This window comes from Listeria grandensis FSL F6-0971 (assembly GCF_000525835.1).
GTDB lineage: Bacteria > Bacillota > Bacilli > Lactobacillales > Listeriaceae > Listeria_A > Listeria_A grandensis.
In genome coordinates, this window is record NZ_AODD01000029.1 from 1 (window position 1) to 53,648 (window position 53,648).

The 53,648-nt window shown below is 42.0% G+C and carries 60 protein-coding genes and 1 riboswitch; of the genes, 49 read left to right on the forward strand and 11 right to left on the reverse strand.

The window, feature by feature from the left end:
* Positions 1 to 77 precede the first annotated feature (77 nt).
* From PGRAN_RS13365 to PGRAN_RS13465, 24 genes are all read left to right on the forward strand, one after another.
* Positions 78 to 251, forward strand: coding sequence for a hypothetical protein (locus PGRAN_RS13365; protein ID WP_206537376.1), 174 nt, complete (start codon positions 78 to 80; stop codon positions 249 to 251).
* A gap of 181 nt (positions 252 to 432) precedes the next feature.
* Positions 433 to 1,281 (forward strand): BglG family transcription antiterminator LicT, encoded by an 849-nt coding sequence (gene licT / locus PGRAN_RS13370; protein WP_036067787.1) that lies wholly within the window; start codon positions 433 to 435, stop codon positions 1,279 to 1,281.
* Positions 1,282 to 1,663: 382 nt separating this feature from the next.
* Entirely contained in the window at positions 1,664 to 2,380 is a 717-nt protein-coding gene (locus PGRAN_RS13375; protein ID WP_036067788.1) for a glucosamine-6-phosphate deaminase, read from the forward strand.
* Between the two features lie 79 nt (positions 2,381 to 2,459).
* Positions 2,460 to 3,893, forward strand: a complete 1,434-nt coding sequence (locus PGRAN_RS13380; protein WP_036067789.1) for a 6-phospho-beta-glucosidase — start codon at positions 2,460 to 2,462, stop codon at positions 3,891 to 3,893.
* A gap of 166 nt (positions 3,894 to 4,059) precedes the next feature.
* A complete protein-coding gene (locus tag PGRAN_RS13385) occupies positions 4,060 to 4,503 on the forward strand; it encodes a hypothetical protein (protein WP_036067790.1) in 444 nt (147 codons plus the stop codon).
* A gap of 53 nt (positions 4,504 to 4,556) precedes the next feature.
* Positions 4,557 to 5,018: an ATP-binding cassette domain-containing protein gene (locus tag PGRAN_RS17360; protein WP_173399973.1), complete on the forward strand. Its 462-nt coding sequence runs from the start codon at positions 4,557 to 4,559 to the stop codon at positions 5,016 to 5,018.
* Entirely contained in the window at positions 4,978 to 5,565 is a 588-nt protein-coding gene (locus PGRAN_RS17365) for a hypothetical protein (RefSeq protein ID WP_173399974.1), read from the forward strand. Before PGRAN_RS17360 ends, PGRAN_RS17365 begins: the two co-directional genes overlap by 41 nt.
* The gene (locus tag PGRAN_RS17370; RefSeq protein ID WP_173399975.1) at positions 5,540 to 5,977 is read left to right on the forward strand and encodes a hypothetical protein; all 438 of its coding nucleotides are present in this window, start codon (positions 5,540 to 5,542) and stop codon (positions 5,975 to 5,977) included. Before PGRAN_RS17365 ends, PGRAN_RS17370 begins: the two co-directional genes overlap by 26 nt.
* 257 nt (positions 5,978 to 6,234) lie before the next feature.
* Positions 6,235 to 8,013: an ATP-binding cassette domain-containing protein gene (locus PGRAN_RS13395; protein WP_036067791.1), complete on the forward strand. Its 1,779-nt coding sequence runs from the start codon at positions 6,235 to 6,237 to the stop codon at positions 8,011 to 8,013.
* On the forward strand, positions 7,994 to 8,401 hold the full coding sequence (locus tag PGRAN_RS13400) for a hypothetical protein (RefSeq protein ID WP_036067793.1): 408 nt from the start codon (positions 7,994 to 7,996) through the stop codon (positions 8,399 to 8,401). The genes PGRAN_RS13395 and PGRAN_RS13400 overlap by 20 nt, the downstream gene beginning before the upstream one ends.
* Positions 8,402 to 8,530: 129 nt before the next feature.
* Entirely contained in the window at positions 8,531 to 9,991 is a 1,461-nt protein-coding gene (locus PGRAN_RS13405) for a glycoside hydrolase family 1 protein (RefSeq protein ID WP_036067794.1), read from the forward strand.
* 108 nt (positions 9,992 to 10,099) lie between these two features.
* Entirely contained in the window at positions 10,100 to 10,624 is a 525-nt protein-coding gene (locus PGRAN_RS13410) for a TetR/AcrR family transcriptional regulator (RefSeq protein ID WP_036067795.1), read from the forward strand.
* A gap of 54 nt (positions 10,625 to 10,678) precedes the next feature.
* Positions 10,679 to 11,095, forward strand: a complete 417-nt coding sequence (locus PGRAN_RS13415; RefSeq protein WP_036067796.1) for a MarR family winged helix-turn-helix transcriptional regulator — start codon at positions 10,679 to 10,681, stop codon at positions 11,093 to 11,095.
* Positions 11,096 to 11,109: 14 nt separating this feature from the next.
* On the forward strand, positions 11,110 to 12,069 hold the full coding sequence (locus tag PGRAN_RS13420; protein ID WP_036067798.1) for a ring-cleaving dioxygenase: 960 nt from the start codon (positions 11,110 to 11,112) through the stop codon (positions 12,067 to 12,069).
* A 64-nt stretch (positions 12,070 to 12,133) separates the two neighbouring features.
* Positions 12,134 to 12,904: an alpha/beta hydrolase gene (locus PGRAN_RS13425; protein WP_036067800.1), complete on the forward strand. Its 771-nt coding sequence runs from the start codon at positions 12,134 to 12,136 to the stop codon at positions 12,902 to 12,904.
* A 59-nt stretch (positions 12,905 to 12,963) separates the two neighbouring features.
* Positions 12,964 to 13,608 carry a histidine phosphatase family protein gene (locus tag PGRAN_RS13430; protein WP_036067801.1) on the forward strand — a complete coding sequence of 215 codons (645 nt, stop codon included), beginning with the start codon at positions 12,964 to 12,966 and terminating at the stop codon, positions 13,606 to 13,608.
* 3 nt (positions 13,609 to 13,611) lie between these two features.
* On the forward strand, positions 13,612 to 14,424 hold the full coding sequence (gene yidA, locus PGRAN_RS13435) for a sugar-phosphatase (protein ID WP_036067803.1): 813 nt from the start codon (positions 13,612 to 13,614) through the stop codon (positions 14,422 to 14,424).
* Between the two features lie 2 nt (positions 14,425 to 14,426).
* Positions 14,427 to 14,543, forward strand: a complete 117-nt coding sequence (locus PGRAN_RS17820; RefSeq protein ID WP_159101151.1) for a (4Fe-4S)-binding protein — start codon at positions 14,427 to 14,429, stop codon at positions 14,541 to 14,543.
* A gap of 10 nt (positions 14,544 to 14,553) precedes the next feature.
* The gene (locus PGRAN_RS13440) at positions 14,554 to 14,832 is read left to right on the forward strand and encodes a GNAT family N-acetyltransferase (protein WP_311773444.1); all 279 of its coding nucleotides are present in this window, start codon (positions 14,554 to 14,556) and stop codon (positions 14,830 to 14,832) included.
* A 136-nt stretch (positions 14,833 to 14,968) separates the two neighbouring features.
* On the forward strand, positions 14,969 to 16,405 hold the full coding sequence (locus tag PGRAN_RS13445; RefSeq protein WP_036067805.1) for a glycoside hydrolase family 1 protein: 1,437 nt from the start codon (positions 14,969 to 14,971) through the stop codon (positions 16,403 to 16,405).
* A gap of 183 nt (positions 16,406 to 16,588) precedes the next feature.
* Positions 16,589 to 16,972, forward strand: a complete 384-nt coding sequence (locus tag PGRAN_RS13450) for a hypothetical protein (protein WP_036067807.1) — start codon at positions 16,589 to 16,591, stop codon at positions 16,970 to 16,972.
* A gap of 108 nt (positions 16,973 to 17,080) precedes the next feature.
* On the forward strand, positions 17,081 to 17,569 hold the full coding sequence (locus PGRAN_RS13455) for a VanZ family protein (RefSeq protein WP_036067808.1): 489 nt from the start codon (positions 17,081 to 17,083) through the stop codon (positions 17,567 to 17,569).
* A 316-nt stretch (positions 17,570 to 17,885) separates the two neighbouring features.
* Complete coding sequence (locus tag PGRAN_RS13460; RefSeq protein ID WP_036067810.1) at positions 17,886 to 18,959, forward strand: chitinase; 1,074 nt, start codon at positions 17,886 to 17,888, stop codon at positions 18,957 to 18,959.
* 152 nt (positions 18,960 to 19,111) lie between these two features.
* A complete protein-coding gene (locus PGRAN_RS13465; protein ID WP_036067814.1) occupies positions 19,112 to 19,636 on the forward strand; it encodes an HdeD family acid-resistance protein in 525 nt (174 codons plus the stop codon).
* A gap of 197 nt (positions 19,637 to 19,833) precedes the next feature.
* On the opposite strand, the gene PGRAN_RS16435 is transcribed toward PGRAN_RS13465, so the two are convergent.
* Complete coding sequence (locus PGRAN_RS16435) at positions 19,834 to 19,983, reverse strand: putative holin-like toxin (protein WP_077914696.1); 150 nt, start codon at positions 19,981 to 19,983, stop codon at positions 19,834 to 19,836.
* A 182-nt stretch (positions 19,984 to 20,165) separates the two neighbouring features.
* Here PGRAN_RS16435 and crcB (PGRAN_RS13470) point away from each other — a divergent pair, with 182 nt between their 5' ends.
* The 11 genes from crcB (PGRAN_RS13470) to PGRAN_RS13515 all read left to right on the forward strand — a co-directional run bounded on the left by crcB (PGRAN_RS13470) (position 20,166) and on the right by PGRAN_RS13515 (position 29,133).
* Positions 20,166 to 20,579, forward strand: a complete 414-nt coding sequence (gene crcB, locus PGRAN_RS13470) for a fluoride efflux transporter CrcB (RefSeq protein ID WP_036067815.1) — start codon at positions 20,166 to 20,168, stop codon at positions 20,577 to 20,579.
* A complete protein-coding gene (gene crcB / locus PGRAN_RS13475; RefSeq protein ID WP_036067816.1) occupies positions 20,579 to 20,941 on the forward strand; it encodes a fluoride efflux transporter CrcB in 363 nt (120 codons plus the stop codon). The genes crcB (PGRAN_RS13470) and crcB (PGRAN_RS13475) overlap by 1 nt, the downstream gene beginning before the upstream one ends.
* A 316-nt stretch (positions 20,942 to 21,257) precedes the next feature.
* Positions 21,258 to 21,301, forward strand: a riboswitch (PreQ1 riboswitch).
* 10 nt (positions 21,302 to 21,311) lie between these two features.
* The gene (queF, locus tag PGRAN_RS13480; protein ID WP_036067817.1) at positions 21,312 to 21,803 is read left to right on the forward strand and encodes a preQ(1) synthase; all 492 of its coding nucleotides are present in this window, start codon (positions 21,312 to 21,314) and stop codon (positions 21,801 to 21,803) included.
* A 12-nt stretch (positions 21,804 to 21,815) separates the two neighbouring features.
* Positions 21,816 to 22,484 carry a 7-cyano-7-deazaguanine synthase QueC gene (gene queC / locus PGRAN_RS13485; protein ID WP_206537377.1) on the forward strand — a complete coding sequence of 223 codons (669 nt, stop codon included), beginning with the start codon at positions 21,816 to 21,818 and terminating at the stop codon, positions 22,482 to 22,484.
* A complete protein-coding gene (gene queD, locus PGRAN_RS13490) occupies positions 22,481 to 22,909 on the forward strand; it encodes a 6-carboxytetrahydropterin synthase QueD (RefSeq protein ID WP_036067819.1) in 429 nt (142 codons plus the stop codon). The genes queC and queD overlap by 4 nt, the downstream gene beginning before the upstream one ends.
* A 144-nt stretch (positions 22,910 to 23,053) precedes the next feature.
* Positions 23,054 to 23,521 (forward strand): 7-carboxy-7-deazaguanine synthase QueE, encoded by a 468-nt coding sequence (locus tag PGRAN_RS13495; RefSeq protein ID WP_241433356.1) that lies wholly within the window; start codon positions 23,054 to 23,056, stop codon positions 23,519 to 23,521.
* Positions 23,522 to 23,692: 171 nt separating this feature from the next.
* Positions 23,693 to 24,628, forward strand: coding sequence for an LCP family protein (locus tag PGRAN_RS13500; RefSeq protein WP_036067821.1), 936 nt, complete (start codon positions 23,693 to 23,695; stop codon positions 24,626 to 24,628).
* A gap of 21 nt (positions 24,629 to 24,649) precedes the next feature.
* Complete coding sequence (locus PGRAN_RS15870; protein ID WP_051998652.1) at positions 24,650 to 24,844, forward strand: hypothetical protein; 195 nt, start codon at positions 24,650 to 24,652, stop codon at positions 24,842 to 24,844.
* Positions 24,810 to 25,472: a polysaccharide deacetylase family protein gene (locus tag PGRAN_RS13505; RefSeq protein WP_051998653.1), complete on the forward strand. Its 663-nt coding sequence runs from the start codon at positions 24,810 to 24,812 to the stop codon at positions 25,470 to 25,472. Before PGRAN_RS15870 ends, PGRAN_RS13505 begins: the two co-directional genes overlap by 35 nt.
* 188 nt (positions 25,473 to 25,660) lie before the next feature.
* Positions 25,661 to 26,110, forward strand: a complete 450-nt coding sequence (locus PGRAN_RS13510; RefSeq protein WP_036067825.1) for a hypothetical protein — start codon at positions 25,661 to 25,663, stop codon at positions 26,108 to 26,110.
* The gene (locus PGRAN_RS13515) at positions 26,107 to 29,133 is read left to right on the forward strand and encodes a pectate lyase-like adhesive domain-containing protein (protein ID WP_149024076.1); all 3,027 of its coding nucleotides are present in this window, start codon (positions 26,107 to 26,109) and stop codon (positions 29,131 to 29,133) included. Before PGRAN_RS13510 ends, PGRAN_RS13515 begins: the two co-directional genes overlap by 4 nt.
* A 66-nt stretch (positions 29,134 to 29,199) precedes the next feature.
* Here the strand turns inward: PGRAN_RS13515 and PGRAN_RS13520 are convergent, their stop codons facing one another.
* From PGRAN_RS13520 to PGRAN_RS13535, 4 genes are all read right to left on the reverse strand, one after another.
* Positions 29,200 to 30,033: a metallophosphoesterase family protein gene (locus PGRAN_RS13520; protein WP_036067829.1), complete on the reverse strand. Its 834-nt coding sequence runs from the start codon at positions 30,031 to 30,033 to the stop codon at positions 29,200 to 29,202.
* A 161-nt stretch (positions 30,034 to 30,194) separates the two neighbouring features.
* Positions 30,195 to 31,247, reverse strand: coding sequence for a sensor histidine kinase (locus tag PGRAN_RS13525; protein ID WP_051998654.1), 1,053 nt, complete (start codon positions 31,245 to 31,247; stop codon positions 30,195 to 30,197).
* On the reverse strand, positions 31,247 to 31,918 hold the full coding sequence (locus PGRAN_RS13530; RefSeq protein WP_036067831.1) for a response regulator transcription factor: 672 nt from the start codon (positions 31,916 to 31,918) through the stop codon (positions 31,247 to 31,249). Before PGRAN_RS13530 ends, PGRAN_RS13525 begins: the two co-directional genes overlap by 1 nt.
* Positions 31,919 to 31,986: 68 nt before the next feature.
* A complete protein-coding gene (locus tag PGRAN_RS13535; RefSeq protein WP_077914697.1) occupies positions 31,987 to 33,723 on the reverse strand; it encodes an ABC transporter ATP-binding protein in 1,737 nt (578 codons plus the stop codon).
* A gap of 332 nt (positions 33,724 to 34,055) precedes the next feature.
* On the opposite strand from PGRAN_RS13535, the gene PGRAN_RS13540 reads away from it, so the two are divergent.
* The 8 genes from PGRAN_RS13540 (at position 34,056) to PGRAN_RS13575 (ending at position 41,296) form a co-directional block, all read left to right on the forward strand.
* A complete protein-coding gene (locus tag PGRAN_RS13540; RefSeq protein WP_036067835.1) occupies positions 34,056 to 34,727 on the forward strand; it encodes a Crp/Fnr family transcriptional regulator in 672 nt (223 codons plus the stop codon).
* A 138-nt stretch (positions 34,728 to 34,865) separates the two neighbouring features.
* Positions 34,866 to 35,510 carry a fructose-6-phosphate aldolase gene (gene fsa / locus PGRAN_RS13545; protein WP_036067838.1) on the forward strand — a complete coding sequence of 215 codons (645 nt, stop codon included), beginning with the start codon at positions 34,866 to 34,868 and terminating at the stop codon, positions 35,508 to 35,510.
* A complete protein-coding gene (locus tag PGRAN_RS13550) occupies positions 35,510 to 35,857 on the forward strand; it encodes an SH3 domain-containing protein (RefSeq protein WP_036067840.1) in 348 nt (115 codons plus the stop codon). The genes fsa and PGRAN_RS13550 overlap by 1 nt, the downstream gene beginning before the upstream one ends.
* Positions 35,858 to 36,792: 935 nt before the next feature.
* On the forward strand, positions 36,793 to 37,437 hold the full coding sequence (locus PGRAN_RS13555; RefSeq protein WP_241433358.1) for a hypothetical protein: 645 nt from the start codon (positions 36,793 to 36,795) through the stop codon (positions 37,435 to 37,437).
* A 251-nt stretch (positions 37,438 to 37,688) separates the two neighbouring features.
* The gene (locus PGRAN_RS13560) at positions 37,689 to 38,774 is read left to right on the forward strand and encodes a hypothetical protein (RefSeq protein ID WP_036067843.1); all 1,086 of its coding nucleotides are present in this window, start codon (positions 37,689 to 37,691) and stop codon (positions 38,772 to 38,774) included.
* Between the two features lie 78 nt (positions 38,775 to 38,852).
* Positions 38,853 to 39,125, forward strand: coding sequence for a helix-hairpin-helix domain-containing protein (locus PGRAN_RS13565; RefSeq protein ID WP_036067872.1), 273 nt, complete (start codon positions 38,853 to 38,855; stop codon positions 39,123 to 39,125).
* Positions 39,125 to 39,820 (forward strand): NAD-dependent protein deacylase, encoded by a 696-nt coding sequence (locus tag PGRAN_RS13570; protein ID WP_036067845.1) that lies wholly within the window; start codon positions 39,125 to 39,127, stop codon positions 39,818 to 39,820. The genes PGRAN_RS13565 and PGRAN_RS13570 overlap by 1 nt, the downstream gene beginning before the upstream one ends.
* A 156-nt stretch (positions 39,821 to 39,976) precedes the next feature.
* On the forward strand, positions 39,977 to 41,296 hold the full coding sequence (locus tag PGRAN_RS13575; protein ID WP_036067874.1) for a hemolysin family protein: 1,320 nt from the start codon (positions 39,977 to 39,979) through the stop codon (positions 41,294 to 41,296).
* Positions 41,297 to 41,342: 46 nt separating this feature from the next.
* Here PGRAN_RS13575 and PGRAN_RS13580 read toward each other — a convergent pair whose 3' ends face one another.
* The gene (locus PGRAN_RS13580; protein WP_036067848.1) at positions 41,343 to 41,735 is read right to left on the reverse strand and encodes an Lrp/AsnC family transcriptional regulator; all 393 of its coding nucleotides are present in this window, start codon (positions 41,733 to 41,735) and stop codon (positions 41,343 to 41,345) included.
* Positions 41,736 to 41,846: 111 nt separating this feature from the next.
* On the opposite strand from PGRAN_RS13580, the gene PGRAN_RS13585 reads away from it, so the two are divergent.
* From PGRAN_RS13585 to PGRAN_RS13600, 4 genes are all read left to right on the forward strand, one after another.
* The gene (locus tag PGRAN_RS13585; RefSeq protein ID WP_036067876.1) at positions 41,847 to 42,380 is read left to right on the forward strand and encodes a cysteine hydrolase family protein; all 534 of its coding nucleotides are present in this window, start codon (positions 41,847 to 41,849) and stop codon (positions 42,378 to 42,380) included.
* Positions 42,381 to 42,487: 107 nt separating this feature from the next.
* Positions 42,488 to 43,441, forward strand: coding sequence for a LacI family DNA-binding transcriptional regulator (locus PGRAN_RS13590; protein WP_036067877.1), 954 nt, complete (start codon positions 42,488 to 42,490; stop codon positions 43,439 to 43,441).
* Positions 43,442 to 43,762: 321 nt separating this feature from the next.
* Positions 43,763 to 44,518, forward strand: a complete 756-nt coding sequence (locus PGRAN_RS13595) for a glycosyl hydrolase family 28-related protein (RefSeq protein WP_159101152.1) — start codon at positions 43,763 to 43,765, stop codon at positions 44,516 to 44,518.
* On the forward strand, positions 44,515 to 45,252 hold the full coding sequence (locus PGRAN_RS13600; RefSeq protein ID WP_036067853.1) for a hypothetical protein: 738 nt from the start codon (positions 44,515 to 44,517) through the stop codon (positions 45,250 to 45,252). The genes PGRAN_RS13595 and PGRAN_RS13600 overlap by 4 nt, the downstream gene beginning before the upstream one ends.
* Positions 45,253 to 45,646: 394 nt before the next feature.
* On the opposite strand, the gene PGRAN_RS13605 is transcribed toward PGRAN_RS13600, so the two are convergent.
* On the reverse strand, positions 45,647 to 46,462 hold the full coding sequence (locus PGRAN_RS13605) for an aldo/keto reductase (RefSeq protein ID WP_036067855.1): 816 nt from the start codon (positions 46,460 to 46,462) through the stop codon (positions 45,647 to 45,649).
* 2 nt (positions 46,463 to 46,464) lie between these two features.
* Positions 46,465 to 47,646, reverse strand: a complete 1,182-nt coding sequence (locus tag PGRAN_RS13610) for an MFS transporter (protein WP_036067856.1) — start codon at positions 47,644 to 47,646, stop codon at positions 46,465 to 46,467.
* Between the two features lie 131 nt (positions 47,647 to 47,777).
* Between PGRAN_RS13610 and PGRAN_RS13615 the strand changes: the two genes are divergently transcribed.
* Positions 47,778 to 48,137 (forward strand): winged helix-turn-helix transcriptional regulator, encoded by a 360-nt coding sequence (locus PGRAN_RS13615; RefSeq protein ID WP_036067858.1) that lies wholly within the window; start codon positions 47,778 to 47,780, stop codon positions 48,135 to 48,137.
* Between the two features lie 55 nt (positions 48,138 to 48,192).
* Here PGRAN_RS13615 and PGRAN_RS13620 read toward each other — a convergent pair whose 3' ends face one another.
* The 3 genes from PGRAN_RS13620 to PGRAN_RS13630 are packed head-to-tail and all read right to left on the reverse strand — an operon-like array spanning position 48,193 to position 51,012.
* Positions 48,193 to 48,792 (reverse strand): hypothetical protein, encoded by a 600-nt coding sequence (locus PGRAN_RS13620; protein WP_036067860.1) that lies wholly within the window; start codon positions 48,790 to 48,792, stop codon positions 48,193 to 48,195.
* Positions 48,785 to 49,852, reverse strand: coding sequence for a tRNA 2-thiouridine(34) synthase MnmA (gene mnmA / locus PGRAN_RS13625; RefSeq protein WP_051998656.1), 1,068 nt, complete (start codon positions 49,850 to 49,852; stop codon positions 48,785 to 48,787). Before mnmA ends, PGRAN_RS13620 begins: the two co-directional genes overlap by 8 nt.
* Entirely contained in the window at positions 49,849 to 51,012 is a 1,164-nt protein-coding gene (locus PGRAN_RS13630) for a cysteine desulfurase family protein (RefSeq protein WP_036067862.1), read from the reverse strand. The genes mnmA and PGRAN_RS13630 overlap by 4 nt, the downstream gene beginning before the upstream one ends.
* A 507-nt stretch (positions 51,013 to 51,519) precedes the next feature.
* Here PGRAN_RS13630 and PGRAN_RS15875 point away from each other — a divergent pair.
* Positions 51,520 to 53,648 (forward strand): immunoglobulin-like domain-containing protein (locus tag PGRAN_RS15875; protein WP_051998657.1); only part of this gene is annotated, 2,129 nt, incomplete at its 3' end.

Below are 53,648 nucleotides of genomic sequence, written 5' to 3' on the forward strand. Positions count from 1 at the left end.
TCGCAGGGTTATAGGTTTGGACGTCGTATGAGGATGAGCCGGATAATTTTGTCGGATTGCAAGATTATTTGGAGGATGTGGCGGTTCGGGAACACTTTGAGGAACTATTGGAAAACCCGAAAAAATGGTTGCGAATTGGGCGGATTATTCGGAAAGAGGACGCTGTGAAATGCGTTGCTATGGAAGAGATTGTAAGCAAATCAATGATGGAATTGGCGTATTTATACAGCAAGACGGAAAGCTTCGAATAAATTTGAAAAATCTCGTTGACAGCGCTTTCGATAAGGTGCTATACTTAGCCTTAAGATAAGGATTGTTACTGATTCGATCAGGCATTACCAACGTCGACGGGGGGAGCACGTATTTTTTTTTGTATGTGTGAGCGCGTGCGGTATTGGTATTTTTTTCGTCCATGAAAGCGAGGAGGCTTCTATGAAGATTATTAAAGCGATTAATAATAATGTTGCTCTAGCGATGAATGAGCAGGGACATGAGCTTGTTATCATGGGCAAGGGTGTTGGATTCCAGAAGAAGATGGATGATATTATTGATGATGCGGTGATTGAGAAGGTTTTTGTTTTGGAGACAGAGGAATTGTCTGAGAAATTGATGGATTTACTTGGCGAGATTCCGGCGATTCATTTGGAGATTGCGGATGAGATTGTGAATTATGCGAAGGAAACCTTTGATGCGAAAATCAGTGACAATGTGTATTTGACGCTTACAGATCATATTAGTTTTGCAATTGCGCGCTATGAGAAGGATATGGTGATTCGCAATGTGATGCTGTGGGAAATCAAGAAGTTTTACAAGGATGAGTTTAGGATTGGGCTTAAGGCGCTTGAGATTATTAAGGATCGGCTGGACATTCAGCTTGGTGAGGATGAGGCGGGATTTATTGCGCTTCATATTGTGAATGCGCGGACGGATGGCCTGGCGATGAAGACTACGGTTGATATGACGCAACTGGTGCAGGATGTGCTGAACATTGTGACGTATCACTTCAATGTAGTGTTGGATGAGTCGTCGCTGAATTATACGCGTTTTGTGACTCATTTACAGTATTTTGCACAGCGGTTATTGAGGAATGAGATTGTGGATTCGGGCGATGATTTTCTGTATGATCAGGTGCAGGTGAAGTATCCAGAAAGCTTTGCGTGCACTGGGAAAATTGACGCGTATTTGCAAAAGGCGCACCATGCGACGCTTACGAAGGACGAACGGGTGTATTTGACGCTCCATATTCACCGGGTGACGGAGCGAAATCGAGCAATTGAATAAAGATGACGATCGAGCGATGGATTGTTACTGGTACGACCAGGCATAACCTAGATTGATGATGAGAACGAGCCACATTTGTGTCCCGTGATTGTTGTTGGTTTGGGTTTTGTTGAGGTTCTTAAGAAGCGTACTATGCTGAATTAGAACCTCAATATGCATAGGAGCGAAGCGAGTATGTAAACCATCAGCGGTTCTTAAGATACCAAGCCCTGATCAGTTGCCAAAACAACTAAAGAAGCAGAATACCAGAAGAACCTCAATATGCATAGGAGCGAAGCGAGTATGTAAACCCTCGCGTTTAGCTTTTCATTTGCTCTGTAATGCATTACAGGATGTAAGATAGAATTAAGATCAGTTTATAAACAAAAAGGAGGACATAATTTTGAAATTTATTATTACAGATTCTTATGAAGAAATGAGTACGGTTGCAGGGCAGCATCTATTGGGTTATATGTATCAGGATCGCCGTGTCAATATGTCGATTACGGCTGGGAATACGCCACTTCGCATGTATGAGCAACTTGTTCCGCAGGTGAAGGGAAAATCTTATTTTGATAATGTTCACTATTACAATTTCGATGAGATTCCGCTCAAAGGAACTGGTGAGCCTGGTGTGACGATTAGTAATTTGGCGAAGTCGTTTTTTACGCCAGCGGGGATTCCGGCTAAGCAGATTCATGCGCTGGATGAAACGAATTATGAGACGCATGATGCGAGGTTGAAAGCGGACGGCGGGCTTGATGTGATCTTGCTTGGTATTGGCGCGGATGGCCATTTTTGTGGGAATTTGCCAGATACGACGGACGTTCATGATGAGACAGTTGCGGTTCCGACGACGCCTGAAATGAAAGAGATTTTGATTGGCGAGGTTGGCGGAGATGCATCGAAGGTTCCTGATTTTTATGTGACAATGGGGCCAAAAGCGGTGATGCAGGCGAAGAATATTATCATGTTTGCGAATGGGAAGCATAAAGCGGAGATCGTGAAAAAAGCCTTTTTTGGTGAAATTACGAAAGATGTGCCGTCTTCCATTTTACAATTGCATCCGTCGATTACGGTTATTTTGGATAGGGACGCAGCATCGTTGTGTCCGTTGTGATGCACTATTCATCGATTTAGAATTTCATTGTGCTTTTCGTAATTAACTAATTTTGAATAGAGAAGGAGAGAAAAATATTATGACAAAATCACCATTTCCAGAAGGATTTTTATGGGGCGGCGCTGTTGCTGCCAATCAATGTGAGGGCGCGTATTTAGAGGATGGTAAGGGCTTGTCGCCTGTCGATGTCTTACCGGCAGTTGAGGGAGGGCGTTGGGATGCGGTTATGAATCCGACGAAAGCGCTGGAAACGAAATATGATTATTATCCGAGTCATGAGTCGATCGATTTTTATCATCGTTATAAAGAGGATATTGCGTTGTTTGCGGAAATGGGATTCAAGTCGTTCCGTTTGTCTATTAGTTGGCCACGTATTTTCCCAAATGGCGATGATGCGACTCCGAACGAAGCGGGTCTTGAGTTTTATGATCGTGTGTTTGACGAGTGTGCGAAATATGGCATCGAGCCTGTTGTGACGATTAATCATTTTGATACACCGGTGGAACTTTTCAAGAAGTATGGTGGTTGGAAGAATCGCAAGTGTATCGATTTTTACATGAATTTCTGTGAGGTTATTTTTAATCGTTATAAAGGAAAAGTGAAGTATTGGATGACGTTTAATGAGATTAATATGATTTTGCATCTGCCGTTTTTCGGTGGTGGTATGGATGTGAATGGGGAAGCGAATCCGGAAGAGGCGAAGTATCAAGCGGCGCATCATCAGTTGGTGGCTTCTGCGATGGCGACGAAATTGGCGCATGAGATTGATCCGGAAAATCAGGTTGGTTGTATGTTGGCGGCAGGTTCGACGTATGCGTTCTCCTGTGATCCGAAAGATGTTTGGAAAGCGATGCAAGCTGATCGTGAGGGTTATTTCTTCATTGATGTGCAAGCGCGCGGCTACTATCCGAGTTATAGCAAGCGTTTCTTCAAGGAGCACAACATTAACTTAGTGATGGAAGACGGCGATTTGGACGTTCTGAAAAATCATACGGTGGACTACGTGGCGTTTAGTTATTATTCTTCTCGTCTGACAAGTGCGGATCCTGAAGTGATGAAAGAGACCGAGGGCAACGTTTTTGCGACATTGCGTAATCCGAATTTGGAAGCGAGCGAGTGGGGTTGGCAAATCGATCCACTTGGTCTGCGTATTACGATGAATGCGATTTACGATCGTTATCAAAAACCACTTTTCGTCGTGGAAAATGGTCTTGGTGCAGTGGATACGGTGGAGGCTGATGGCTCGATTAATGATGATTACCGGATTGATTACATGCGGGAGCACGTGCGCGAAATGGGCGAAGCGATTGAGGACGGTGTCGATTTGATTGGCTATACGCCGTGGGGTTGTATTGACCTTGTCAGCGCTGGCTCTGGCGAGATGAAGAAGCGTTACGGTTTCATCTACGTTGACCGCGATAATGAAGGTAAAGGTACGCTTGACCGTTCTAAGAAGAAATCGTTCCATTGGTATAAAAAAGTGATTGAGAGTAATGGTAGTGATTTAGTTTAATAAGGTTTGAAAAGGAGCATCCTGTCTTAGATAGGGTGCTTTTTGTGTAGAATTTAGTTGATACATGTAAAAAAGAAGTATTATCCAAAATTATGTTGCATTAACCAATTCATTGTGTTACGATTTTCACATATGGGTGGAGAGCGAGAATACAGGGGGAGTTAATTTGAAGAAGACGAAAGTAACATGGATAGTAATACTTGCAGTTGCTAGCTTGATTGTTGCAGTAGCATCTTTGGCAGTTTCGACTGTACAAGCTAGGTATACTGTTCGGGGAGTAGACGCTAGCTACCAGTGGAGTAATACGTATCAAGTGAACCAGAGTGCCTCAGCCATTGAAACTAAAAAACATTGGACCAGTGGTAAAGTATACTATGGGGTGAATCAAAAATCTGGAACGGTAAAAACAAAGTACAGTATATATTATAAGAAAAATAACGGTAAATATATACTCGAATATGATAATGGATATACTTCGAAAAACAATACTTACTATGGAGAGTTTTTCGCACACTCTACAAATGGAAAAGACAAATATTCGTACAAACTGATGAAAAATTCTAATAAAAATGTGAAATCTCAAATGCTCATAGATTTATTCGTACTTTAAGAGCATCAGCAGAGCTTTTCATTCATCTAATTGAAAAAAGAGGGACAATAAAATTGCATATAATTCAAAATGGTATATACATATTAAGTGGGAAAAATGGAGCAGGGAAAACTACATTAGCAAAGGATATATTAGCAGCTAACAAAGGTATATGCAGCATGATGAAACAAGATGATAATCAAATATTAGAACAAGAAACAGTTTTAACTAATATCACAATGAATGTGCTCTCAGAAGAATGGGTTATTAGTTTTTTGAAAAATAATAAGTTGGACTATCTACTCACTAAAAAAAGTAAGTATTTAAGTGGTGGCGAAAAAAGATTAGTGAATTTATTGAGGGTTATTTTATCGGAACAAGAAGTTCTTATTCTTGATGAACCATCCAACGATTTAGATATAGATATTTTTGAAAAGTTAAAGCAAATTATTCATCAAGTAGCACAGAGGAAAAAGATACTACTAATAACACACGATGACAGATTTACAGAATATCAAAAAAAAGTTAACTATTGAAAATGGAGAGGTTTACGATGAAGCAAAGCAGCCTATTAGTAGGGAATTTTACTTCGATAAAACGAATGAGAAAAAGCGAGAAATTAAATTAAAACCAAGAAAAACCTATTTTCTGTATGTGTTTTATCTTTTATGTACAATTTTATTTGCTGCTTGCTTAGGAGTCTTGTTGATGATAAATAATGAGGACGAAAAGCCAACTAGCAAGAAGGGGACGTATCGGTTAGCGGCATTGTATAGCAGTAATGCTTCTTTATATAATGATAATGAGTCTATTAATACGTTACTTGTGCAATCGGCAACTAAATTTAACAAGAGTAAATTTTTTAATGAAGAAAAGCGTATAAATGAAGATGAGTATTTAGAGCAGGCGATAGCATTGAAGAATAGTACGTACAAAAACTTATTTTATTTGGAGTTATATGATCCAAGCTCTAAGGAATTTATGGATATTAAGGAGCTAATGATAGACGAGTTACGGCGTTATTTGAAACTTGGTGAGGATACGGAATTAATTATAGATGATGGGGCTTATTTTAAAAAATAACAAAAATCCATCTCTGTATGTACCGGATAATTTAATGTTGACGGAGGACTTTCTAGTTAAAGCAGAAAAATTGGATTATCATATTAAGCATAATAAATCGCTGGTAAAGAATCAAATAGAGACGGAATTTAGTCCGATTTTATATTCGAAAGTTCTATCTAAAATTAATCAAGATAATGTATTACTGACAGAGGCCCAAGTGGAGTTAAAGAAAGACGATTCCTTTTATGATTTTTTAGCAGCAAATAAATTGTATGCACAAAAAATACTGATTAAAGGCTATGAGCCAGAAATATTGAATGCAGAAGTCAACCAATACAGTAGCTCTCTGACGCTAATAAAAAAAAGTACTGCTCTTTATATGTTTGCTTTTAGCCGTGCTATTAATTTTATTGTATATATACGAGGCTAACTATAAAAATAGCTATAGTACTTTAGTTTTTTATGGATACGATGAAAAAGAATTAGTGAATTTCAGAAAAAAGCGTATATGATTGCTAATTTCAAACTATTTTCTATCATTGTTTTAGTAATCGAAATATTGGTTATGTGGATATTAACGCACTCGTTCCTTATCACCAGCATTGTAGGTGTTACGACAATATTTTCTATCATCACTTATGTAATAATCCCTAAAACTTTAAAAAATAGCATTAGAAAGGTGATTTTATGAATAATACAGAGGCATTTAGCATTTTTTCAATAAAAACTCCCGGGATGTATGTAATTGTTGGGAATAACGGTAGCGGGAAAACCACCTTTATTGAAAATGAACTAAAAAATAAGCAATCTCAACAACTGGACATTGCTTATTTTGGACAAAAAAATTGGAAATACAAAACAACAGTGCGAAAATTTTTAGAGTTTCCTGAAATAAATCCTCAATTAGTAAAGAAATACTGTGAGCTTTTTTCTATCGATGCACACTATTTGGACAAAGATATCCAAGCGTTAAGTGGCGGCGAGTTTGTTAAGGTAGAATTGGTCCGTACTTTATCGCTCAACACTGCCATTATTATTTTAGATGAGCCAACCAATAGCTTAGATAATCGCTCAACGGAAATTTTGTCTAATGTGCTATGTGAGTTATCAAAGACTAAGGTCATTTTTTTAATTAGTCATGACAAGCGATTAGAACATTTGTCTGATAAAATGATTTTGATTGAAGAAGGGCAAGTAGAGGTTTCGTCAGCGATTGAACTAGAGGAACCACGTTTGGAAGCGATAAAAAAGAAGTTTGTATTAAATCGGAAAATCTTTCTGTACTTAATTAAATCCAAATTTAATATACTGATGTTATCATTTATTCTTGTGCTAACGAGTCTGCTGACAATTATCGTTTCAAATACTATATTATATTCGGTTCCTATGGATGCAGAGCTGGAAAGTGATTATTATTTTGAAATGTTGGATATTGGAGAAAATTATTCTAGATATTTTGATACAGTAATGACAGGTAGTGAAGCAGAGGAGAAGTTTCAAACTCTAAACTATCTTTCAGTGAATGAGTTAAGGGAGTTAAATAACAAAAGATATATCAATCAAATTTATGTGGTAGATCAAGGTTATATAAACGAACTAACTTTGGATAACTCTAAACTTGAATTACTAGCACTTCCAGAAATAATAACAAGCTCGCCTAATTACGAAACCACATTTCCTGTTTCAAAAAAAGCGTTAATTAAAGGACGTTTGCCTAAAGATAACGAAAAGGAGATTGCGCTATCATTCGCGCAATTAGAGAAATTTTTCGACTACGATTCTAATAAAAAATCAGTTATAGGAGAACAGGTAGCAATAAGCGATGTCCCGCATGAAGTTGTGGGAATTGTTAGTTCCCCCGTAGCTGCGATTTCTTATTCTGATCAAATACAGTGCTATGGAGTAGCAAGGGTAGTGGATAAAAATATAGAGCAATTAAATAAAATGTTGGCTACTCTGAAAGAACAAGGATACGAAGAGCCCTATTTTTCAAAAATATTTATAGAAACAAACACAAAAAAATCACTAGAGCTGCTGGATTATTTAGAAATCCATGGTCCAAGTTATCAATATGCATCCAATTATGTTGATCAGGTCATTCAATTATCATTCTACAAAGAAAAATTAACACTGATAATCTCGATCTCGGTGATTTTGTCAGCCATAATATCAGCGCTAATTGTAGCTTTTGGACAAAGATCTTTTAATTTAGTTAATGGTTTCTTAAATGATATGTCTAATTTGAACTTTAAACCAAGAAAGAATAAGAGGTTACTTTATTTTATTTTGATGATAAATTATATGATAAGTGTGCCTATGTGTTTGGTGTGGAATCAACTCATTATCGGTAGTACAGCTGGATTCATTATGTTACTCCCTACGATGGTCATTACATTAGTGATGTTCATAGCAGCGTTATTTTTGATGAATTATAGGGATAAAAATAATGATTTTAGAAATTTATAAAAGTTGGATAATCGTTCTGGTATTACATGAGTGCGTTCACCTATTTTTTATTACGCTTTTTAGGGGGGAGATTGATAAAGTTGTCATTGGAAACTTATTCTTTTTCAACATAAAAAAGGTCGCTATTTCTCCGATCATTGTTAATTGTTCTGTCTCATTTGAAGAGGGGAAGAATTGGAATCTATTCAAGAAAACACTTGTTATAATGATGCCGGCAGTTGTTAATATTATAATGGGTATGTTGGTGGGCTATGATCTTATATTTGTAAAGATATTTAGTATTTTTATTGGTATAAGTTCGATACTTCCAATTCCTTATTTACAAACTGATGGTTATCTTATGTTTAAAGAAGTGCAGCAAGTTTTTCGCGCTAAGAAGCTAAAATGATGCGAATTCTACTATAAGCCGGACTGCAAAAAATTATTTTGTAGTGCGGCTCATTTTATGCTTGCTCTGTAATGCATTACATGCTGTATACTAAAAATGTAAACAAGATTGAGAGGAGCGAATAAACAAATGGCAGAGATCAAAAAGCAATTTCCAGAAGGATTTTTATGGGGTGGCGCAACGGCTGCGAATCAGGTTGAGGGCGGCTTTGATTTAGATGGAAAAGGTCTTTCTACGGCGGATATGGTGAGATTTGTTCCGAAAGAGGAGCGCGGCAATGGGCATGCGCTAGACGTGACTTCGGCTGAGATTGAAGAAATTTTGGCGGGGAAATCGAAGGCTCGTTTTCCGAAGCGTGACGGTGTCGATTTTTATCACCGTTATAAAGAGGATATCGCGTTGTTTGCGGAAATGGGATTCAAGACGTTTCGTTTGTCGTTTAACTGGGCGCGGATTTTCCCGAATGGTGATGATTTAACGCCGAATGAGGCTGGGTTGAAATTTTATGATAATGTGATTGATGAGTTGGTGAAGTATGGGATTGAGCCGCTCGTGACGTTGTCGCATTATGAGACGCCGCTCGGTTTGACGCAGAAATATAATGGTTGGGCGAGCCGCGAGGTTATCGATCATTATGTGCGTTATGCGGAAACGGTGATGACGCGTTACAAGGATAAAGTGAAGTACTGGCTGACTTTCAATGAGATTAATATCATCGCGATTAGTCCGTATACTGGTGGTGGCGTGGTTGTTGATCGTGTGGAGAACCCGCTGGAAGTTTCTTATCAAGCCGCGCATCACCAGTTTGTCGCGAGTTCGAAAGTTGTGAAACTGGGTCATGAGATCAATCCTGATTTCGAGATTGGTTGTATGTTAGCGCGGATGGAGACGTATCCTGCGACGAATAATCCAGACGATATCCTACTTGCGCAACATCAAAATCAGATGAACCTGTTCTTTACGGACGTCCAAGTTGGCGGTTACTATCCTGGTTTTATTAAACGCTACTTTGCAGAAAATAACATCACAATCAAAATGGAGAACGGTGATTTGGAGCTTTTGAAAGATTATCCAGTCGACTACTTATCGTTTAGTTATTACATGACGCTTTCCGTTTCGGCAGATCCAAACCGAGATCAAACGGGTGGGAATTTCATGGGCGGCGTGAAAAATGAATACTTGGAGAGCTCTGATTGGGGCTGGCAAATTGATCCTAAGGGCTTGCGTGTGGCGTTGAACGGGTTATACGACCGTTACCAAGTACCTCTTTTCATTGTGGAAAATGGTTTAGGCGCGTATGATACGGTGGAAGCGGATGGTGCGATTCACGATCCGTATCGCATTGATTATTTGCGCCAACACATCGAACAGATGAAAGAAGCGATTGCAGACGGTGTAGACTTAATCGGTTACACAAGTTGGGGTCCAATCGATCTTATCAGCGCATCTACGAGTGAAATGTCCAAACGTTATGGTTTCATTTACGTTGATCAAGATGATGAAGGCAAAGGCACACTCGCAAGATCACGTAAAGATTCATTTTTCTGGTATAAAAAAGTGATTGATACGAATGGCGAAGATTTAGCATAAACTTAGAAAGAGACTGGTCGGTTTTGTGGCTGGTCTCTTTTTGCCTTGATTAACGGCGGCGTTTGCGTTACATTAAACGTATTAGCGTAACGGAAAGCGAGGTTCAGCATGAAGAGACAAGAACTAATCGATGCAGCAATACAGGTCATTCAGGAAGATGGTATTCATCAGCTAAGTTTAGCTAAAATCGCCGAAAAAGTCGGCATCACAAAACCTGCTATCTTCTATCACTTTAAAAATAAACAAGATTTGATGATGGCTTTGACGTATTTCACAGTCGGTGAGTACGAACAAACCATCGCTGAGGAATTCGAAAAAATACCTGAAGATGATGCTTTGCGCCATGTACACGCTTTTTTGAGAGGAAATTTGCGTCAACTAAACGATTCTGAGCTGATTAAGGTACACGCGGCTTCGATAGAGGTCCTGGTTTCAAATCAGGAGGCAACAGAGGTCTGGCGGGATGTTTATAACCGAGAATTAGAGAAGATGACACCAGAAATTGGTGCTTTACGTGCAGACTTGCTCAGTGTGGCGCTGGATGGCATGTGGTACGGAGCCATGTGCGGTGTGTGGGATGCAGGGCGCGCGGAAGCGGTTATACGCTACTTGGGACAGCTAGTACAGGAGTGAATAGTTGCTTTTTCTATAGTTTAGTACTAAACTAAATAGGAGGAGGCGATTCTTTTGGTGAGAAAAGAGCAACGACTAGGTGTACTGCTGTGGTTTCGACTGAGTAGATTTTATAACCGTAATATTAAATTGACTAATAAAAATCTTAAGGATGCAGGGCTTTCGATGGCCCAGTTTGACGTGATTGCGCAAATCGGCATAGAATCAGAGAGTACGCAACAAGCGCTAGCAGATCGGCTCGTAGTAACAAAAGGTAACATCGCTCAGCTACTGGCAAAGCTGGAAGAGCAGGGCTTGATTTGTAGACGTAAACAAGGTAAAGAAAAATACATTGCATTAACGGAAAGTGGGAAGGTCTGCTATTTGGAGAATGTGCCGGCACAAGAGGCATTTCAGCAAGAGCAGTTTGATAAATTGACGCGCGATGAGCAGAAGGTTTTACTCAGTTTGTTGAAAAAATTGGATGATTAGTGAGGAGTGGCGAGATGGAATTAAGAGGATTGCATCATATTTCGATTATTACGGAAAATGCACGGGCTAATTTTGATTTTTATACGAAGGTTTTGGGGTTGCGATTGGTGAAGAAAACAGTGAATCAGGATGATCCATATACCTACCATTTGTACTATGCGGATGAGATTGGGAATCCAGGGACAACGGTTACTTTTTTTGAAATCCCTAGGGCAAATCGGGGGAAGAAGGGCTATAATTCGATTGCGCGAATGGGACTAAGAGTACCGAATGATGCGGCTCTTGCTTACTGGGAAGAGCGTTTAACAATGTTTCACGTGAAACATGAGGGTGTTTATGAGCAGTTTGATCGGAAAGTTTTGGATTTTGAAGATGTGGATGGTTTAGCGATTCAACTCATGTCAGATCAGCGGGATAAGGGTGTAGCTGGCGGGAAACCGTGGTCAGAAAGTCCAGTCCCAGTGGAGTTTGCGATTCTGGGATTAGGACCAGTTTTATTTTCGACATTGAAAAAAGAGAAGACGGATCGTGTGTTGACGAAGGTTCTTGGCTTTGATCGGGTCGGTGCCTATGAAGATGATGAGCGTTTGGTGACCGTTTTTCAAGTTGGAGAAGGTGGGAATGGTGCTGAGGTGCAACTAGAAGCGAATTTTAAAGATCCGCATGCTGTGGAAGGGATCGGAAGTGTGCATCACGTGGCGTTTCGAGTAGCAGATGATGCGGAGTTGCAAGAATGGATTCAATACATTCAAGATTTAGGGTACCCAAATTCTGGTTTTGTGGATCGGCATTATTTCCATTCGTTCTATTTCAGGGAGGAAAACGGGATATTGATTGAGCTTGCGACAGATGGTCCAGGATTCCAAACGGATTTCGAGAAAGAGCATGGAACGTATGTGGAGTTACCACCAGATTTAGAGGGACGTCGGGCAGAAATTGAGGCGCATTTAACGGATCTTAATAGTGATGTATAATATTGGCAAAAAAAGCTGCCATCCATTATGATAGTAGTAACATAATAATAGGCGGTGAAACAATATGACAGAAATCAGATATGAAGGGATAGCGAACAAGAACTGCCCTAATTTAGAGCGGTATTTGGTATCCAGTAAGCGGGCGGTTCCAGCGATGTTAATTTTTCCAGGTGGATCATATGAAATGCGAGCAGAACATGAAGGAAAACCTGTGGCGAAGTGGCTGAATAGTATTGGTATTGCAGCATTTATAGTCAATTATCGGGTAGCACCGTACCGACACCCGGTTCCTTTAGAGGATGCAAAATGGGCGATTAGAATGGTTCGTCACCGTGCGGAGGAGTGGGGAATTGATCCTAATCGTTTAGGTGCGATGGGCTTCTCGGCGGGCGGGCATTTAGCTTCGACGCTTGCGACACATATAGAGGATGGTCAGCCCGATGCGTCAGATCCGATGCATCAGTATAGTACACGGCCAGATGTGTTGGTACTCGCTTATCCAGTGATTACGATGCGAGCACAAACACATAGCGGAAGTCGTCAAAATTTGCTAGGTGAGGCACCGAGTAAGCAGCAGATTTTGGAGCTTTCTAGTGAGCTAAATGTGAGCAATCATACGCCACCGACATTTTTATGGCATACGGAAAACGATGCTTCGGTACCTGTGGATAATAGTTTTATTTTTGCGGCGGCGCTTCAGAGACATCAGGTTCCTCATTCAATCCATACCTTTGAGCGAGGAGAGCATGGATTGGGTTTGGCGCAGTGGAATCAAGAAGCGCGAATTTGGCCGAAATTGTGTGAAAATTGGTTGAAAGTGCGAAACTTCATTTAATTTTCTCTGAAACAGTGGTACAATTTTAGAGGAGAGTTAATTTATGAGGAGGCAATATTTTGGGTAAACGCACTTTTTATTTTGTACGTCACGGTAAAACCGAATGGAACTTGGCTAGAAGAATGCAGGGATGGGGCGATTCACCGTTGATTGAAGAAGGCATTAATGGTGCGATTGCAACTGGTGAGGCGCTTTCAGATATCGATTTCACGGCTGTATATTCTAGCCCAAGTAAGCGGACTGTAGATACAACTGGTTATATAATTGGTGATCGAAATATAGATGTAACAACGCTTGATGGACTTCGCGAAATGAGTTTTGGTATTTGGGAAGGTGAGCGTTTTGTTGATATTACAGCAAATTATGGTGAGGAATACGCGATGATGCTGGATAATCCAGAATACTATAAAGCAGAGGTTAGCCAAGGTGAAACTTATCATCAAGTGAAGGAACGTACAAAATTAGCGATAGAGCAGATTTTAGAGGAGCAATCGGAGGGCAATATCTTGGTTGTTTCGCATGGCATGGCGTTACGCGTGTTGATTTTTGTGGCTTTACAGGAGGCGGATCTACAGACGCACCGCACGGAGACACCGCATTTATTAAATACAGGAATTACCGTCGTAGAATATGAAGATGGCGAATTCCGAGTGCTTAAAGCGAATGATATCTCTCATCTTGAGGGAATAGTTGAAGGGGTTTAGATAATGATAAAACTAGTAGCAATCGATATAGATGGCACATTACTCAATGATAAGCACGAGATTACGCCGGAGGTTCACGCTGCGATTCACAAAGCAAAAGGATTAGGCGTGAAGGTTGTTTTATGCACGGGGCGCCCAATTACAGGTGTTCAGCAGTATTTGTCAGATTTAGAATTGAAACGTGAAGGCGATTATGTGATTACGTTTAATGGCGCGATGGTACAAGATACGTTTACGAAAGAGGTTATTTCTCATCTGACGCTTGATCATGCGAGTATTTTAGATATATACAATATGAGCCAAGAAGTCGGTTTGCATATGCATTTTAACGATATGAAGAATCTATATACGCCGAACCGCGATATCGGAAAGTATACAGTTTATGAGGCTCAAATGACGAACACACCACTATTTTACAAACCGATGGATGAGGTTCCTGAGGATGTGATGGTTTCTAAGGCGATGTTTATCGATGAGGAAGAAGTCTTAGCACCAGCGATTGCAAAAATTCCAGCAAGCTTCGGCGAAAAGTATAACTTGGTTCGTAGCGCACCATATTTTCTAGAGGTTTTAAATCCTGAGGCTAGTAAAGGAAATGCGGTGCACAGTTTGGCGCAAAAGCTTGGCATTAAGCAGAGTGAAGTGATGTGTATTGGTGATCAGGAGAATGATACGACGATGATTGAGTACGCAGGTGTTGGCGTTGCTATGGAAAATGCGATTGATAAAATTAAGGAGATGGCCGATTTTATCACACTTTCTAATGAAGAGAGCGGCGTGGCACATGCGATCAATAAATACGTTTTGAAAGGCTAGGCGTGGCTGAACCATATGTACTTGATACAAGTTGCGTTCCGGACAATGCAACACCTGAAAAAGCCAAAGAAGTCATTCATCGCTGTCCAAGTGGAGCTCTTAAATATAGTGCGAAATAGGAGGTTATTGATGATGGAATTTGTTAAAGGTGAAAATCGTTTTTTCAAGGAAGATGAGAATGGTAAATTGATTGCGGAGGTAACTTGGGTTCCGAGTGGGGATACGCTTGTTATTTTGGATCATACGTTTGTTGATGAGAGCCTTCGCGGGCAAGGAATTGCTTCGCAGCTAGTTGAGAAAGTTGCAGATACTATGCGTGCAGAAGGTAAAAAAATCAACCCGACTTGTCCGTTTGCGAAAGCGGAGTTTGAACGTAAGCCTGAAAAATATAATGATATTAAAGCATAAAGAAGTGAGACCCGTTTGCAAATTTGCGCGGGTTTTTCAATATTTCCCGGGAAATATTGATCTTCCGACTACCAATTTAAAAGAATATACTTTAAAATGAAGGCGTAGACATTTTACCTAAATGGAGGTTTTAATAATGGAGCATAAACAGCATACAGCTTTTCCGAAAGATTTTTTATGGGGTTCTGCCTCAGCGGCGTATCAAATTGAAGGTGCTTGGGACGCGGATGGCAAAGGCCCTTCTGTCTGGGATAATTTTGTGAAGATTCCTGGTACGACATATGAAGGTACGAATGGTGATGTCGCGGTGGATCATTATCATCGCTATAAGGAAGACGTGAAGTTGATGGCGGATGCTGGCTTGAAGGCGTATCGTTTTTCAATTGCTTGGAGCCGTATTTTCCCGACTGGTAAGGGTGAGGTGAACGAGGCTGGTTTGAAGTTTTATGATGACTTGATTGATGAGTTGTTGAAGTATGATATTGAGCCGCTTGTGACGCTGTACCATTGGGATATTCCGCAAGCGTTGATGGACGAGTACGGTGGCTGGGAATCGCGCCAAGTGGTGGAGGATTTCACGAATTATTCGGTTGCATTATTTAAGCGTTACGGAGATCGTGTGAAGTATTGGGTTTCCTTGAATGAGCAGAATATCTTTGTTTCGCTCGGTTATTCGATGGCGCTTCATCCGCCGAAAGTGACGGACGATAAGCGGATGTATCAGGTGAATCATATTGCGAACTTGGCGAATGCGAGTGTTATCAACGCATTTCATGAGATCGTGAAGGATGGCAAAATTGGTCCGAGTTTCGCGTACACGCCATTTTATCCGGTCGATACGGATCCGAAAAATGTCCTTGCTGCGGAAAATGCGGAAGACTTGAACGGCTATTTCTGGATGGATATATATGCGTGGGGCGTGTATCCGAAGACGGTTTGGCGTTACTTGGAAGAGAACGATTTAGCACCGACGATTGAGCCTGGCGATATGGAATTGCTCGCGTCCGCGAAACCAGATTTCATGGGCTTGAACTATTACCAATCAGCGACAGCGGCACATAATCCACTGGATGGTGTCGGTCAAAGCAACACGTTCAACACGACTGGTAAAAAAGGAACGGCGGAGGAGACTGGGATTCCTGGTCTGTACAAGAAAGTGAAGAATCCGTATGTGAAAACAACGGACTGGGATTGGACGATTGATCCTGATGGGCTTCACATCGCGCTTCGTCGGATTAACAGCCGTTACCAATTACCGATTTTGATTACGGAAAATGGTTTGGGTGCGTTTGACAAATTAGAGGACGGGGAAGTGCATGATGCGTATCGGATTGATTATTTGAGCTCACACGTGAGTGCTATTCAAGCGGCAATCGATGATGGTGTTGATATGCTTGGCTATTGCACATGGTCGTTCACGGATCTTCTGAGCTGGCTGAATGGCTATCAAAAACGTTACGGTTTCGTGTATGTCGATCGTGATATTTCCGACGATGCACCGATGACGCGGATACCGAAAGATAGTTTTTATTGGTATAAGAAAGTGATTGAGACGAACGGGAAAGAGTTGTAATTTAAAAAAGAGCCGTTTTCCATGTTAGCTTTTGCTAGGATGGAAAACGGTTTTTTTTTGACGTACACAGTTGGCAATCTAAATGGATTATAGATACATTTAGAAGTAAGGTCGTTTTCTAAAAGTTGATTTAACACGAATTGTGTGGTATTGTTTAATTATATAAAAAGGGAGTTGGTTAAATTGATTAAAAAATTGAAGTATTGTATCGTTGCTGTTGTGTTTTCTATGGGTGTGCTTGTCCCATTAACAGCTTATGCGGCTGTTAATAATGTATCGTATGATTTTAAGCATATGGTCGCAGTTAACGGTAAGATGAATGCAACAAAAGGAACCTTATCAGGAGGTGTGAGTGTAAGCAATTGGGGGAAAGATAGCTCATTTAGTGTGAAATTATTTGAACATCGAGTAATTTTAAATGATATCTACAAAGGTGGAACTTATTTTTCTCCAACAGGTAATAAGAAGTTTTCTTATTCTGTAACAAAAGGTAAATCTTATTGTGCAGAGTTTTGGAAGAATCAAAATGGTAAATATATTAGTGGAAAAGCTAGTTTTAGCTACTGAAGCTTATGTTGAAATTTATTTTTCCATTGTTAATTATGATTGTTACATTCATCTGTACTCTAATTATTTACAAGAAGGCAGTAAATAAAAAAAACAAATCGGGAACTTATGATGATTTCATTTTTTGCACTTTATATTATGATAGTTATTTGTCTTGTTATTTTTCCGCTACCTATACAAAAAGAATATATATCGGATATGATTAAATATAAGCAAGGCGTGTCTAATAATATGATCCCATTTATGGCGTGGATTGACGCAATGGGTGATATAGATTATGTTGGTGTACTAAGTGCTTTTTATCAACCAATTGCGAATATAGCCTTATTTTTCCCATTCGGATTTTATCTGCCAATTATTCTTCCAGGATTTGGATTTAAAAAAATTATCTTTGTTTCATTTTTGTTTTCCTTGACTATCGAGTTAACTCAAGAGGTCATTAATTTCATTTTGGGCTTTAACTATCGTTCATTTGATGTGGACGATCTTATTTGTAACACACTGGGTGCGTTGCTTGGTTATATATTATTCAAGTGTATCGCCAAGTTTGTCACGTTTCTTAAAGTGAGGGAACAAAGAGATATCGATGCTCTTTAGAATTGTGAAGTCCTGTGTATTACTTCGGTTTGCATTTGAGGAGGTTGGATGCGTCCGGCTTCTTTCTTATTTGCCTAAAAACTTAATTCCAAAAAATAGCCCAATTTTATTTTTGTCATAATTTAAACAAAGCGGTCAGTCGTGAAAGCGTTGACAAAACAGTCTGGTTGACCAAATTGGTATAGACCCTTCATAGTTCGAACCAATTATTTCCGAGGTTTTGCTTCTAAAAGGCACGGGTACTTGCTTACTGTCAGAGCTGTTGACAAAAAGTAAAACGCTTGATGAAAGCGTAAACAATGAGGGGGATTTACTAATGATAGATTGGAAGAACACGAAAAAATGGGTAGCAGGCGGAGTTTTGACAGCGGCGGTAGCAGTTGGGGTTTCTTTAACGGGGGGAACGCAAGCTCATGCGGCGGTCGATGATGCCACACCAATGCCTAGCATTCAAGGAAAACAGGTTCTAGTCGGTTATTGGCATAGTTGGAAATCCACGGGCAGAGATGGTTATAAACAAGGTACTTCGGCTGATATTGCGTTAAAAGATGTGAATGCGGCGTATAATGTGATTCCGGTCTCTTTCATGAAGGGCGATGGCGTGAATCGGATTCCGATGTTCAAGCCAGTTGGGTTAACGGATAGCGAGTTCCGCGCACAAGTGGGAGCTTTAAATAAACAAGGTCGTAGCGTGTTGCTAGCGCTCGGTGGTGCGGATGGACATGTGCAACTGCAAACCGGCGATGAGCAAGCGTTCGCCAATGAAATTATTCGCCAGGTAGAGACTTACGGTTTTGACGGTTTAGATATTGATTTGGAGCAAACGGCAATTACGGCTGGGAATAACCAAACAGTAATTCCTGCAGCGCTTAAAATTGTAAAAAATCACTATGCGGCAGAAGGTAAAACATTCCTAATTACGATGGCGCCAGAGTTCCCATATTTGAAACCAGGTGCTGCGTATCAAAGCTATATTACGTCGTTAACAGGTTACTATGACTATATCGCGCCTCAATTTTATAACCAAGGTGGCGACGGTGTCTGGGTGGATGAAACGAACCAATGGATCGCGCAAAACAATGATACGTTGAAAAAAGAATTCCTATATTACATGGCGGATTCGCTAATTCACGGTACACGCTCGTATTTGCAAATTCCTGCTGACAAATTAGTTATTGGTTTACCTTCTAATAATGACGCGGCGGCAACAGGATATGTGGTTAATCCACAAAATGTTTTCGATGCCTTCAATATGTTGAAAACTGCGGGAACTCCGCTTAAAGGGATCATGACTTGGTCGGCAAACTGGGATGCTGGTAAAAGCAGTGCAGGCGTTTCGTATAACAATGCGTTCGCCAACACTTACGGCCCATTCTTAGGCACAAAATAATAATTAAAATTAGCCGAGTAGTCTTTTGATTACTTGGCTTTTTCTTGTTTCCAGAAAAAAATGTTTGGCTTAAAAGTAGATTTAACGGTGATTCTTAGGGTATAGTAGTAAAGCAAAGGTTTTGCAATACGCTTCAGGGGAGGAATGGAATCATGCGTAAATTTTATTTGTATTTTATTTTAGTAATGGGACTTGTAATGATTGGACTGGGACTTTGGTTTGTATTTAATCCAAGTACGTCGCTTGCGGCTTTCACATTCGTAATTGGAATTGTATTATTACTAAACGGTCTGAACGAGATTATTTCTTATTTCAAAGGTCGGAAGGTTTTGAAAATCTCGAACTGGATCCTTTTGGATGGGGCGTTATCGTTCTTAGCAGGTTTAATTATTCTGATTAACAATAATATTGGTGAAAAGTTCATCGTGCTTATTTTCGTTATTTGGGTACTTGCTTCGGCAATTCTGAATATCATTATGGCATTCTCGGTGAAAGGCTCAAAAGGCTGGATTTTCATCATGGTTATCGGTATTATCGGTGCTTTAATTGCAATTATTTCGTTGTTTAGCTCAGCGATTGTTGCAGTAACTGTGGCTTTGATACTCGGCGCGTTCTTTATTTTCCAAGGAATTGCGTGTTTGTTACTGTTTAACGGAATCAGAAAACAAATGAAATAGTGGGAAAACTCCTTGTGACGTGTTCATGGGGAGTTTTTTTGCGTGGATTGAATATCTTTTTGGTGTGTGTTAAAATGGAGTAGAAAAGGAAGCCATGCGCTAACATGACTTCCAAGTGTAGAGCCGTTGAAAAGACGATGGCTAAAAAATTGTGTATAATAGCCATCTATCTCCTCGCCAAAAAGTGAGTTAGATGGTTATTTTTTGTCTTTATTCATTGCTGTGATGAGGACAAGTATGAACCCCAAGAATGATATGATGAACATACCAAATTGGAGCGCAACTGTCATCGCTTCAGCAACAGACATTAGGCGTTTCCTTTCTACAGATTTAGTACCTATTTCCATAAGCACCACCACCCTTCGATTAGGTTGGCCACCATCTTTTCACTTCTCTACAGGGCTAGTATATCAGAAATATCGTAGCAGTGCCGTGCGATTTATTCCATATTTCAGTGGATGCATGGTTTGCTTCTTTTTGGTGAGGCATGATATTATCAGGGTGGACAGGAATGAGGTGAGTTCAGCGGATGAAACGTTTTTTGATGATCGGAGTTGCGGGGATTGCTGGGGCGCTGTGTCGGTATTTTGTTGGAATGGGCGTCGGTGTTTTCTGGGGAACTGATTTTCCGCTGGGGACAATGCTTGTGAATTTGAGTGGGTGTTTTGTGCTCGGATTTTTCACGACGTATTTATTTCGGTTGACGATTCTGAATACGAATTTGGTGATTGCGATTGGAACGGGATTTTTGGGCGCGTACACGACTTTTTCGACGTTTAGTTTGGAAACTGTACGGCTGTTTGAGTCGGGAGAAGCGATGTTGGCGGTTACATATTTGGGGATTAGTTTTTTAGGCGGGAACTTGTTGGCTTGGCTAGGTTTTACGCTTGGTGAACGGCGGTTCGTGCGCAAAAGAGAAGCGACCAAGGAGGGCGATTTGTGATGTGGCTTGATGTGGTTTCCATCGCGATTGGTGCTTTCTTTGGGGCGAATGCGCGATATGGCTTGTCGACTTGGATAAAAAGGCGTGTAAAATGGGATTTTCCGATTGCGACGTTGATTATTAATTTGTCGGGTGCGTTTGTGCTAGGATTTGTCGTGCAGTTGCAGCTATCGTTTGATTGGAATTTGCTAGTGACGACGGGATTTTTAGGGGCATTCACGACTTTTTCAACGTTTAAATTGGAAAGTGTGCAGTTACATGCCGAGCAAAAGTGGAAAAAAGTGATTTTGTATCAAGTGGTGACGTATTCGGCGGGCTTGGCGCTAGTCGTTGTGGGAATGTTTTTAGGCTCGATATTATAACAAAGAAGTGTGCGCTATTCGTCATCTAGCGCACACTTCTTTGACTATTTCCAAAAACTGTGTTAATTTCTAAAAGAAGCGAAGACGAGTTGCTAAACATGATGTGACGTAGGATAAGACGCGCTACCTCTTTTGAACTTTGGGGTAGGACGAAAAATTTTGCTTCACACAAATTGAGCGAAAGCGTTTGAAATGAGCAAGTTAGATGGAAGCCGGAAGCGGAGCGTACCTGCGTACGTGAGAACTGGAAGTCCATCTAACTTGCTCATTGCGAGCGCTTGCCGCCGATTTATCACGTGTAGGAACAAGTTTTAAAGTTTCCGTGGTTCGAGATCTCCCACGTAAAAAAACTAAGGAGTGAAAAGTAAATATGAGAAAACAAGAGGAACTAGCTGGTGTCACACATTTAGGAAATCAGGGGACGGAGTATTCTATGGACTACGCGCCGGAAGTGTTGGAAGCATTTCCGAATAAGCATCCAGATAACGATTACTTTGTGAAATTTAATTGCCCTGAGTTTACGAGTCTTTGTCCAATGACTGGGCAGCCTGACTTTGCGACGATTTATATTTCTTATGTGCCCGGCGAAAAAATGGTTGAAAGTAAGTCGCTGAAGCTTTATTTGTTTAGTTTCCGAAACCATGGTGATTTTCATGAGGATTGTATCAATATCATTATGAAGGATTTGATCAAGCTGATGGAGCCAAAATACATTGAAGTATGGGGGAAATTCACGCCGCGTGGTGGGATTTCGATTGATCCGTATGCGAATTATGGCAAACCTGACACGCGTTGGGACGAAGTTGCGATGCATCGCCTAATGAATCATGATATGTACCCTGAAAAAGTGGATAATCGGTAGGAGGAAATGAAAATGACAAATAAAAAAGCGTTAGTGGTTTTTTCTGGTGGGCAAGATTCGACGACTTGTTTGTTTCAAGCGATTCAGGATTATGGGAAAGAGAACGTGGAGGTTATCACATTTTTCTATGGTCAGCGGCATGCGATTGAGCTTGAGAAGGCGAAATGGATTGTGCGGGATTTGAATGTGAAGCAGACAATGATTGATACGTCGGTTATTAAACAAACGACAAATAATGCGTTGATGGATGACTCGATGGAGATTTCGCAAGGGGAATCGGAGGAGTATCCGAATACGTTTGTAGATGGGCGTAATGCGCTGTTCTTGTTGCTTGCGGGGACGTATGCGAAGGGGCAGGGCATTACGGATATTATTATTGGGGTATGTGAAACGGACTTTAGTGGGTATCCTGATTGTCGCGATGTGTTTGTGAAATCGATGAACGTGACGCTGAATTTGGCGATGGATTTCCCATTTGTGGTGAAGACGCCGTTGATGTATTTGACGAAAGCCGAGACGTGGGCGTTGGCGGATGAGTTGGGACGGCTGGACTATGTTCGGGACCATACGCATACGTGTTATATGGGCGTGGACGGCGGATGTGGTGAGTGTCCGAGCTGTGAGTTGCGAGAGAAGGGCTTGACGGAGTACTTGGCGCAAAAGGCTGGAAGCGCGTTATGATGAGGATTGCGAAGGAGTTTACGTTTGATATGGCGCACATGTTGGATGGACATGATGGGAAATGTCATAATTTGCATGGGCATACGTACACGCTACAGGTGGAAGTGAGCGGGGACTTGATTGCGACGGGTTCCAGTGCGGAAATGGTGCTGGATTACGGCGATATCAAGCGGATTGTGAAGGAGCATGTGACGGCGAAATTGGATCATGCTTTTGCTTATTTTGAGGAAAATGAGAACGAGTGCCGCATTGCAAAATTATTGCAAGAGATGGATCGCAAAACGGTCGCGCTACCTTGTCGCTCAACGGCGGAAGGCATTGCGATGGTGATCTATGATTGGCTAACGCCGTATTTGCCGGTTTCTGCGATACGATTAGGCGAAACACCGACGTCATTTTGTGAATATACAGGTGAACCGTCATGATGGATCGCGAGTATCGGATTGTAGAGATTTTTGAGACGATGCAGGGTGAGGGTTATAATACGGGGATGCCCAGCGTTTTTATTCGGTTTTGGCCGATGTAATTTAGATTGTCCGTGGTGTGATACGAATTATAATGAGTTTGAGATGATGACTGGACAACAGATTTTGGATGAAGTGCATAAATATGCGGCACGGAACATTGTCATCACTGGTGGTGAGCCAACGATTCAGCGCGGTATCGAGGAACTTTTGCAAGTTTTGAAAGCGGAAGGGTATTATTTGGCGATTGAGACGAATGGTTTGAAGGAAGTGCCAGCCGAGATTGACTATGTGGCAACAAGTCCGAAGCGGTTATACAGTAAAATGTATGAGAAGCGTCATTTGTCGCAAGCTGATGAAGTGCGGATTGTCGTGGATGGCAATATTCAGGAGTTTTGTGCACAGGTTGAGGCGTTGATCCCAGCAAAACGGTATTATTTATCGCCGTGTGAAGAGGATGGCGCGTTCAATATGTTAGAGACCATCAGCCAATTGGGATTACTTAATGCTGAACGCGGCGAAAATAAATGGTCGCTCAGTATTCAGACGCATAAATTGGCAGGAATTGAATAAATTTTGAAAGTAGGCCTATCTTGACTACGTGTTGTGATAGGCTTTTGAAGTTTATGTCAAACCTTCTTAAAGAAAACCTTAAAATTGCTTGAGGGTTTCTTTATACGCTTCTGTTAACATGTACTTAGACTTGAAGGTAGGTCTAAAACAGAGCGGAAAGAAGTGAAATCTATGGCAGAATTAAAGCCAAAGGAATCGAAAAAACTTATTTCAAAGGCCCTTATCATTGTTTCTTTATTGATTATTGGTTGTTTAGCATTTTATTGTGTGCAATATTATAAAGCGTTACATTCTGTGAATGCTGATTTTGCATCAGCTAAAGGTGAGAATTTTAAATCGGCGAAGGATCCGAAAATGGATGATTTCAATGTATTGTTGATAGGTAGTGATTCGCGCGGGTCAGATCAAGGGCGCTCTGACTCGGTACTCTTGCTACATTATGATTCGAAGGCAAAAAGTCCAAAAGTAGTTTCGTTTATGAGGGATTCGTATGTGGAAGTTCCCGGCGAGGGCAAGAAAAAATTGAATGCGGCGTTTTCGCATGGTGGAGTAGAGTTGCTACGCAAGACGATTCAGAAAAATTTCGGTATACCGATTGATTATTATTTAATGACAGATTTCGGTGGTTTTGCGAAAATTATTGATACGGCATTTCCGGATGGCGTGACGATGGTAGCGGATAAAGATATGTCTAAAAATATTGGGATGACAATTCACGCTGGTAAGCAACAAATGGACGGAAAAACATTGCTTGCTTATTCGAGATTTCGGTATGATGCGCAGAGTGACTTTGGCCGTGTGAAAAGGCAACAGCAAGTCGTTCAAAGTGTGATGAAACAAGGAGTATCGGACATAAGCGTTATGAAAATTCCATCGTTGCTTGGCCTTGTCCAAGGGAATATTTCAACGAATATCCCGACGAAGCTACTAATCAATATGGGGCAGGAATTTTATTTTCACACACCTAAGGGGTTAGACTCACTCACAATCCCAACGAACGATAGTTATGAAGACAAGAGGTATGCCGGTGCAGGTGCTGTTTTAGAGTTGGACTTGGATAAGAATAAGGACGCTATTAAAAAATTTCTAGAGGATGATGAGATTTAAACCATAATGGAGGGATGAGCAATGAACAAGAAAGTGATGATTATGGCATCTATCGTATTAGTCCTAGTTTGCCTCGGTATTGGTGGTGGGCTGTTCTTTACGCAACAACAAAAAGAGCAGCAGGCAGAGCAATCGCAAAAAAAAGAGCTTGGCTGCACAAAAAGAAAAGGAAGCGGCGGAAATGAAGAAGAAAGAAGCGGCGGCAGAAAAGCCTAAGCCAGTGGATGGAAAACAAAAAATTGCTTACCTCACGATTGATGATGGACCAACGCAGTATTTATCGAAAATTTTAGCAGCTTTAAAGAAGGAGAATGCGCGGGCTACTTTTTTCTTCATAGGTAACAATATTAAGAATGAATATAAAGCTGGAATTAAACAGGCGGTTCAAGATGGTAATAGTGTTGGCGCGCACAGTATGACGCATGATTCTAAGAAATTATATAAACAGGGGCAGTTTATTCCGGAGATGGAGCAGACCTCGGAGTTGTTAAGTGGCATTGTTGGTAAAAAAATCGGCCTCATTCGCGCGCCATATGGCAGTACGTATTTAAGCAATGAACAAGTTCAAAAAGCGAAGGCGGATAAATTTCGATTGCTAGATTGGAATATTGATAGTAATGATTGGAAGCATAAAGGAAAGCCACAAGAGATTGTTGATTTTGTGAATAGGGAGTTAGATGGGTTTCATAAGATATCGCCGGTTATTTTAGTGCATGAAACGAAGGATACATTGGATGCAATTCCGGCTTTAGTGAAAGCAATTCGAGCAAAAGGTTTTCAGCTAGAACCGTATTTTGAAGATAATGATTTTCATTTGAACTTTAAAAAAGATCCAGATTTATAAGAGGTATGAAAAGGTGTTTCCCGAGTTTGGGAGCATCTTTTTTTTTGTGGAATCATTTATTTCGAGGTGGGCGGAATTTTTGATAATATGCCGATCTGGGCGCTATCTGCGTGTAGTATAGAGATATACGAATATGCGAGAATACACCTTTAAATATGCCTTTGTGATATATGAGAGGAGTTTTTATAATGAAGAAGAGAATGAGGATGGTATTTGTTATTTTATTAATTTTTACAATGGCGATGGTTGGGCCGATTAATAGTGTGGGGCTTGGTAGTTGGTTTGCAACTGGAGTTTCTGCTAGTTCGGGATTGTCGCTGGTTGTGGATAAGCCGAAACAAGAGGAGAACCGCCAGTTTAGTTTGAAATTAATGGATGAAACGGCGCTTGGTTCTTCGGATGACCCGCCGAGTGATGAGGACGTGGTTGAGAATTTTGTCGAGCTTGCAATTCCTGCTGGCATGATTCTGGATTTGGAAGAGACGGAGATGCGTAATGCAGCAACAGCCACGGGCAAGCTTGTGTTTGACGCGGATTCTGGGGTTGCTAAGGTGACGTGGAATGAGGCGGCGACAGAGCGTGTCTATGAATTGATTTTAATAGCTGAGAAGCGCAAGATTATACATTGCAGGCCGTGAAGAATGATGTGGTATCCGATGTTTTGACGCTAACGGTGGAGGGCATAGAAGAGCTAGCGCCGACAGTGGCGGAAGCACCGCCAATCCCGAAAGTGATACAAAAAGCGGCGGAAGCACTGGTTAGTCTTGCGGATGCGGAGGACCCAAGTGTCGCCAATGTAAGTACATTGACGGAGTTTCATAGTGCGATGATGAATAAGGATATCGCGACGATTAACGTTTTAGCGGATATTAGTTATGCGGGGTTTTCTGCGGCGGATGCGAGTCCGACGAATACGAGTGCGTCTTATCAGAGGATGCCAGAGCGTCCGTTTACGATAAATGGGAATGGTCACACGATTGACTTTAGAAATCAGTCTTATGCACCGACGAATACGTATTCATTGCCGAAAGTGGTTACGTTCAATGATTTAAATGCCTATGGAAAAAATTACTACGGGTTTTATACGGATAATTCAGCTGGTGGAACGAATGACACGAATACGATTATTTACAATAATGTGAATTACCGTGGTTCTCAAGCTATTCATGCTCCAGCAACAACGACTCAAATTTCAGGAAAATCTTCTTTTGCGCAGACGAATAGTTATGTTAGCCCATTTGATGGTGTGAGTTATGCGACATTGGCGAATCAGACGACGTTTGCTGTGGGTGATATGAATATTCTAGAAGATGCGGATGTGAAGGTAACGAATGAGTCTAGTGGCGCGATGTATATATATACAGGTGGAACAGTAGATATTGCGGAGAACTCGATTTTGGATATTTATACATCTGGAACGAATTCTACAGTCGCGGATGGTGCAGTTTCAGGAATCACTAGTTATGGAAATATTAATGTGCGTAATGGTGCGACGCTTAAGATGGATAATGCAGTTCCAGCGGCTGGCAAGACAGCGGTTGGCGGGATCTGGATGAACGCTGGGCAATTCAATGTTTCTAATAATGCAAAAGTGGACATTAGGACGCGTGGTGCGATGTATTATGGCAGCCCGTTTTATATCAACGGTGCTGGCGTTTTAAATGTAAGTGATGATGCTGAGTTTAAGTTGGAAGCATCAGATACTGGTACTTCGACGCAAGATATTTTTAGTACTGGAACGGGGACGATTTTGATTGGTAAAGATGGTGTGTTTGATGTCAGCTCGGATGGAACGGGTGCTAAGTACTTGGTTTATCTGCGTGGAACTTCTAAATTCCAATTTGCGAATGCGAAACGTGTAGATATTAGGTTTAATAATACGAATCCTGCTGCGACGGCGCGTCTGTTGCGGATGTCGGGAAATTTGGATGTCGACGTGCAGTCGATTCAAGCATGGAATACGAAGACTTGGACGGACGGTCTGGACGATAATTCTGATTTTGTTTGGAACCCAATGTTTAATGTCAAAGTCACATACAGTGCTGCGAACGTTACGGCTGCGACGGGACAATCGGTAAACGCGGCGATTAAGAGTAGCTTTACGACGAACTTTAGAACGCAGAACTTCAAGCGTGTTCTTTTTGAAGGAATTCCGGATGTAGGCGTGACAATTGGTAATTTGAGTGATAATGAGGATCGTGAAAATAGCCGCGTGATTACGGGATGGGCAAATCCAGGCGCTGTGGTGCAATTTTCTGGAGATCCTGCGATTCCTGTAGGGACGATTGATTCGCCGAACGAGGAAGACAAAGCGATGAAGTTTCATTTGATTGCAGATATGGATGGAAACTATCGTTACGAGTTGCCTGAGGGAACGCATTTTACAGCGGGTAACACGGTTCAGATTTATGCTTTCTTGAATGGTAAGGATGCTTCGGCACAGACGGTTGTTCAAGATGGTACGGCTCCTGAGGTACCAATTTTGACCGCGATCAAGGATACGGATGCGGTGATTAGTGGGCAAGCGGAGGCTGGAACGACGGTGACCATTTATGATTCGGAAGATGATAGTGAATTTGTGAGTGGCGCGGTGAATGGGACTGGTAATTTTGCGATAACGGTGCCTGTCGAGAAGCGTCCATTGACTCCAAATAAGGTATATTATGGGGTGTCGAAGGATGAAACTGGAAATAGGAGTGTTAGGTCCAACGAGATTACTGTCGTTGATACTACGGCTCCGACGGCGGATGTGATTAGGCAGTTTGTAACGCTTGGTGAGAAGTTCACGACGAACCCAAAGAATTTAGTGGAAAATGTGGTGGATAACGCTGGAAACGGCGATGATAATATTAATTATGCGATTACAGAAGTACCTGATGTTTCGAAAGTTGGCTACACAACTGCGACGGTAACTTTGACGGATAATGCTGGAAATGCTGCGGATTTCGTGATTCCAGTTTTTGTAGAAGACGATGGATCAGCCAAAGATGATACGTTCTTCTTACATGGCGCAGATTTCGCGGTAGCAACGGCGGATATGCCAAGCGCGCAAGAGGATATTAAAAATATGGTTTTGGAAATGGCAAACGTGCAAGCTTACTTTATGCCCACGGGTACAAGTGTGATCGGCTCGGTTGAAATGACAGGTGTCGACGCAATTACTGCTACACCAGGAAAGTATCCTGTGAAATTGAAGCTGAACGAGTTAGAACGCGACATTATGGTTACAGTTTTGACTGGTACGCTACAATTTAAAACGGCCACACCAAAAATTTCATTTGGAACGGCAGCTATTAGCTCACGTGAGCAATTTTTGAAGCCGCAAGATGATGTGAAATTAACGGTGGAAGATACGCGTGCAGAGGCGACGAATTGGAAGTTGAAGGCGCAACTCGAGACACCACTTGCAACGGCCGACGGTAAGGAACTCGTGAACAGTTTATTTGTTAGAACGCAAGAGGAAGGAAGCACGATTTTGACACCACTTAATGGGGTTGCGAGTATCGTATTTGCTAATACGGATGGACTTGAAGGCGTAACGGAGGTCAACCTAAACGAGGCAGATGCTTCGGAATTGGTGTTGAATGTACGTCCCGGAACAGCGCGTGCGAATCAAGAATACAGCACAACGATTCATTGGACATTAGAAGATACACCGTGATCTGAAGTGCTTATAAATACGATTAATGGCTTCATTCCTTATGTAGATCGGAATGAAGCCATTAATTTATGTGAACATGCGGGAGACTCGCTTTTTGTAGCCGTAATAGTCATTTATTTCTTCTAATAATTCTTTATCATGCGTATGTCTAATGCCTACTTGTAGAATCTCTTGGTATAGATCGATATAAGGAAGTCTACTTTTTTGGGCAATAAGCAACTCTTTTTGTCTGTCGTAGTCTACTTTTCTAAAATCAATGTGCGTGTATCCATAAGCATCAATTTCTAAAATGGCATACTGAGCTCTTAAGTCCATTTGAAGGGGTGGCCAGCTGCACAAAGGTTGTCCGATAGAGCCAGGATTTATAATTAATTGTTCCTGGCTACTATATCGTAACATTGGGTGGTGCACATGTGCATAGACTGCTATATCTAAAGTATTATCTGTAAAAAGAGCATCAAAGTTTTTTTGTTTTGTTGTAGGGAATAGAAAATCACCGTTGTTGTGGCAGGGTAAATTATGAGATATTCCGATTTTTAAACCGGAGACTTCTTTAACAGTGGATATTGGCCAACTTTTTAAGGCTTGAATATCTTGTAGGGTCATATTAGGGTAAATATGGTGTGCTAGTGTAGCTAGATAAATTGCTGTGGGATCTGTGATATCTATTTCTTCTGAGATGGAATGAAGGAAATAATCTTCCCAATTTCCGCGTATATACACATCCGTATGAACTTGTTTCAATAGCTTAAATAAATCAGAGGATCCAGGGCCAGGTAAGAGAAGGTCACCTAAAAACCAGTACGCTGTAGCGCCTTGCTCTATACTATCTTCAATCACTGCTTGTAATGCTGTTGTATTTCCATGTACATCCGCCAGTAATGCAATTTTATGTTTCATGTTCTTCTCCTCGCTTTCAAGTTGCCTTTGTATGATGACCAGATAATTGATCAAAGATTTGCGTGGAAGTGTTGGATAATGTTTTAATTATAACACAAAATTAATAGCATATAAAGGAATGTTTGTCCGCTTTTAAACGTGATGAATAGGAAAAAATAAGTCTATTTATTAGGAATCTGTAGTGTTATGGTTGTTCCCTTATCTTCAGAGCTGTCTACTTGGATCGTCATGCCATGTAAATCTGCAATACGCTTTACAATCGAAAGCCCAAGTCCGCTACCACCGATTTTGGCTTGCCTGGAAATGTCAGCCTTATAAAATCGTTCGAAAATGCGTAGCTGGTCGGCTTTGGAAATACCGATGCCGCTGTCTTGGATCGTGACCTGGGTTTGTTGTTGTTTGTTTTGTGTGAGCGAGACTTGAATGGTCCCGTTCTCAGGGGTAAACTTGATGGCGTTGTGAAACAGGTTTTGCCATATTTGGTAGAGTAAGGATTCGTCGCCATAAAATTTAGTTGGCTCTAGTTCCACGATCACGTCGATATGTTTGCTTTGCCATTGCGGCTCAGTGGTTAGGATCAAATCGCGGATTTGGTAGTCCAGCCTGAATTCCGTCGAGTGGAGTTGGTAATCATTTTTTTCGAGCGCAGTTAATTTGAGTAGATTCTCGCTAATTTTGGATAGTCGGTTTGTTTCTGCTTGGATGATTTCGAGGTAATGGGTGCGTTTTTCGCTGTCGAGATTATTGTCTTGAAGTAGTTTGGTGAAGCCGGAAATGGAAGTGAGCGGTGATTGGATTTCGTGTGAAACATTGGCGATAAAGTCTTGCCGTAACGTTTCCATTTCACCGAGTTGTTCAGCCATTTTTTCGACTTGGAGCACGGTATCGCGAATATTGCCGTCGTCCATTCTTTGTAATGGACGGAGTTGTTCGCTGATCTGAAAGTTACCACGCCCTATTTCTTCTAACACGGCACCGAATATTTTGAAATAGGCGCGTTCATGCCGAAAAAAGTAGCGACTGAGAATAAAGCCGATTATTACCATCAGTGTGAGTCCGCCAGCTGCGATTGTTGCTTGCTCCCAAATCGCATGCCAGGAGAAATCATACTTTGTTTTTAGCCAGGTGAAGATGGTGTAGGAGGCGAGATTGCTTAGGACGAAAAAGATAGCAACCATCAAACTACTGATAAGCGCTTTTAGTTTGGTCACCATTATATTTCCTCCAGACGATAGCCAAGTCCGCGAATAGTGCGGATCGAAAAACCAGATTGTTCGGCGGGGAATTTCTCGCGTAGCCGTTTGATATGGACGTCGACAGTGCGTTCATCGCCTTCATAATCATAACCCCAAATTTCTTCGATGAGCTGTTCTCTAGAAAAGGTTTTATCGGGATAGCCAGCTAATCGAAACAGTAATTGGAATTCTTTGAGTGGTAATGTAATCGACTTGTTTTGGAGTACAATGATCATCTCTTTTTCGTTTAGTGAGATCTTACCGATACGGATTTCTTGGGTCGCTAAAATTTGATAGCGTTTTAGAAGGACGCGGATCCTGGCTACTAATTCTTCGGGAGCGAAGGGTTTGACAACGTAGTCATCGGCGCCTAGACTAAAACCTTTGATTTTTTGCTCGATTTCTCCACGTGCTGTCAGAAAAATGACAGGAATCTCTTGAAAATTTTTAATGGCACTGCATAGTTCCCAGCCATCCATGTTTGGCATCATGATATCAATAATCGCCAAGTCAACCGTTGTTTTTTCAAGGACTGCAAGGGCATCCATGCCATCTTCTGCATTGAAAACGGTGAAGCCTTCTTTTTCTAGAAAAATCGTGACGAGCTCGCGAATGTTGCTATCATCGTCTACCATCAAAATGCGATTCATTGTTTCCACCTCCAAATTGTATGTATAGCCTCGATATTTCCCGGGAAATATCGAGGCCTTTTGTTTATTTAAGTCAATTGTTGTTCTGCGAATGTTGCGTATAGTGGGTGACTTGCAACGAGTTCGCTATGTGTTCCGCGCCCTGTTATTTCGCCGTGTTCGATAAATAGGATTTGATTGGCGTTCACGATAGTCGATAAGCGGTGGGCAATCACGAATGTTGTTCGACCTTCCATCAAGTTCGCCAAAGCTTGTTGTACGATGCGTTCTGATTGGCTATCAAGGCTTGCAGTCGCTTCATCTAGCATCAAAATTTTAGGATCACGAAGAAAGGCACGCGCAATCGCGATGCGCTGACGTTGACCACCAGAAAGTTTCACACCACGTTCCCCAACTTCTGTATCTAGTTGGTTTGGTAATTTTGCAATGAAGGTGTCGGCGTAAGCGAGTTTCGTTACTGCCCAAAGCTCATCATCACTGAATTCTTTATCTAAACCATAACATAAATTATCGCGAATTGTACCGGAAAGCATCGCACTCTCTTGGGAAACATAGCCAATCTGACTGCGCCAAGAGTGAATCGAAATCTCATTTAGAGGCTGATTGCCAACCAAAATCTCGCCGGAATTCGTCTTGTAATAGCGTTCCAGTAGGGCAAATAAAGTCGACTTACCGCCGCCACTAGGACCTGCGAAAGCAATAACTTCACCGGGGCTAGTTTCAAACGAAATGTCTTGCAAAATCGGCTCATTTTCATTATAGGAGAAAAAGAGATTATTTGCAGTAATTTTCTTACCGCTAACATCGACTTTCGCACCTTCATAAATGTTTTCTTCTTCATGTTCCAAAATTTCAGAGATACGTTCTGTAGCACCTTTGGATTTTTGGAGTTGGGTGAAGAATGTAACGAAAGATGTTACTGGGACGATGATTTGGAATAGGTAAAGCAGAAATGCGATCAAAGTACCGGTGGAAAGTGTGCCAGCTGAGACACGGATACCGCCGTAGCCGATAATACCAACGATGACACCCATGACAACAAATAGCATCAATGGCCCAATAACGGCTGTTACCTTGGCTTCGCGGACACCGAATCTTAGCAGGCGCGAAATTCCGGATGTACCGTCACTGATTTCTTTTGCTTCTGCATTTGATGATTTTACAAGGCGGACCTCGGATAATGTTTGGCTAATAGAGCCAGTGAAATTCGCTGTTTCTTTTTGCATACCGCGCGATATTTTGAACATTTTTTGTCCAAGTGGGGCGATGATCAGTGCTGTAATGGGAACAGCGATGATAAGTAGTAGTGTCATTTTCCAGTCCATAACGAACAGGATTGCAATGGAACCGATGACAGAAATGACTCCCGTTACGAATTGAGGTAAGCTGTCGGCGATCAGTTCTTTAATGACGACGGTATCATTCACCATCCGGCTAACCATTTCGCCTGATTTCGTATTGTCAAAATAAGAAACAGGGAGGTTGAGCGTCTTCTTCCATAGTTTTTCGCGCATCGAAGCGACCATTTTCTGCCCCATCAAATTGAGCAAGAAGATCGCAAAACCATTCGTTACGGCTTGCAAGACGAAGACGGCGACGATGGTTGTGATTAGTTGCCAGCTCAGTGAAGAAGGCGAGAAGCCATCGATTAGGTTTTTTGTGAAGAGGGGAATGAGCAACCCCGCTGCTGTTGTGACTAAACTTGCTAAAAAACCGCCAATGATGACAGCTTTTGAAGGTCTAGTTGAGATAAGTAGTTGGAAGAATTGTTTCCAACTGTAAGATGACTCTGATTTCTTTTTCATAATTTCTTCATTCCTTTCGAGTTGTGCTATCTGTTGAGGTTTCCCTCCTGCCACTCTAATATATAGCATGAATATGAATGGAATATGAACAGCTTCAAATGTAATAAAAAGTACATTGGATATTCATTCTAAAAATAGTTTCAAAATTAACAAAAATAATGGTTTAATTGCTTATTAAGGGAATCATATGACTAAAAAGTACCTAAAAATCATGTTTTTGTGAAGTTTTCGTTGTGTTAAAGAAGCTATGTTACAGTAATATAGTAGTCATTTTTAGTTATCATATGTTATAATTCAAGAATACATCGATTAGAAAGTGAGAAGGAGAGCCTATGCTATTTCTAAAAGAAAGAGATTCAATAGTTACTGTAGCTAAGTTAATAGAGTATTGCTTTGAACACCCAGATTTTAAAAAATATTGCTCGGTTAGACGTACGAAAAAAGGAGACGTTTTGAGGAGCAAGCAAGACGAAGAATTCAAAATATACTTTATTTTGAGTGGCATCTATGGATTAGTAATACAGGACGATAAGCCAAAAGGTGGCATTACACGTTTTTTAGGGAAACATGATTGTTTCGGGTTATATCACTTGTATTATGATATTTGGGAGCCGAATCTTTTGATGCAGAGCCTAGGCCACGGCGAAATTATGGAAGTGGATAGTACCTTCTTGTTTTCCATTTTGGACCAGCAGGAAGAAGATGTGTTTTTCATGGTTCAATATTTGGCGCATGAGTTACGGGAATCACAATACTTCTGCAAGCTTACTTTTTTAAAGAAGGAAGAGCGAATCAGAAAGGCTTTACTTAAGTGTGGACTTGAGCTAGGGACACTGACGGAAGATGGTATCATTTTGCCCCGCCAAGTAACACAGGAAGTTTTAGGAAGGTATACAAATACGTCACGGGAATATGTAGCCCACACGGTGATGAAGTTGATTGAGGCTGGCGTAATTCGAAATAGGCCGAAGCCGTTACTTATTGTTGATAAACATCGATTATAGATGCAATATGCTAGGTATGACACCAATGTCATGCCTAATTTTTTTTTGTAAAAAGCGGTTCGGGAGACATTCGACAATAAAAGGTATACAATGGGATGGAAGTTATGAAAGCGTTTAACGCATATGAGGAGGATGAACATGAAATTTTTTATTGATACTGCAAATGTAGAGGAAATCCGTAAGGCGAACCGAATGGGATTCATTGCTGGGGTGACAACGAACCCGTCATTGATAGCAAAGGAAGGCCGCGATTTTAATCAGGTGATTGAGGAAATTACGTCGATTGTGGATGGACCAATCAGCGGGGAAGTCGTGAGCTTAGAAGCAGAAAAAATGATTGAAGAAGGTCGCGTGATTGCGAAAATCCATCCGAATATGGTCGTTAAGATTCCGATGACGGGTGAAGGTTTGGCTGCAGTTGCGGTACTGAATAAGGAAGGTATTAAGACGAACGTGACGCTTGTTTTCTCGGCAGCGCAGGCTTTACTTGCGGCACGAGCGGGTGCTACATATGTTTCGCCGTTCCTTGGACGCTTAGATGATATTGGTTCGGACGGCTTGATTTTGATTCGGGATATTGCGGAAATTTTTGAGGTGCACGATATTGAAACGGAGATTATTTCGGCGAGTGTGCGTCATCCGATTCACGTGATTGAGTGCGCGCGTGCTGGTGCGGATATTGCGACAATACCGTTTAAAGTGTACGAGCAAATGTTGAAGCATCCGCTAACCGATTCAGGGATTGAGAAATTCTTGGCGGATTGGGAAGCGACTCAGAAATAATGAATAAGCAGTATATTGTAAAAGTAGCGCATCAACCGACAGAGTCAAGTCCGCTCTTTGTGAATAAAAATGAGGATTTGTGGATTGGCGAGCGCGCCGGAAATACAGGTTGGATCACTTGCACAACAAAAATGTCTGGAAAAACTGGCTTGGTTCCAGAACAAATCCTATCGCGCGCCAGTTTGGATGCAAAATCAGGTACGGCGACAGAAGATTATTCGGCGCGTGAGTTAGTTGTGCAGACTGGTGACAAAGTGGAGAGTAATCGCGAATTGAACGGTTGGGCTTGGTGTATCGATGAGGACGACAATGCTGGATGGTTGCCAATTCAAAAACTGAAACGATAAATGATAAAGAAGGAGGCTGGTGCATCAGGGTGTCTAAATCCCCAAGTGTTCCAGCCTTTTCTTACGTTTAGTCAAGCAGTAAGCTTCACCAAAATAAGTAGCCAATTTAGGCATACCAAATGAAGCCTATCTCTTTTTAATTATAGTAGGATCCATACATAGCGTGGTGTTGTCATTTGTATTTATAAATGATTCAACAATAGAGTAGCATCCAATAAGGCTTTTCTTTAAGATAGAGGAATCTCAAAAGGTATAGGCAAAACGAACGTGGAACTATACCGCATGAACTTAATAGGAGTGTAGGATTAAGGTGTGGTATATTAGGAGTTTATGAATTTAAATAGGATTTTTTTCTATAAATCGTTTCGGGACTAGGAAATTTTTTTGCTAGCGGCAAATTTTCCTCATATGAATCAATGTATCATTTTTGGGGAGCGTGTGAGAGTGGATAAATGTCAATAAAGTAGACAGTAAAATAGCTAATAGAATATTCCAAAGTATATGTTACGATATACACTTGACTTATTAGAAACATTAATGTAACGTTTAATTTGTAAGCGGATACATAGGTAAGGAGGTTGGGATGAAAAAGAGAGTAACAGTTAATGCTGTAGTAATAAACGAAGTCTGGGTCTCGAAAGAGTAAGGTCAGTCCTTTGTTGGCTTGAATTGCAAATAGCGCCCTAGCTCATTTCAATATAGTACGAAGAGCATGCAAGGGCCTGTTTTATTAGTAAGGAGATGGATGATTTGAAAAAAAATATAATTGGTTTGTTTTTCGGGATACTTATTCTAGTAATAGTAGGTGTGTACATTTCATACGTCTATATGAATCAAAATTTTATTTGGATTGCGGGTATACTTTTATTGCTAGGAACAGCATTTAACTGGTATTTGTATAACAAATATTTGTCTAAAAAACATTAAGGAGCGAAATGATGAAAAAATTTATTATAGTGTTAACATCAGTCATGTTATTTTCCATTTCAATTATGCCTTTATCTACATATGCAACTGAAGGGGATGTTTCTACAGAAACTTACTACAATGGTGAAAATTTCACGGCAACTAAAGATGGAAATACGCTAGTTATTCAAGATAAACAAACGAGTGAAACAGTTACGTTAGAGATGAAAGATGATGAGAATGGAGTCATGACATCAGAAACTGGTGAAACGGAACATGTTCACAGAGACGAAGAAGGAAATGTTTATGTAAATAATAAATTAGAAGTAGCTGCCGAGGCTGATTTAGAAGATACTATCGACACTCCTAAGCTGTTGCTACGGGCGACTAAGTGGATATATGTTCAAACAACGAAGTACAATACGTCAACACAAGGGAATATGAGAAGTATAGCACTGGGTATTCTTTCTTTCATGCCCATCAAAGGTCCCATTTTTGGGATAGTCGGCATCATTGATGCTGCAAGATCCATGGGTGCTAAAACGTTATATGTGAGGGTGAAACAGTACAGAACGAGTGGGTATCAGTTTTATAAATATGATTCGTATTTTTATGCGAATGCAAGCTTGACAAAGTTGGTTAAAAAGATATCTGAAACAAAGCGGATGTGGTGATAGACTAGACGACAAATTGAGATAGTAAAGACAGTGGGAAGACCATGACAATGGTTCCCTACTGCCTGTACTATCTTTGTTTTATTTTCAGCGATATCTGAGGCCATAATGAGTCAAGATAATATAGCAAAGTTATACGTAGAGTTATCTCAATTAGGAATTGTAAAATTAAATATAAAGGATACTGGAAACTAATTATCGAAGAGACCGGGACAAATTACAATGCGCGTATTCGCAAAGGGAATGCGCATTTGAAGAAAGTCCTGACACAAGCAGCGCTTGCTCTTAGTCGTGGAAAAGATAACCGTATTAAAGCATTTTTCTGGCGCATTGCTAAATATAAAGGGTCTAAAAAAGCGATTATTGCCACCGCATATTTATTACTTCGCATTATTTATCGATTATTAAAAGATAACTCCCGCTATGCGGAAGTTGTTACAATGCCATTAGAAGATTTATCATTTGCAGATGTAGATAGTTCAGTTAGCAATAATCAAGGTTCCTTCACATTAAAATGGGGAGGAGTCGCAAACGCAGCGGGCTATAAAGTATGGCTATCAGATGGCTATTTATACAATGGTTATGATGTAGGAGAAAACTATGAATGGACATCTAAAGATAAAGGGATTTGGCCGACAAATCAAGAAATTATAAATGGATTTAAAGGGCTACATCATGATAATAAGGGGCAAGAATTAGCGAGTAACCCATATGAAGTATACAAAGTAAATAACCCTAATTTCGCGAATACAGAGAACTATTATGCTAGGATAACGGCTTATGATGCTAACGGTGAAACGATAGCGCTCCAAAATGCCACGCGTTTTTCATTAGGTGATTCTATCAAGGAAAAAGTTCCTGACTTTGAGGCGATGACAAATGAAGAACTTGGCATTAAAGAGGGCGATTACAGCAATGATGAAATGGAAGTAGTGGAGAAAATATATACTGCAGTGGAAGAGATTCCTGAATCTGTAGTCAATAGTGGAGAGAGTGAAACTGTTGAATGGCTAGAAAAGGAGACTGGATATCCAGTTGCTGTTACAAATGATGAGCAGTTACAATTCTATGTAGAAGATCCTAATCAAATATCGACGTTTGGTGTTGCTGGATGTTCCATAGCAATAGGTTACGCAATTGTTAGTGTTGGTTTTCCAGATGCTAAGATATTAAAGGCTGCTATGAAAGCTTTGGGTGGTGCTACGAAGTTTGCCAAACAATTTTATATATCGTATAAATATTACGCGAAGAAACGGACTAAAGCTGCGGCTCTTAAAAAAGACTATCAATTCAATAGGGAAGAATCTAAGATCAGATATGAAAAATGCGTTACTTGATCTGTTGACTTCTGCTATGTTTGGTAGTTAGTATAGCAAGCATGGTAAAATAGAAGTAAGAAACGGGGGCGGAAAATGATGAAAGATGAATTACTGCAAATACCTGGTATTGGCAAGCGTTTGAGTGAGGCGCTACATAATATTGGCGTTTCTAAAATCGCAGACTTGAAAGGTAAAAATCCGCTACATTTGTATGAGTTGATGTGTGAATTTGAAGGTGAGCGGGTCGATCCTTGTGTATTGTACACATTTCGCTGTGCGGTGTATTTCGTGGAGACGGAAGATCCGGAGCCGGCGCTTTTGAAGTGGTGGAATTGGAAGGATCGGTTATATCCTGGGGAGGTGGAGTGATGGAAACACTTGCGGAGCGTTTGGCGAGTAGTGAACGGATCGTATTTTTGACGGGAGCTGGTGTTTCGGTGCCTTCGGGGATTCCAGACTATCGCTCGAAGAATGGGCTTTATACTGGTCGGGAAAACCCGGAATATTTGCTGAGTGCGACGTGTTTACAGAACGAGCCGGATAAATTTTATGCGTTTGTGCGGGATAATATGTACTATCCGGACGCGGAGCCAAATGCGATTCACGAGAAAATGGCGGAGATCGAGCGTCGTGCGGGGAAAAAGGTGACGGTTGTGACGCAGAATATCGATGCTCTGCATGCAAAAGCTGGGTCGCGCAACGTGGTGGAATTTCACGGTAGTCTGTATCGTTGCCATTGTCAGAAGTGTGGCATGATGGTGCATTCGGAGCAGTATTTGGAATCGGATAAACATGAGAACTGCGGTGGCATCATTCGCCCAGAAGTCGTATTATATGAAGAAAACTTGCCAGAAGTTGCGATAAATGGTGCGCTAGCTGCAATTACGGAAGCCGATTTGATCGTCATCGTGGGAACATCCTTCAAGGTAAGCCCATTCTGTAACCTAACAGACTATCGCAAAAGCGGAAGCACCGTTTTCGCAGTGAATCAGGAGTTGCTACGACTACCATTCCAATATACGATGATCCAAGACGACGCTGTCAGTATTTTTAAAGAATTATGATTTCTTGCAGAATCCTAGCGAACCATGGTAAAATTTTAAAAGTATGGACAAACTTTAAATGAAGCCGAGGTTCTTATTTTTATCTTTTTGGGTAGAGATGAGGAGCCGATTTACATGGAGTATGCTCTACACTATATTAAAGGAGTGGATGGTTGGATGAACCCTGACCCCGAGAGTCAGCAGATTATTGTGCAATTAATTCTTATTTTGGTGTTGACGTTACTCAATGCGTTTTTTGCTTCGGCGGAAATGGCTTTAGTATCGCTCAATAAAAACCGTGTCAGATCGCAGGCGGAGCAAGGGGATAAGAAAGCACAGCTGCTCGTGAAAATGATAGATGATCCGAGCCGATTTATTGCGACAATTCAAGTTGGTATTACGCTTGCTGGATTCTTCTCCAGTGCAGCCGCGGCAACGAGTATTGCTTCAGTTCTGGGAACGCGCTTTGGTGGTACAGCTTTTGCGAATGAGATGGCTGTAGTCGTTGTGACGATTATTTTATCTTATATTACGCTGGTTTTTGGTGAGCTTTATCCAAAACGGATTGCTCTGCAAAAAGCGGAGGCTATTTCTCGTTTTTCGGTACGACCAATCATGATTGTTAGTTTTGTTTTAGCACCTTTTGTCAAATTCTTGTCGTTTTCAACGAATGTACTCGTAAAGTTAACGCGCATGAATAAAAATGAGAATGCGGAGAAAATGACGCGTGAGGAAATGCAGCTTATTATTGAGACTGGTCGGCGTGATGGTGCTATCGAAAAAGCAGAACTTGACATGCTTCGTGGTGTGTTTGAAATGGACACGATTTATGCGAAGGAAGTGATGGTGCCGCGGACGGATAGCTTTATGATTGATGCGAATGAGGATTCGGGCATATTGGTGGATAAACTTTTGGAACGCAATTATTCGCGTATTCCGGTTTATTTGGACGATATGGACTCGGTGTATGGTATTTTGCATATGAAAGATTTATTTTTGGCGGCGAGGAAACAAGGTTTTGATAATATCGACGTGAAGCAGTTAGTAAAAGAGGCTTTTTTCGTGCCAGAAACGATTTTTGTGGATGATTTGTTGAAAGCGATGCAAAAGTCGCATAATCAAATGGCGATTTTGATGGATGAGTATGGCGGCGTTGCGGGTATCGTGACGGTGGAGGATTTATTGGAGGAAATTGTTGGCGAGATTGATGATGAGTTTGATGCGTTGTCTGACGAGGTGAGGCAGTTGGATGAGCATACATTTATCGTTGAGGGAAGAATGCCGATTGATGATTTCAATGAAATGTTTCATGTGGAACTCCCTGATAAGGGGATTGATACGATGGCGGGCTTTGTCCTGACGCAGCTTAAGACGATTCCGGATGACGGGGAAGAGGTCGTTTTAGAATATGATACGTTAACTTTTATTGTGACCGAGATTAAGGATTCACGGGTTGTCACGATGAGAGTGGAGATAAAGCAGGTTGAAGCGGAATAATTAGAAAATGCGTTTCTGGGAGAAGTCCTAGAGACGCATTTTTTGGTTAGATGATTGTTTTTAGTACTTGATTGATTTTGTAGCGGCCAAATGGGAGGAGTTGTTGTAAGAATGTGTCTAGCGTCTCGTTGTCAAAACAGGATTTTATCATGTAGCACGTGTCGCCTGTCGTTTTGTTGAATTCGATAATTTGATCGTAGCTTTTTACAAGGTCTTCGAATTCTTTAAAGGCGCTGGTGGACATGTAAAATAGGATGATTTGTAGGTGAGGGTAGGATTGCTGGATCGTGAATTTCTGGATGGTCTTGTTGTCTTGAAGTTGCTGGACGCGAAGCCCAACGGATTGGCCTGTCATGAAAACTTGTTCGCCGACGTCTTTCCATGATAAGCGGCTATTTTCTTTTAGGATGCGCAAGATTTTCTCATCAATATGATCCATGATAACTCCTTTCAACTTGAAAATGAATGTGTGGATTCTCTTTCAGCGGCGTATGTTAAAATGATGCCGTTTTCGTTACACTTAGTATATCAAATGAAAGAGGTGTTTCAAGTGAAAAAAGGACTTATCGTAGTGGATGTGCAAAACGATTATTTTGAAGGGGGCGCAATGCCTTTGTTTAAGCCAAATGAGGCATTGGAAAATGCAATTCGTATACAAGCGGATTTTCGTGCGCAGGGTTTGCCGATTTTTTATGTACAGCATGCGGGAACGTCGGAAGCTGGGTTTTTAGTGGAGGGTACGGAGGGCGCTGAGATTCATGCAGGGTTATTACCGATCGCGACGGAAAATGAATTTGTTGTGCGGAAAACGACACCAAATAGTTTTTTTGAGACGGATTTGGGTGAGAAATTGAAAGCGGTGGGTGTGGAGCAGGTTGTGATTGTTGGGATGATGACGCATGTGTGTATAGATTCGACGACGAGGCAGGCGAGCGAGTTGGGGCTTTCGCCGATTGTGATTGCAGATGCTTGTACGGGGCCTGATGTTGTATTTGATGGCAGAAAAACAAGTGCGGAAGATTTGCAGATTTCGTTTATGGCGGCGCTTGGATTCTTTGCAGAGGTGAAGCCGAGTTATAAATAAGGGAACGTAAAGAGGGCTCGCAACCTAAATTATGGGTCCTCTTTGAGACTTGAGATGCATCCGTTTTATCGGTATGATAGGGGTAGATGAAAACGGGGGTGCGTGGCTTGTCGAATATTAAGGATATTGCAAAATTGGCGGGGGTTTCAGTGACGACGGTATCGCGGGTTTTGAATGATCATCCGTACGTGGCAGAGGAAAAACGTAAGCGTGTTCAAAGTGTGATGGCGGAGCTTGACTATAGTCCGAATCGGAATGCGGTGGATCTTAGTCGTGGACGGACGAATACGATTGGTTTTGTGCTGCCGTACAATGATCATCCGTGGTTTGATAAGGTGATGAATGGCGTGCTAGAGCTTGCTTTTGCGAAATGTTATTCGGTCGTGATTTGTCCGACGGGATATGATCGGGCGGAAGAGGAACGGTATTTGCGGATGCTGAAAACAAAACGGATTGATGGGCTGATTATTGCGTCGCGGGCCAATGATTGGGAGACGATTGCGCCGTATGCGAAATATGGACCGATTGTGGCTTGTGAATACATTAATCATCCGCTGATTTCGTGTGCGTATGTGGATCAGCTTCAGGCGTACTCGGATGGTTTTCAGGCTTTGAAGGATGCGGGGCACGCGCGTGTGGCTTTTACGGTTGGGCGCGAGGAGCAGTGGAGTAATAGCACGCGCTTGAAAATGATGGCGTATGAGGCGGTGTTTGGCGAGGTGGATGCTGAACTGGTTTTGCAGGATTGTTATGATGTGGCGGACGGAAAACAGGCGGCTGAGGTGTTCTTGGCTTTGGCGGAGCCTCCGACGGCGATGTATGCGAATGGGGATGAGGTCGCGGCGGGGATGCATTATTTTGTGACGCATCGGGGCTTGACGGTGCCGGGAGATATGGCGATTCTGGGTGAGGAGAACTTGCCGATTGCGGATGTGCTGGATATTTCGACGGTGGACAAGAGTTTGCGGGAGATTGGACGCGTTGCTGTGGAGCTATTTTTGGATGGGAAAGTGGAGAAGAAGCAGGTGCAACATAAAATAATTATGCGAAATTCGATTTAATCGCTTGACCTGAAACGCATTTCATCGTTTATAACTAAGGTATAGAAAAAGCGAAGGAGGCGATGGAAATGCGGACGTTGCGCGACGGGGCAAAATTAGAAACGAAGCATTTTAGATATGAGAAGGAACGCCAGTATACGACGCATCATCAGCATCATTTTGTGGAGTGATGGCTCGGAAAAAGCGCGTGATAGTTTGAAATATATTTAGATGGAGAGTGTGAGAGGACAGCGCAGACTGTACTTTTCACGCTTTTTTGTTTTGCGCGGGGAGAATGATGGTAAAGAGGAGGAAGGCTATATTGGATTGGAGGGATATAAGATGATGCGAACCAAGATTATGATTGGGGCATTATTAGTACTTCTCACCATGATGTTTTCTTCGAGTGTAAATGGGGCGGTGAATGTATCGCTTGATGCGAAAAAAGCAACGATGAATAGCCAGATGATAGAAACAGCTTTACAAAAAGCGAAGAGCAGTAAATCGGCATCGGAGAAAATTGTGACGCTGCCAAAAGGTGTTTTTTTACTTGCAAAAACGGTGGTTGTGCCGGCGGGCGTGACATTGCGTGGTGCAAATGTGAACGCGATGCCAATATTGAGAATACAGCAGAATGAAGGAATTCCTGTTATCAAGATGGGAAGTGATACGAAGCTTGAAAATGTTGTTTTGGATGGGCAAAGTACGGTGGGGCATGTAAATCAGAAGCACAATGGGGTTGAAATTGTTGGTGCTAGTGCGAATCAGCGTGTGCGGAATGTGCAGATTGTGAATAGTCAGGTTCGGAATTTTGGCGGGAATGGTATTTACATGAAATATACGGATCGTGTGAGCATTTCGGGGACAACGACAAGTCAGATGGTAGTTTCGAAGATTGGTTATGCGGGAATTATCGGCTATTCGGCGAATAATACGAAGATCCAGAGGGTGACGGTACGTGATATCGGTGTGGCAGATCAGAAGTTGGCTTACAATATTGCGCTCTCAGAGTACTTTAATAGTAAGTTGACGAGTCAGATGCAGGCAAAAGTGAATCCACGCAGTATGGCGCGCTTATTGAGAGTAGCAATATTTTGAATAACGCGGTGTGGGAAGGGATTGATACGCATCACGGAAAAAATATTGTGGTTCGGAATAATGTGATACTGAATGTGAGGAATGCGATTGTGATTGTGTCGATTACGCTTGCCGGGGATGCAGGGACGTTGAATCCGCCACAAAATATTGTTATACAAAATAATCGGATTAACAAGCAGGCAGATTATGTACGGCTGAAATTGACGAAATCAGAACGCTATAAGACGGTGCGCGGAATCGTTGTTGCGGGCGCGAAATTGAAGAAGAGTCGGGATGCGGTTTATGCGACAGGAATTCAAGTTTTGAATAATCAGGTGGAAAATGTGCAGGCGATTAGTGTGTATGCAGGTGGAATCGTGGTAGAGAACTCATTTGGTGCGGTTGTTTTTAGTAATAAGGTGCAGCTGGAAAGGAGTGGCCGAACGAATTATAATGGGATTGCGTTGATCATAAATAATAAGCGGTTTTTGATTCGTGGGAATTACATTGGGAAGATTACCATGCCTACAACGGGGGTTATCGTTTTTCGTGGCTCGCAAAACAATGGGGAATGGAATAATGCGAAATGGAGTCGGGTGACGGGATATAGGAGTACGTTGACGAAAAATTATCGTGATGTGAAACTATTACCAAATGGAAGTCTAACTCTGAAAGGCGCTAAGTTAATTACGCAAATTGCTGATCCCAATGGTGTGGTTGTGAGGAATACGAATAAGTATGTGTTTCAAAAATAAAGACAAGCGATGTTTTTCGGAGGAGGTAGTTCGGACTAAGCACGGGGCAGAAAGCGTTTGCTCGTTGTGTGGAAAACAAAATATATGAATTCTTCATGAACATTCTCTCAAATACCTTCTAAATGACCGCATATCTAGTACAATAAGGTTATGTCTTTTCACTACCTGAAAGGATAAATGGGAGAATGTGAAATCTGTTGCTCTAATCCCACTGATAGATTTCACAACTCCTTTAGAGGTGCTAAGGTAATTGAACCCCTGAGATGTTACCGTAGTATTATCTAGTTCGGTATTTGAAGGCACTCGCAGAAATGCGGGTGCCTTCTTTGAAGATATATACATGACCGTTATCATATAATATTTCAGGAAGTATGGTTTTGGTGATTTTTTAATTTTAGAAATCGATATTATCAGGATCTGGCTCGACGCGTAGGTTTTGGTTGAGGGCATCGATTTGTGTGAGTTCCTCGGGTGTTAACGCAAAATCAAAGATGTCCATGTTTTCAGCGATGCGGTGGGCTTTTGTTGATTTTGGGATGACGATGATGCCGTTTTGTAAGTCCCAACGCAGGATGACTTGGGCGACGGATTTGTTGTGATGGGCCGCGATTTCTTGGAGGACTGGGTTGTCGAGGAGGCCGCCTTGCATGAGTGGGGACCAGGCTTCGACGCGGATGTTGTTTTCGGCGCAGTACGCGATGAGTTCTTTTTGTGTGAGTTGTGGATGGAGTTCGATTTGGTTGATGACGGGCATGATGGTGGCTGTCTTTTTTAGTGTTTCTAGATGGTGAATTTGGAAATTGCTGACGCCGATTGCGCGGATGCGGCCGTCTTTATACAGTTTTTCGAAGGCGCGCCAGGCGTCGATGTATTTGCCTTCTACGGGCCAGTGAATGAGGTAGAGGTCGAGATAGTCAAGTTCCATTTTGTGCAGGGTTTCGTCGAATGCGGTGAGCGTTTCTTCGTAGCCGAGATCGGCATTCCAGACTTTGGATGTGATGAAAAGGTCTTCGCGTGGGACGCCAGATTCGCGGATGCCTTGGCCGGTGCTTACTTCGTTGCCGTAGATTGCGGCGGTGTCGATGCTGCGGTAGCCGAGTCGGATGGCTTCTTTGACGGCGGACACGAGTTCTGCGCCTTCTTCTACTTTAAATACGCCGAGTCCGAGGACGGGCATGTTGGTTCCATTTGCTAATTTGACTGTTTTCATTTTTAAAATTCCTCCTGTTTTATTTCTAATTTTTTACTCCATGCGGTCAGGGCGACGGCGATGAGGACCATGATCATGCCGATCCAGGTCGTGTCGATGATTTGCATGTGGGTGATGACGAGACCGCCGAGATAGGAGCCGAGTGCGATTCCTGCGTTGAAGGCGGCGATGTTAAGGGCGGAAGCGATGTCGACGCCTTTTGGGACGAATTTCTCTGCTAGAATCACGACGTAGACTTGTAAGCCGGGGACGTTCATGAAGGCAAAGATGCCCATGAGTAGGATTGTTGCGAGTCCGAAAATTTTAGATGGGGCGGTGAAGTAGAGCAACCCGAGCACGACGGCTTGTGCGATGAACATGTAAAATAGGGCTTGGATGGGACGCTTGTTGGCAACTTTTCCGCCGATCATGTTGCCGACCGCGATGGCAATTCCGTAAATGAAAAGGAGAATTGCGATGGTGCTCGATGGGAAGCCGGTGACTTGTTCGAGAAGCGGTGTTAGATAGGTGAATACGACGAAGGTTCCGCCGTAGCCTAGTGCTGTGATGGCAAACACGAGTAGTAGCGGGCCATTTGTGAGTACTTTGACTTGGTCGCCGAGCGTCATTTTGGTGCCGGGACGCAAATTTTTCGGAATCAGGATGAGATTCGCGAGGAGGGCAATGATGCCGATTGCTGCGATGCCGAAGAACGCGACGCGCCAGCCGAATTGTTGTCCGACGAGTGTGCCGATTGGGACGCCGGTCACGGTTGCGATGGTGAGGCCGGTGAACATGATGGAGATGGCGCTTGCTCGCTTGTTTGGTGGGACCAGGTCAGCCGCAATGGTGGAACCGATGGACATGAAGACGCCGTGCGCGAAGGCGGATATGACGCGGGCGATGAGTAGTAGCGCGATGGTGTCGGAGAATGCCGCGGCCAAGTTGCCGAGTATGAAGACGATCATGATGACGAGCAATAATGTTTTGCGATTCATGCGTGATGTGAGTGCGGTCAAGATCGGTGCGCCAAACATGACGCCGACGGCATAAAGCGAGACGGTGAGCCCCGCGGTGCTGACTGGTATTACCAAGTCTTCGGCGATCAAAGGCAACAACCCGACGCTAATAAATTCGGTCGTTCCAATCGCAAAAGCACTAACTGCTAAAGCTAATAAGGCAAAAATATTTCGATTCGCTTTCAATGTAAAGCCCTCCTAAGTTCTGCTTGCTTTTTTGATGACAAGTGTTATTATGATACTTAGTAGCAATTAAAACAAGTACGTACTTTTTTGTAATGTAGGCACTTTTTAGTACCTATAGAAAGGAGCGAGATATGCAAAAGAAATATAATATCTCTGTTGAGGCAACGCTTGAGGTTCTCGGAGGTAAGTGGAAATGCGTGATTCTCTGTCATTTAACGCACGGCAAAAAGCGGACGAGTGAGTTAAAACGGCTGATTCCCTCCATCACGCAAAAAATGCTCACACAACAATTGCGTGAACTGGAGCATGACGGGATTATTAATCGGATTGTTTACAACCAAGTTCCGCCAAAAGTAGAATATGAGTTAAGTGAGTATGGCAAGTCATTAGAAAGTATTTTGACAGCACTATGTAACTGGGGTGATCTGCATATTGAACGCGTATATGGCGATCGATCGGAGTATTTGGAAGATAGCGTATTGAATAAATGAGATGAAAAACATGTATCAGGGGTCAAAGATACCCATTCTGATACATGTTTTTATTTTAAAAGGCTTGAATTAAGAAGCATTTTCCTAGTTCGCTCTGAACCTCAATGGTGGCGAGTTCTGTGCCGTGAATGAAGTGGATATCTTGAGGAGAGAGCATGGTGTGATGCTGTGGGCTCCGTAATTGAATTTCGCCACTGCTCACATAAATATAGCTTGATTGAGGCAACTCCACGATCTGACCTTTTGTTAATGTGATGTAGTTGAGTGTTGGCGTGCCTGCAATCCGCGGTAAAATCAAGGATGTCTCAGATAATAATGAATCAAGGCTCACCGGATTTTTCGCGTGCACGTGTCCCATTGATAAATTCCCATTATAGCCTGTTCGTTCAAGCAAAATGGCTTTTCCATAAAACTCAAAAACACCGGGAATAGAGAAATAAAAGCCTTTACACAGGGGGCCGAAATGAGTTCCCATGTATTCAATCGTGGCGCCGTCCTCTTCAATGATGCCGATAGTAGTTGTCGTGATATTTCCTAGCACAGAAAACGGTGTGTTATTTTCCATTCTAAAAATGGTATACGGGAAAAGGGATTCTTGGGCATCGTATAGTAGTTTGTAGTTGGCTATAGTATTTTGGAAGGGTACTTTAGCCAATGACGGCGCCTCCAATACACTCGGGACCGCTATATAAAGCGATATGTTGCCCAGCTAAAAGTGCTCGAATGGGTTCGTCAAACACGATTTTTGAGCCATGTTCTTGAGGGGAAATAGTGACCCTCACATTTGGTTTGCGATAGCCAGTTTTTGCATGACAAATGAGTGTATCAAATGGTTGGCTAGCTGGTGTAAATAGGTTTAGACTTTCAATAAACCCATCCGTGACGTACAGTTTTTCATGATTATGGTCTTCGCTAACGATGAGTGTGTTGTCGTTATAACGCTTCTCTAAAACGGTTAGCCGCAGCACACCATCATTTGTTGGGAATTCATAACTAGAACCAACTTTGTAAAACGCTAAGCCATCATGCTTTCCGATGTTTCTCCCTTTGTTGTCGTCGATAATATTGCCAGATGGTTGTTGGACAAAATCACGGATAAATTGATTGAATTCTTGTTCGCCGATGTAGCAAAGTCCGTCAGAATCCGTTTTAGCTGCAGTGGCTAGTTTTGCTCCAATCGCAAGTTCGCGTATTTCCCAACGTGCTAAACTAGAGAGCGGAAAAATCACATTTTTTAGTTGTTCTTTTTTTAGCATACTCAAAAAATAAGTCTGTTCATTTTGATCTGCACCGGTCAGTAATTGAATGTCATTGTCCACTTCGGTGATTCGCGCATAATGCCCTGTTGCAATGTAATCTGCGCCCAGTAGTCCGGCATATTTTTTGAAAAGCCCGAACTTGACTTCTTGATTACAGCGAACGTCAATGCTAGGATTTTTACCATCCAGATGACCGTGAACAACGTGTTTGAAAACCTGCTCCATATATTCCTTCTCAAAATTCACCGAATAATAAGGGATATCAAGCTCATTGGCGACTTTGACGACATCGCGGTAATCTTCCGTCGCTGTACAAACGCCATCTTCATTTTTCTCATCCCAGTTTTTCATGAATAGGCCAATCACGTGATAGCCTTGCTTTTTTAGTAAGTAAGCGGCAACAGAGGAATTTACGCCACCACTCATGCCGACCACAACAGTTGTATTCGCTTTCATACATACACTCCCTTTGCTAATAATGTTTGGATTTTGGTGGTTGTTTGAATAAGGATGTTAGCGGCTTGTTCGACATTTGCCGTTGTTAATTCTGGACCGAAACTGATGCGAACGGATTCAGTGTTTCGTGGATTATCAGCGCCGAACATCGATGTCAACACGCGGCTTGGCTTCACGCTCCCCGAAGAACAAGCAGAACCCGCAGAAATGGCGATCCCCGCAAGATCCAAATGAGTAATCAGCAAATTGGCCGGAATGCCAGGAAACCAGATGTTCAAAATATGGGGTGCCCTGTTAGCGTGACTCCCATTTATCTCAAAAGCCACACGATTCTCCATCGCTTGCAAAAATGTATCCCGCAATGTTTCGATATGGGCAGCAATGTTATTTTGAGGGGCTTGTACTATTTTTACAGCGCATGCAAATCCGGCGATCGCAGCAATGTTTTCCGTCCCCGCCCGCTTATTTTCTTCCTGTTCGCCACCTTTAATTAAACTTTCCAGCTTACACCCCTGTCTCTTAAATAGAAAACCGATGCCTTTTGGTCCGCCAATTTTGTGGGCCGAAGTAGACAAGAGGTCCACGCCAAGTGCTGTGATATCAATTGCTTGTGTTTCATAAGCTTGCACCGCATCCGTATGAAAAATAATCGCGGGATTCTGCTTTTTAATAATGCCACTAATCTCTTTTATGGGCATTATTACACCGGTTTCATTATTCACCATCATGATCGAAATGAGGGCAGTATCTTGTCGAATCGCTCGTCGTAAAGCGTCTAAACAAAAGGAACCATCCTTTTTTACGGAAAGGTAGGTCACTTCAAAGCCATGTTGCTCTAAGTGAGTCATTGGTTCGTGGACGGATGGATGCTCGATTTGTGTCGTAATAATGTGTTTCCCCGCATGTTCAGGCAAGCTGTAAGCGGTCCCGATAATGGCCAAATTATTGCTCTCTGATCCACCGCCTGTCATAATGATTTCACCTTCCTTAGCACCGATACTGGATGCTAATGTGGCTTTCGCTGAATCTAAAAGATAGCGTGCCTTTCTACCGAATCGATGAACGCTAGATGGATTCCCGAAATCTTCTTCCATAATAGTGCACATCGTTTTTCGTACCGACTTGTTCATCGGTGTTGTTGCAGCATAGTCCAAATACATGTTATCACTCGCTCCCTATAATTGTTAACTGTGAAAGATCTTCGTTGCAAAAAAAAAGACAATCACTTGTCTAGAGCTATATTATGACTTATTGGACGACTTATCTAATCAATATATACGTATGAAAAGTCATTTTTTGAAAAAATTAGGTACTTTAAAGTAATAGTTAAGCGCTATTATTTCTATTTTTTGTTTATATAGAGCAATTTTGAAAACGAGCTTCTAGTGTCCAAGGTGCTATATCATAACATAATTAGGATATTTGTGATTAAATTCATTTGTTGCTTCGGTAGATGGAGTGATAATTTAACAAGGAATATACTTCCTTATTTTTTCAAAAAATACATGTTTTGTGTCGGTTTTTGGTCAGATGTTTGCATCATTATCGCATAGAATGAAAACGTTACATCCATATTATGATGAAGGAGGGATGCCTGTAGTAGTCAATATGCGTACAAGAACATAAGCTCAATAGAAATAAAATTATGTGAGAGGGGAGGAATATGATTGAAATCAATTTTCAAGATGATGCTGATAGTTCTAGTGATTATTAGCCAGATGCAAGTAAGTATTCCAAATGCGGAGGCAGTCTCGAAAGGTAAAGTGGATGCCAAAACGATCAGCGTAACTAACTTTGAGGAGTTAAAAAAGGCGCTGCAGGACATGACAATAGATAGTATTAGTGTGGAGTCGGACATCCGCTTTTCAGAGGATATTAAGCTTCCATGGCGAAATGTGACGATTAATGGAAACGCAGACAAAGGTGTGGTTATTGACGCTGGTAAATACACCATCCGTGCCGAAGAGAAGTATACAGAAGCAAACCGAACCTTAATGATGGAAAATATGAAGGTATTGGGCATGCGTGCGGCAGATTATAAGTTTATCGCGGCAAATCATGGTTGGGATGTTGTCTTTCAAGATATGAATTACAACGGCCCTCAGCTGGTGAAAGCTTCTAATGGAACAGTGAGCTTTGGTGGTCAGAATAAAGTGAAGACGCTGTATGAAAATGCAACAGTTCGTCATGTCATTTTTATGGCAGATAGTCGTTATGAAGGCATTGCGGCGGACGGAGCTAAACGCGCGGCATTTGGTTTTGATGGGGATTACGTGGGCGGCAGAGCGGTAGGTAAAGTACGCGTGGAGCAGGGCGCGGACGTAACTATTGCGATTGCCCCACAAGATACAGGCGGTCTGTATTATTTCCCAGCTTTTGATGGCAAAGTGTATGACATCGATGTGGCGGAAAAAGCGGTGTTAAACATTGATGCATCAGGAACAGCGCTAGGTTTTGCAGCGAGAGGTGCTTACTATTCGACGCCAACAGTGAATGTGCAAAAAGATGCTAAAGTTGTGCTTGCAGGCCGTGGCGGTGGCGAGTATCCGACGATTAACTTGCAAGAAGCAAGTGTTATTAATGTACATCCTGGAGCGGAGTTCATGGTCTCTGGAAATAGCGTGAAGGGTGTCGTGACATCGGTTGGTGGTTCGCGAATCAAACTAGACAATCCCAAATCGTATGACATTAAAAACAAGAAACCGCAAGCTCCACTGTTTTTCAATACGAAAAATACAATGCTTCAAGTGGAAGATGCTTCGGTGATGACTTGGACGAAAACCGGTGGTGAGTACGATCGCGATCCCGATAATAACTGGGAAAAGAATGAAACGACCACAACGATCGAAGGTTCCAGTTCTAAAAACACGGAATCGACAAATGCCGCGCTAGAAGCTGAATTCCAGATGCTGGATTATGGCAGAATTAGCGGTAGTGGCGAGGCGAGCTCGAATGAAAAACCGGTGATCCACGCGGAAGACAAGACGATCAAAGTTGGCGCAACATTCGATCCGATGGAAGGCGTGACGGCGGACGACGCAGAGGATGGAGACTTGACGGCAGACATCAAGATTGTGCGAAACGAAGTTAATCCGAATGTGCCGGGCGTCTATGAAGTGGAATACTCAGTGACGGACTCAGATGGCAACACCACGAAGAAGACGATCAAAGTGACGGTGACGTCGAATGAGAAACCGGTAATTCATGCGGAAGACAAGACAATCAAAGTTGGCGCAACATTCGATCCGATGGAAGGCGTGACGGCGGACGACGCAGAGGATGGAGACTTGACGGCAGACATCAAGATTGTGCGAAACGAAGTTAATCCGAATGTGCCGGGCGTCTATGAAGTGGAGTATTCGGTGACGGACTCAGATGGCAACACCACGAAGAAGACGATCAAAGTGACGGTGACGTCGAATGAGAAACCAGTTATTAATGCGGAAGATAAAACCATCGAAGTTGGTGATACGTTTGATCCGAAGGCAGGTGTGACGGCACAAGACGCAGAAGATGGCGATATAACCAAAGACATCAAGATTCTCAAGAATGAGGTTAATCCGAACGTACCGGGTGTATATGAAGTGGAATATTCCGTTACAGATTCAGACGGCAACACCACGACGAAAATCATCAAGGTCACAGTGATTCAAAAGGAAGTATACCTTTTAACCGCGGATGAATACGAAATGTACGAAGACTACATTACGGGAACAAACTCTGCCAACATTGTAAAAGTACAGCTAGTTGTGGACGGCGTAGTTCAAAATACCACAGGAACAAGCGGTAGAAAACT

Excerpts from the sequence above, each read along its gene's own strand:
- licT (WP_036067787.1), top strand. The coding sequence starts at position 433 with ATGAAGATTATTAAAGCGATTAATAATAATGTTGCTCTAGCGATGAAT.
- PGRAN_RS13380 (WP_036067789.1), top strand. The coding sequence starts at position 2,460 with ATGACAAAATCACCATTTCCAGAAGGATTTTTATGGGGCGGCGCTGTT.
- PGRAN_RS17365 (WP_173399974.1), top strand. The coding sequence starts at position 4,978 with ATGACAGATTTACAGAATATCAAAAAAAAGTTAACTATTGAAAATGGA.
- PGRAN_RS17370 (WP_173399975.1), top strand. The coding sequence starts at position 5,540 with ATGATGGGGCTTATTTTAAAAAATAACAAAAATCCATCTCTGTATGTA.
- PGRAN_RS13395 (WP_036067791.1), top strand. The coding sequence starts at position 6,235 with ATGAATAATACAGAGGCATTTAGCATTTTTTCAATAAAAACTCCCGGG.
- PGRAN_RS13400 (WP_036067793.1), top strand. The coding sequence starts at position 7,994 with ATGATTTTAGAAATTTATAAAAGTTGGATAATCGTTCTGGTATTACAT.
- PGRAN_RS13405 (WP_036067794.1), top strand. The coding sequence starts at position 8,531 with ATGGCAGAGATCAAAAAGCAATTTCCAGAAGGATTTTTATGGGGTGGC.
- PGRAN_RS13410 (WP_036067795.1), top strand. The coding sequence starts at position 10,100 with ATGAAGAGACAAGAACTAATCGATGCAGCAATACAGGTCATTCAGGAA.
- PGRAN_RS13420 (WP_036067798.1), top strand. The coding sequence starts at position 11,110 with ATGGAATTAAGAGGATTGCATCATATTTCGATTATTACGGAAAATGCA.
- PGRAN_RS13425 (WP_036067800.1), top strand. The coding sequence starts at position 12,134 with ATGACAGAAATCAGATATGAAGGGATAGCGAACAAGAACTGCCCTAAT.
- yidA (WP_036067803.1), top strand. The coding sequence starts at position 13,612 with ATGATAAAACTAGTAGCAATCGATATAGATGGCACATTACTCAATGAT.
- PGRAN_RS13440 (WP_311773444.1), top strand. The coding sequence starts at position 14,554 with ATGATGGAATTTGTTAAAGGTGAAAATCGTTTTTTCAAGGAAGATGAG.
- PGRAN_RS13445 (WP_036067805.1), top strand. The coding sequence starts at position 14,969 with ATGGAGCATAAACAGCATACAGCTTTTCCGAAAGATTTTTTATGGGGT.
- PGRAN_RS13455 (WP_036067808.1), top strand. The coding sequence starts at position 17,081 with ATGATGATTTCATTTTTTGCACTTTATATTATGATAGTTATTTGTCTT.
- PGRAN_RS13460 (WP_036067810.1), top strand. The coding sequence starts at position 17,886 with ATGATAGATTGGAAGAACACGAAAAAATGGGTAGCAGGCGGAGTTTTG.
- PGRAN_RS13465 (WP_036067814.1), top strand. The coding sequence starts at position 19,112 with ATGCGTAAATTTTATTTGTATTTTATTTTAGTAATGGGACTTGTAATG.
- PGRAN_RS16435 (WP_077914696.1), bottom strand. The coding sequence starts at position 19,983 with ATGGAAATAGGTACTAAATCTGTAGAAAGGAAACGCCTAATGTCTGTT.
- crcB (WP_036067815.1), top strand. The coding sequence starts at position 20,166 with ATGAAACGTTTTTTGATGATCGGAGTTGCGGGGATTGCTGGGGCGCTG.
- crcB (WP_036067816.1), top strand. The coding sequence starts at position 20,579 with ATGTGGCTTGATGTGGTTTCCATCGCGATTGGTGCTTTCTTTGGGGCG.
- queF (WP_036067817.1), top strand. The coding sequence starts at position 21,312 with ATGAGAAAACAAGAGGAACTAGCTGGTGTCACACATTTAGGAAATCAG.
- queC (WP_206537377.1), top strand. The coding sequence starts at position 21,816 with ATGACAAATAAAAAAGCGTTAGTGGTTTTTTCTGGTGGGCAAGATTCG.
- queD (WP_036067819.1), top strand. The coding sequence starts at position 22,481 with ATGATGAGGATTGCGAAGGAGTTTACGTTTGATATGGCGCACATGTTG.
- PGRAN_RS13495 (WP_241433356.1), top strand. The coding sequence starts at position 23,054 with ATGATGACTGGACAACAGATTTTGGATGAAGTGCATAAATATGCGGCA.
- PGRAN_RS13500 (WP_036067821.1), top strand. The coding sequence starts at position 23,693 with ATGGCAGAATTAAAGCCAAAGGAATCGAAAAAACTTATTTCAAAGGCC.
- PGRAN_RS15870 (WP_051998652.1), top strand. The coding sequence starts at position 24,650 with ATGAACAAGAAAGTGATGATTATGGCATCTATCGTATTAGTCCTAGTT.
- PGRAN_RS13505 (WP_051998653.1), top strand. The coding sequence starts at position 24,810 with ATGAAGAAGAAAGAAGCGGCGGCAGAAAAGCCTAAGCCAGTGGATGGA.
- PGRAN_RS13510 (WP_036067825.1), top strand. The coding sequence starts at position 25,661 with ATGAAGAAGAGAATGAGGATGGTATTTGTTATTTTATTAATTTTTACA.
- PGRAN_RS13520 (WP_036067829.1), bottom strand. The coding sequence starts at position 30,033 with ATGAAACATAAAATTGCATTACTGGCGGATGTACATGGAAATACAACA.
- PGRAN_RS13525 (WP_051998654.1), bottom strand. The coding sequence starts at position 31,247 with ATGGTGACCAAACTAAAAGCGCTTATCAGTAGTTTGATGGTTGCTATC.
- PGRAN_RS13530 (WP_036067831.1), bottom strand. The coding sequence starts at position 31,918 with ATGAATCGCATTTTGATGGTAGACGATGATAGCAACATTCGCGAGCTC.
- PGRAN_RS13535 (WP_077914697.1), bottom strand. The coding sequence starts at position 33,723 with ATGAAAAAGAAATCAGAGTCATCTTACAGTTGGAAACAATTCTTCCAA.
- PGRAN_RS13540 (WP_036067835.1), top strand. The coding sequence starts at position 34,056 with ATGCTATTTCTAAAAGAAAGAGATTCAATAGTTACTGTAGCTAAGTTA.
- fsa (WP_036067838.1), top strand. The coding sequence starts at position 34,866 with ATGAAATTTTTTATTGATACTGCAAATGTAGAGGAAATCCGTAAGGCG.
- PGRAN_RS13550 (WP_036067840.1), top strand. The coding sequence starts at position 35,510 with ATGAATAAGCAGTATATTGTAAAAGTAGCGCATCAACCGACAGAGTCA.
- PGRAN_RS13555 (WP_241433358.1), top strand. The coding sequence starts at position 36,793 with ATGATGAAAAAATTTATTATAGTGTTAACATCAGTCATGTTATTTTCC.
- PGRAN_RS13565 (WP_036067872.1), top strand. The coding sequence starts at position 38,853 with ATGAAAGATGAATTACTGCAAATACCTGGTATTGGCAAGCGTTTGAGT.
- PGRAN_RS13570 (WP_036067845.1), top strand. The coding sequence starts at position 39,125 with ATGGAAACACTTGCGGAGCGTTTGGCGAGTAGTGAACGGATCGTATTT.
- PGRAN_RS13575 (WP_036067874.1), top strand. The coding sequence starts at position 39,977 with ATGAACCCTGACCCCGAGAGTCAGCAGATTATTGTGCAATTAATTCTT.
- PGRAN_RS13580 (WP_036067848.1), bottom strand. The coding sequence starts at position 41,735 with ATGGATCATATTGATGAGAAAATCTTGCGCATCCTAAAAGAAAATAGC.
- PGRAN_RS13595 (WP_159101152.1), top strand. The coding sequence starts at position 43,763 with ATGATGCGAACCAAGATTATGATTGGGGCATTATTAGTACTTCTCACC.
- PGRAN_RS13605 (WP_036067855.1), bottom strand. The coding sequence starts at position 46,462 with ATGAAAACAGTCAAATTAGCAAATGGAACCAACATGCCCGTCCTCGGA.
- PGRAN_RS13615 (WP_036067858.1), top strand. The coding sequence starts at position 47,778 with ATGCAAAAGAAATATAATATCTCTGTTGAGGCAACGCTTGAGGTTCTC.
- mnmA (WP_051998656.1), bottom strand. The coding sequence starts at position 49,852 with ATGAAAGCGAATACAACTGTTGTGGTCGGCATGAGTGGTGGCGTAAAT.
- PGRAN_RS13630 (WP_036067862.1), bottom strand. The coding sequence starts at position 51,012 with ATGTATTTGGACTATGCTGCAACAACACCGATGAACAAGTCGGTACGA.